Raw genomic sequence first — 57,671 nt, 5'->3', positions numbered from 1 at the left:
TTCATAGATCGTTTGCGAAACCACATGCCGTGGTGCAAGGTCTTTATAGGGATGGACTCCCTCCATAATCGGTGTTCCATCCTCTGTAACAAGGATGGCTCCATCGCCCCTCACCGCTTCGGAAACCAAGCCTTTTGTTTCACCATTGAGATATAAAAGGGTGGGATGGAATTGAATAAATTCCATATCGACAATTTCAGCACCTGCCAAGTACGCAAGCGCAATACCATCGCCGCTTACCGTCATCGCATTGGATGTAAAACTAAACAACTGTCCACATCCGCCTGTAGCGATTATGATGTGCTTTCCGTAATACATATGAATGCTGCCATCCGGCCGCTTTGTTTTTACCCCAATGCAGCGATTTTTTTGCTCATTCAATATCAATTCATAAGCAAATTCATCTTCTGCTACCAACACATTGTTGGAAAGCTGGCTAATCAGATGCTCGATTACGTTTTTCCCAGTGGCGTCCCCGCCGCCATGGACAATACGATGCTCGCTGTGAGCTCCTTCCATGCCGAGGAGCAATTCCCCCTGAAGATTTCGATCGAAAACATCTCCCTTTCTAGCAATGGCCTTAATAAGGAATGGCGCTTCATAAATGATTTCTTTTACTGTATCAGGATTATTGTGGAATCTTCCTGCTTCTAAAGTATCCGCCAAATGTTTGGATGGATGATCATGTGCTCCAATTGCCGCAGCGATCCCGCCTTGAGCAAGATAGGAATTAGCCATTCTTATTTTTGACTTTGTGAGAATTCTCACATTCTTATCATTTCCTAATTGGATAGCCAGCTGCAATGCCGCTACCCCGCTTCCAATAATTACAACATCAACATTATTCATAGGTTGACCCTCCCTGATTAACAGGTGTCTTGACATATATATTTACACAGATTTAAACTAAAAACAAGTATTATATTAAAAAGTTATTGGAGAAAATATAATGATATATTTTGATTTTGCCGCTACAACTCCATTAGATAAAGATGCAGCAGAAGTTTATCTGAAGGTCGCAACCGAATACTTTGGCAACGCCAGCAGCCTTCATGATATTGGGGGCCAATCCTCAGCCCTGCTTGACAATTGCCGCGAAGAATTAGCACAAATTTTGGGTGTTGATAAAAAGGGATTGTTCTTTACAAGCGGAGCCACTGAGGGGAATTTTTTAGCCTTGGAAGCCTTATTATCAGCTCCATTAAAAAAGGGCAACCATATTATTGCAGGTATGGCAGAGCATTCATCCATCCATGGAGAACTTAGAAGGTTAGAGAAAGCCGGTTATGAAATTACACTTCTGCCGTTCGATGACTCAGGGCTTATCGATATTGAGAAGCTTGCAAACGAAATTAAACCGGAGACCATATTAGTTGCCGTTCAGCATGTAAATTCGGAAATCGGAACAATCCAGCCAGTCAAGACTATTGCGGGAATTTGCAAGGCCCATCAGATTCATTTTCACAGCGACTGTGTCCAGTCGTTTGGAAAAATGGATTTAAAAAGCATAACACCGCTTGTGAGCAGTATTTCTTTTTCCGGGCATAAAATTTATGGACCAAAGGGGATTGGCGGTGTTTATATCAATCCGCGCATTCATTGGGATCCCTTTTTTCCAGGTGGATCGCATGAAAGCGGCTTTCGGCCAGGCACGGTGAATGTTCCGGCAATTGTGGCCATGACCGTTGCCGCGCAGAAAATTATCGGACAGACTTCTTCGAATCAGGATACATTTGCATTACTGCGAAATACCTTTATTGAAGCACTTACGCCAATAAAAGATAGAGTCGTAGTTTATGGGACTGATGATGCTGAATGGCAGCTTCCAAATATAATCGGGCTGAGAATCTCAGGGATAGAGGGACAATGGATGATGCTTGAATGCAATCGCTTAGGATTCGCCATTTCAACAGGAAGCGCCTGTCAAATCGGGATGCAATCCCCTGCAAAGGTAACGCAAGCACTGCGCCTAAGTACAGAAGAGGAGAAGCAGTTTATTCGTATTTCATTTGGCAAATCGACAACAGTGGAAGAAGTCTTACGGCTTGCAGAAAGCATTGTTAAAATTGTCCAGGAATTTTAAATAAGTTATGCTAGAATATAAAAACAGAGTATGTTTGGGAGGAATAATATGGCTGAGCAAAAAAAAATATTAGGAGAAGAAAGGAGGTCCTTGATTCTTCAACTGCTAAAAGATAGTTCCGAACCATTGACGGGAAGCGAGCTAGCTGCCAGAACGAATGTTAGCAGGCAAGTCATTGTGGGAGACATCACCTTGCTAAAGGCAAAAAACGAACCGATTATGGCCACAAGCCAAGGGTATGTGTATTTAAAGCAGAATGCTGGTACCCGGATATATGAAAGAACGATTGCCTGCAAGCATGCACCTAATGACACGGAAAAGGAATTAAATTTATTGGTGGATCATGGAGTTTTGGTGAAGGATGTAAAAATTGAACACGCCGTCTATGGTGATTTAACTGCCTCCATCATGGTCTCAAACCGTCAAGAAGTGAAACAGTTTTTGAGTAACCTGCAAACCACGAATGCGGCACTGCTGTCGGAGCTGACGGATGGAATCCATCTGCATACCATTTCTGCTTCTAGCGAAAAAATTCTTGATAAAGCAATGGCCGCCCTAAAGGCAGAGGGATTTTTAATGGAATCATAAAAGGACCCGGGATCTTTTTAATCCCAGGTCCTTTCCTATTTTAATTCAACTAATGTTGACGGATAGCTTCCCATTAGTGTTACTCCGCATCCCAGTGCTTCTAGCTCCGCCATTGCCCCTGGTATTAGCACCTCATCAAGCTTCATTTCTAAATCGATAATGAAGAAGTAATTGCCAATCCCAGTTTTCATCGGTCTTGATTCAATTTTGGAGAGGTTTATTTTTCTCCAGGCAAAGGCTGATAAAACTTGGTGAAGGGCCCCGGCACGGTCGGATGGTAAAGTTACCATTAACGTTGTTTTGTAATGAGAGGAGCCACAAATTGCCTGGAAATCAAATTCGTCTTCGGATAAAACCACAAAGCGGGTGTGGTTATAGTCAAAATCGTGAATATTTCTTTGAACAATGGATAATCCATATTCTTTGGCAGCCAATTCATTCGCAATGGCGGCCGTATTATGTTCAGGCTCATCCATCACCAATTTCGCCGCAGCCGCTGTAGAAGATATATATTCAAATGGAACGCCTTTAAATTGATTATGTAAGAATTTATGGCACTGAGCGATGGCATGAGAATGGCTATAAATTTTGCTGACATTCTCCCATTTATCGGCATTCGCAGGATGGACCATCAAATGCTGTTTAATTGGTAGAGTAATTTCTCCAACGATCGGGATTTGAGCAACCTGAGTTAAATAATCGAGGGTAATATTAACGGAGCCCTCAAGCGCATTTTCAATCGGAGCAACCGCAAGCGCAACTTTTTTCTCAACTACCGCGTCCATACATTCTGGTATTGTCCGAAAAGGCTCTAGTTCTAACCCTGGGAAAACCTTTGTGACCGCAAGTTCCGTGAAGGTTGCCTTAGGCCCTAAATAACCAATTTTCATTGCATTCCACTCCCCTATTTTTAAAAAGAAAGCTGAGAACTGGCTTCTCAGCAGACTTTTGTCCGCTATGCACCTGTTCCCAGCACTTCTACTTTCTCTACAAATTCGAGTTTTCTAAGTTCGGATAATAATTCATCAATTTCATTTGTCATATTTGCCGTGTTTAATGAAAGAGTCACGTTCGCCCTGCCATGAAGGGGAATCGTTTGGTGTATGGTTAAAACATTACAGCCAGAAGAGGCAACAACACTTAATAATTTTGACAAAGTGCCGGAGCGATCCTCTAAATGAAAGAATAACGAAACTAAGCGCTCCTGTTTAATGGTTGAAAACGGAAACACAGTATCCCTATATTTATAAAAAGCGCTTCTGCTTAAGTCGACCCGCTGGACAGCATCCGCAATCGATTCCGCCTTGCCTCTATCAAGCATTTCTTTCACTTCAATCGTTTTTTTCATCGCTTCTGGCAAAACGTCTTCACGGATTAAATAAAATTTTTTATCAATGTTATCCATTTTCATTTCATTACCTCTTTTACCTGAAACCCTAATCAATAAACTCAAATTCGAAATCTAATAACTTAACGATATCCCCATCTTTTGCCCCGCGCTCTCTTAATGCCTCATCGACCCCTAGACCGCGAAGCTGGCGTGAGAAGCGGCGAACAGATTCTTCTGTTGAAAAATTAGTCATCTTAAAGAGCTTTTCAATTTTTTCACCAGAAACAACAAACGATCCATCTGATTCTCTTGAAATGTGGAAGGCATCCGGATCCTTCTCGTGTTTGTAAAGAACACGATGGACACCAGTATCCTCTTCTTCATGCTCAAGCGGGAATTCCGGTGTTTCCTCAATTTTATCCGCAACGGCAAACAATAGCTCGCGCAGACCCCTTCGTGTAATGGCCGAAATAGGGAAAATCGGATAATCCTCTTCAAGCTTCTCTTTAAAGGTTTCTAAATTCTCCTCCGCACCAGGCATATCCATTTTATTGGCCACAATAATTTGTGGACGCTCTGTTAAACGCAGATTATATTCTTGTAATTCTTTATTAATCGTCAGGTAATCCTCAAATGGGTCTCTGCCTTCCGTCGCCGCCATATCTATGACATGAACAATAACCCTCGTCCGCTCGATATGACGCAAAAACTGATGTCCAAGACCTACGCCGGAATGGGCCCCTTCAATAAGACCAGGAAGATCAGCCATGACAAAGCTTCTGCCGTCCTCTGTTTCCACCATGCCCAGATTCGGAACAATCGTCGTAAAATGATACTCGGCGATTTTTGGCTTCGCTGAAGAAACAACAGACAATAGCGTGGATTTTCCAACGCTTGGGAAACCAACTAACCCTACATCAGCTAGCAGCTTAAGCTCCAGTATAACGTCTCGCTCTTGGCCCGGCTCACCATTTTCGGCAAGCTCTGGTGCTGGATTTGCTGGAGTGGCAAAACGGGAATTCCCCCGGCCGCCGCGGCCTCCTTTTGCAATGATGGCCTGCTGCCCATGCTCAACTAAATCGGCAATAACTTCTTTTGTTTCAGCATCCGTGACAACGGTCCCAGGCGGTACCTTGACAATCATATCCTTGGAATTACGGCCATGCTGATTCTTGGACATTCCATGCTCGCCACGATTGGCTTTAAAATGGCGCTGATAACGGAAATCCATTAGAGTACGCAAGCCTTCTTCGACTTGAAAAACAACATTGGCGCCCTTCCCGCCATCTCCGCCGGCCGGACCGCCCTTTGGTACATATTTTTCACGGCGAAACGCAACCATTCCGTTTCCGCCGTCTCCACCTTTTACATATATCTTGACTTGATCGACAAACATTTTTTTCCTCCTGTCGCACAAATAAATCAACTGATGATTGCGACGAGAGCGCTCGCGTTTTATACCCGTTTAATGTTTAGGCATAAAAACTTCCAGTGCGAGTTCGCTTTCCGAAAATTCCTTGACCTCTACATCCAATGATTTGGACTCTCCAAGGAATTTTTCAATCAGTTCACTTTTTATTATTATCCCGCTAAAATCGAAAAAGAAACGAATTCCCTCCGATTGCGGCTCAATTGTAATCGATAAATGATTTTCTTGAAATGCCTCAATTGCCTTATTTAAGCATGAAAAAAAGGAACTTGTCCAATTTGTCAGGACGGAATCGTTCATTTTTAATGGTTCGGCATCCTCTAGTACCTCATATTCAAGTCTAAAAAAAGGATTCTCCCAATTAGAGGTGAATAAGAGCGAAGCAAATAAAGGCATATTTAAATTTGAAAGCTTAGTCTCATGTTGGGCTTCAATGACAATTTCATCAATGACCTCTTTCGCTCGGTCAATTCGATTTAAATCAATGTTCCCTTTAATCAACTGAAGCTTGTTCAACCAATCATGACGTGAGTGCCGCAGCACCTCGACGATTCCCCATTCTTTCTCCATACCCACACTCCCACATTAAGTGTCGGAACACACTGTTTGTTGTTAGTATATCAAAAAAGTAACCATGAGTAAGCTTTTTTATACGAAAGGTTTCCTAAAGAGGTAAAAAAAAGAAGCTCAATACGAGGAAATACCCTTAATATGATATTTATCAGTGCAAAAAGAAAACTCTAACCGGTAAGGTTAGAGTTTCCAATAAAAGCATTACGCTTCTTGAGCTACTGGATAAACGCTCACTTTTTTACGGTCACGACCTAAACGTTCGAATTTTACAACGCCGTCGATTTTAGCAAAAAGAGTGTCGTCACCACCGCGGCCTACGTTTTCACCTGGGTAAATCTTTGTACCGCGTTGACGGTAAAGGATTGAACCACCAGTTACGAATTGACCATCTGCACGCTTAGCACCAAGGCGCTTTGCGATAGAGTCACGTCCGTTCTTTGTAGAACCTACTCCCTTTTTAGATGCAAACAACTGAAGATCTAATTTTAATAACATTTATTCCACCTCCTGCTTTTTGAAGGTAATTTTTATGTGCTCTCCGTACGTTTCTTCAATCGATCGTAATGAAACAATCATGCCCTCAAGAAGGAGCTGAACTTTCTCTTGTGTATCGGAAGAAAGATCCTCCGGCAGTACACAGCGGAGAAGTCCATCTGCTCGATGTTCTAGGTCGGGAGTAACACCGGTAAGTTCGTGCACCGCATTGATAGCACCCACAGACACGGCTGATACGCCTGCACAGACAATATCCTTGCCCCGATCAGCGAACAAAGCATGACCACTTATTTCAAAGGATTGAACCGCACCGGACTCAGTACGAGTAATCGTAATTCCAATCATCTATTTTCCAACACCTTACGCGTTGATTTTTTCGATGATTACTTTAGTGTAAGGTTGACGATGACCTTGCTTCTTACGGTTGTTTTTCTTCGCTTTGTACTTGAAAACAATGATTTTCTTCGCACGGCCTTGTTTTTCAACTTTAGCTGTAACAGTAGCGCCTGCAACAACAGGGCTTCCAACTTTTACAGTTTCACCGCCAACGAATAGAACCTTGTCAAAAGTAACTGTTTCACCAGCTTCAACATTTAATTTTTCAATGTAGATAGCTTGGCCTTCTTCGACTTTAAGTTGCTTACCGCCAGTTTCGATAATTGCGTACATGAACTGCACCTCCTTATAAACTCAGACTCGCCATACACAGGCGTCCCCGCGAATCCCGCAGAAAGCTTAATACCTGTTCTGTGCGGTTGTAGCACGGGTGCTACAAACATAACATTAAAATCATACATAATTTAAGTGAAAGTGTCAATAGAAATTGAAAGCTTTTTGGGATATCTCGTCCACAGTGCCGAATTGTTTCAAAACATAATGATGATCCGGAGAGGGCTGAATCGCAAAAAACACTTTAAAATGAAGCATTTCTTCTAATATTTCTAGGTGAGGCTGCAAGAGCTCTTTGACTTCTTTTGTCGTTTCTATTAAGACCGCCTCAAATTCAGAATGGCGATGCTCGAGAAGCTCTCGTTCAAGACGAAAAGCGATTGTCTCCGCACTTAAGATACGGCCGGTCCCATCGCAAACTCGACATTTCACCTTTAATGCTTCTGATAGAGCAACCTTGGTTTTCTTTCTTGTCAGCTGCAGAATTCCAAGCGGTGTAAATCCAATCAGTTTCGTTCTTTTTTCATCTTTAGCCAGTTCTTTTTCGAAAAGATCCAGAATCGCTTGCTTGTCCTTTTCACGTTTCATATCGATAAAATCAATTAGAACGATCCCGCCAATGTCCCGCAGGCGCAGCTGTCTGACGATTTCCTTGGCAGCTAGCTGATTGGTTTTAAGAACGGTATCCTGATAATCGGCCTTGCCGGAAAATTTCCCTGTATTCACATCGACTATGGTCAGGGCCTCGGTTTCATCGAAAATGAGGTAGGCGCCTTGGGCGAGCCACACCACTCGCTTGAGGGCTTTCTCGATTTCATGTTCAATTTTGTTGGCGGAAAAAATATTTTCTAGGCTGTTGTAGTACGTGAATGTAACATGAGCATTTTTTAGTTCCAGCATTTTTTTGACGATGAGGTCATCTATAATCACTTCACCTGCCGTCATTTTTGAGACTTGCTCCATAATCATTTCCATGAAGGTATCTTTTTGAAAAATAATTCCTGGCTTTTTAAGAGAGGCTGTCTTTTGGAGCAGTTCTTGATATTGTTCTCGAAGGTAATTCAGCTCGTCGACAATCTCTTCTTCTTTGCTGTTCAAGCTGGAGGTACGAAAAATGATTCCCTCCTCTTCTGTCTTCAAACGGCCGCCCTGTCGTCTTAGTGCAGCATTTTGCCGTTCATCGGCAATTTTTTTAGAGACTGCAATGTACCGGCCCTTTGGCATGTAAATTAGATTGCTGCCCTGTATTTCTATAATCCCCGTTACTTTCGGGCCTTTAGTTCCGGTTGCATCCTTGTCCACCTGAACAAGGAGTTTTTCACCCTGATGGACAAACGAAGAGATGTTCTTCTGCTTTTCAGTTGAAAGTATGTATGAGGGCAGGTTGTCACGATGCAAATAGGCGTTTTTTTCTTCGCCAATATCGATGAAGGCTGCATTCATCCCCGGCAAAACCTTTGTCACTGTCCCAAAATAAATATTACCGACCAGAGATTGGTGCTCTGGTCGGTCGATTATAATTTTTTCAACTTGTTTGTCACGCAAAAAGGCATACCGCTTTTCACGCCCAACGTAATTAACAATTAACGTTTCCAACCTTGTTTCCTCGCTTTATATAAAATACCATTGGAGACCATTGCGATGGATTTTTCATAAAAATGTCTCCAATAACCCTTATTAAGGACAAAATGAGTGGCTTTTTCTCCCAAAATGTCTCCAATAGCCCTTATTGGGGACAAAATGAGTGGCTATTTCTCCCAAAATGTCTCCAATAACCCTTATTGAGGTCATAATGAGTGGCCTTTTCGCCCAAAATGTCTCCAATAGCCCTCATTGAGGACAAAACTAGTGGTATTTTCACCTAAAATGTCTTCAATAGCCCTTATTGAGGTCATAATCATCGACTTTTCACTAAATTTGTCTCTAATAGTTTCCTTTATAATTGTAGAAGCGCTCGACCCTCGAGCGCTTCTACTTTATTAAATCAATTATACCCTTTTAATACGAAAATAAAAGGTCACTGATTTTATCGGTCAAACGTTTTTCTGTAAAGTATGCATGCAATAGTTCATTTTCATCTAATCTGCCCTTTTCCCGGCCATCGACCTCCACAATGATCGGGTGCTTGCAGCCTCGCTGGAATTTTTCTAAGACATGGATGAGTAAATCCTGTTCATCCGCTTGTATAGGCTTCAAATTATGCAGGCTGGATTTTTTTCCGTAATAACGCTCTAATAAGAATCGCATAAAAATATAGCGCCGCTGCTTCCATTCGTGGTACAGCGAGAAATATAAGAAGGCAATGATGATCCAAACATTGAGATGTGTGGGAGCCGCTGCTAAGATCGCGATGGAAAATAGAAGTAAGCTGCCAAACGAGAGCAAAAGCGTAATCCGATGGGCGCTCGGAAATGAATTTTTTAATGATAGCAGCAGGAAAACCAGTTTGCCGCCATCAAGCGGCCAGACTGGGAATAGATTAAACAGAAAAATCATCAGATTATAACTCAAAAATAAACTAAATAACTCTTCTGATATGAGATGAAAGGATAATAGACCGTATCCCAGACCTACCATCCAAATATGCTGGATCGGACCAGCGATGACCACAATGGCCTCCTCTTTTAACGGCCTATTGCCATGCTCATCCATCTCAGCGACCCCGCCAAAGGGCAGCAGGGTTATTTTTTTGATCCTCCATGAAAAAAAAGAAGCTGCAGCAGCATGCCCCATTTCATGGATGAAAATAATCCCAAGGAGTAAACAAACTTCAAGGAAATGCGCTGTAGCAATCGAAAGTGCAATCACAATCCACAACAATGGATGGATATGAACATGACGAAGTAAAATTATCGCTCTATTCAAATCGTATCACCTGAATTGGGTCGATGAAATCATCGCCTTTTTTTATCGCAAAATAATATTTGCCTTTTGTTTTATCTTCGCCAGAAGAGGAAGAGACGGAGCCAACCACCGTTCTTTTTTCAACAAAATCATATAAATTGACCTTAATCGCGTCTAAATTCCCATACCAGGTTTCGGAGCCGTCAGAGTGCTGGATGATGACGGTTTTCCCTAACCCATCTTTCACACCTGTGAAGCGCACGAAGCCATCATTAATCGATTGAACCGCTGCTCCTTTTTGCGTTTCAATCATGATGCCCTGGCCATTTTTCTTAAAATTCTCAAGGAGTCGCCCGGAAACCTCTACAGCCGATTTGTTTTGAACGACCTCTTTTTTACCAGCTTTATCATCATCGGTAAAAGGAAGCAGGGCAAGCGGTTTGCCAAACTTATCCTCGTACCACTTTGATACGGTCGCAAATTTAAAGTCCTTGTCCATTGTTTTGACAATCGCATCCCTTGCCGGTTCCAATGAGGCTGTTTGATTGCGAAACAGGATAGCTACCACTAAAAACAGGAGGATAGACGCTAAAATTTTAAAGAAAAAGACTTCCTTCTTAAATAAGGGATGCCCGTCGTCTCCATTCGGCCCTGAAGAGCTAAAATGATTAAATCCGTATTTATCATCATCATCTCCTGGCCAAGCAATATGCCGGTCTGGACTTTTCCCCTGAGTCCCTTGAGTCCCTTGTTCTTTTTTTCTTCTGGCGATTCGCCGCCGTATTTCATCCGCTGAAGATCGAGCCATACCCATCAACCCTTTTCCCGCTTTTTGTACAAGTCTATGAGCAGGTATGAAAGAGTATGACTACAAAAAAGCCTGTCCACAATTCATGTAGACAGGCTTCATTATTTATCGAACTCCAAAGAACTTTTTAAGTTTTGTAAAGACACCCTTGTTTGCTTCTTCAAGCGGCTGAAGCGGGATGGATTCCCCTAGAATTCTTCTGGCAATATTCCGGTAGGCAATGGATGCCTTGCTGTTAGGATTTAAGGCAATCGGTTCACCGTGATTTGAAGCTTTAATGACTTCTTCATCATCCGCGACAATTCCGATTAGCTCAATGGATAAATGCTGGGTGACTTCGTCTAAATCGAGCATGTCACCGCTCTTCATCATATGATTGCGTATCCGATTCACGACTAATCTAGGAGACTCCATACCCTTTTCTTTTTCAAGGAGACCAATAATCCGGTCGGCATCACGTACGGCAGAAACTTCAGGCGTCGTGACGACGATGGCTTTATCCGCGCCGGCAATGGCGTTTTTATAGCCTTGTTCAATTCCGGCTGGACAATCAATAATGATATAATCGTAATCCTGCTTTAATTCGGTGATAAGTTCTTTCATTTGCTCTGGCTGAACAGCCGATTTATCAACCGTTTGTGCTGCAGGCAATAAATACAATAACCCATCAAAACGTTTGTCCTTCACTAAAGCTTGATGAATTTTGCATCTTTTTTCTACAACATCAACCAAATCATATATAATTCGGTTTTCAAGTCCCATTACGACATCTAAGTTTCGAAGACCGATGTCAGTATCTACTAAGCATACTTTTTTCCCTTGAAGGGCGAGTGCAGTACCAATGTTCGCAGAGGTTGTTGTTTTGCCTACTCCGCCTTTACCGGATGTAATTACTATTGCTTCTCCCACTTTAATGTCCCCCTTCTAATCTAGTTAAATCAGGCCTTAATTGAATTAAAGCTTGCAATCTATCAATAATGATTTGGCGGTTATCATCTATGTAAGCACATTCCATCTCTCGTTTCTCTACACTTTGAACCGATTCCGGTGTTCGCTCAATACAATCGCTAATCCTCAGCTGGGATGGTTTCATGCTCGAAGCGGCAATAACGGCTTGGTCATTGCCTAAATAGCCTGCATGGGCCACTCCTTTTAATGTACCCATTATAAAAATATTTCCGCCTGCCATTACCGTTCCGCCAGGATTTACGTCTCCAATCAACAGTAAATCACCTGGAACCTCTAACACCTGGCCGGAACGAATAATACGGGACACGGTCACGACCTCTGTTTCCGCCTTTAAGCGGTTGGCCTCTTCTTTCGTAATTACATTCGCTTCAATATTATCAACAACTAAATTCTTTTTTTGCCGAATTAACTCTTTTAATTCTTCCTGCTCCGCCTCTGTTAAATAGCGATTACCGATTTCCACTTTAACAGATATTAAATTACGCTCATCCTGTGTCTGGGAATTTGCAGAAAGCTTTTGGTCTAATTCTTTTTTTAGCTCCTCATAGGAACAGCTGTCATCAAGATGAAGGACAAGTCCATCTTTTGTCCCTTTTATTGTAACATTTTGCCGATTTTTCATGGAGATTTTTCACCTCATAATTAAAAAAACAATTTCGAAATAGATATAATGATCTACTCCGAATCAAAGTGCAGATTCTTCTTTATAAAATTCGACACAATGTGTCTATTCTCCTCTTTTTTAAAAAAATCATTCATCTCTCAATGCATCGGCATACTTTTCAAAGCGTCTCTTTAATGGATATCCAAAAATCAACACAAAAATCGCATTTAAGATTAGCGTTGGATAGAAACGTAAATTTAAAAATCCCATAAAATCGAGATCGGTCACATGAATGAGGAAGTTCATTTCATATACCCCAATCTCTAATAACGCAATGGCCAAAAGGGAAACGAGGAAGGCAATAATGATATTTGCCTGCATGATATGCATGATTTTTGTCACAAGGTAACAGATAAAGGGAAAAAGAAAAAAGTATATCCCGATAATTTCAACATAAACAATATCAAATATCATTCCAAAAACGGCCGCATAGATAATTCCTTGTTTTTTGCCTGTAAATATCGTTAAAAAAACAATGGCCGCAAATAAAAAATGGGGGACGATGACCTTCCCGCCGAAAGAGTTTCCAGGAAAAAACTGAACAAAAAGACTTTCGGCTAGAAAAAGAAACAAAAACAAAAGAGGAAGAAGGAATTTTTTCATAGATCCTTCTCCTTCCCGTTTTCCATATCCGTTAATTCAGGCTGCGTCATTAACCGTTTAATGACAATAACGTTTTCAATATCATAAAAATCCGCTCCGGGTTTTACTAAAGCCGTTTGATTTAGCCCATACTGATCAGGTTTAACTTCTTCAACCTTCCCAACGACCAATCCTTCGGGGAAAACACCGCCCTTACCTGAAGTAATCACATTTTGGCCTTTTTCCACTTTAACTCCAGCTGGGATGCTTTTCACTAACAGTAATTTCTTTTTATCATCGAAGCCTTGAACAAAACCATAAATACTTGTCTCACCTTGAATGGTGACGGAAATCCGATTCTTTGGATCCATCGCACTCAAGAGCTGTACGGTGGAACTGAATTGGTTGACCGTCTTCACCTTGCCAATGAGACCTTTGGCGGTAACAACCGCCATATTTTTTTTGATGCCGTTGAGATTTCCTTTATCGATTATAATCATTTCATGCCAACGATCAGGGTTTCTGCCAATAACTGTAGCTGGTAATGGTTTAAAATCTCTCAGGGTCCTTTTTTCACCGAGAATGTCACGTAATTCCTTATTGTCTTTTTTCAGCTCTTGGTTTTCTGCTTCAAGGCTGACAAGATCTTCAATCCGCGATTTAAGTTCTTTATTCTCTTCATATGTATTTTGCAAATCCTGGAGATTTTCAAAAAAGCCTGCAACGAAATTGGCAGGCTTTGAAACCAGGGATTGAACCCAGCCGGTTGTGTCCTTCACAAATTGCTCCGGCCAGGATAGTTTGCTTCTCTCCCTTAAAGAAAACCCAATCAATGCCACGAGAACAATGATGCTGACAAGCAAAATGATCAGTCGTTTATTCAAAAAGAACTGTGGCATGATTATACACCTCTATTTTTCTATCGCGATTATTTCGCTTTATTTTTAAATAAATGAATATGGTCTAATGCTTTTCCTGTTCCGATTGCCACGCAATCAAGAGGATTTTCAGCAATTAACACAGGCATTTTTGTTTCTTCACTAATGACACGGTCCAAATTACGAAGCAAGGCACCGCCGCCCGTTAGGACGATTCCCCGGTCCATAATATCTGCAGCAAGCTCCGGCGGAGTTTTTTCGAGTGTATTTTTCACTGCTTCGACAATCGCAAAAACCGTATCATTTAAGGCTGTTCCAATCTCTTTTGCAGTAATTTCGATGGTTTTTGGCAGGCCTGTTAATAAATCGCGGCCGCGAATTTCCATATTATCAATGCCTTCAGGGATGCCGGCAGAACCGATTTCCATTTTGATTGTTTCCGCCGTACGATCCCCAATCATTAAATTATAATTTTTGCGGATGTAGGAAATAATCGCTTCGTCCATTTCATCACCGGCAATGCGGATCGATTGGCTTGTGACAATACCGCCTAAAGAAATAATCGCAACTTCAGTGGTTCCCCCGCCAATATCGACCACCATGCTGCCAGTTGGCTCCCAAACAGGAAGATTGGCCCCGATTGCTGCCGCAAACGGTTCTTCAATGGTGTATGCGTCTTTGGCACCGGCTTGTCTTGTGGCGTCGATTACCGCTCTTTCTTCTACTGCTGTGATTCCAGACGGTACACATACCATGACATATGGCTTACCAGAGAAAACACTTTTACTTTTTTGAGCCTGACGGATGTGGTACTTCATCATCGTTGCCGTTGTTTCAAAATCGGCAATGACACCGTCCTTCATTGGTCGTGTTGCGACGACATTACCAGGTGTCCGTCCAATCATATTCTTCGCGTCATTCCCAACGGCAACGATGCTTTTTGTATCGGTCTGCAAGGCCACAACCGATGGCTCACGTAGGACAATTCCTTTTCCTTTTACATAGACGAGGGTATTGGCAGTCCCCAAATCAATTCCTAAATCTCTTGTTCCAATTCCAAACATAATTATGTAGCTCCCTTTCTGATACGAAATGCAAAAATTCCCTAGGCAGGTAATCACCTTTTATATCATGTCTTTTTTCTTATTTTTTATATTGCTAGGTCAAAAGCAGTCCTAAAAAATCATAACTAATATTATAGCGTGACGTCAAATAAAAACATAGTGTTATAAATATCCTTTTTCCTTCAAGCTGACAAACTTATTTTCACCAATGATGAGGTGATCGAGGAGGTCGATGCCTAGAATTTTTCCACATTCCACCAGTCTCTTCGTGACCTCTATGTCCTCTCGGCTGGGAGTAGGGTCACCGGAGGGATGATTATGCAAAGCAATAACGGAGGCAGCTGACCGCTTTAAGGCTTCGCGAAAGACCTCCCTGGGATGGACTATGCTTGCATTCAAGCTCCCGATAAAAATCGTTTGTTTATGAATAACCTGGTTTTTGGTGTTTAAATAAAGGCAGACAAAATGCTCCTGCGACAAAAAGCGCATATCGTTCATGACATACTTTGCACCATCTTCGGGGGAGCGGATGACGTAACGATCGTTAAAGGACAGATTGGCAATTCTTCTGCCAATTTCAACAGCAGCCAGAATTTGAATCGCCTTGGCTGAACCAATTCCTTTAATTTCGGTAATTTCTTCCAAGGTGGCAGATTTTAACAGCCGCAGCCCCTCAAAATGGGTTAGCAGGCGATTCGATAATTGCAGCACGGATTCATCCTTTGTTCCAGTTCGAAGTAAGATGGCAATTAATTCATGATTCGATAAGCTTTCCGGCCCATGATTGATAAAACGCTCTCTTGGCCTTTCGTCTTGAGGGAAATCACGAATCATTAATGTATTTGTGGACACTTTATTTCCTCCCTAATAATCGGGAGTTAATGAACTTTAAAAAAATTAATACGGCAACTGGTAGCCTAACCTTTGCAATTCCCGTACCGTTCTTGCAACGGGCAGACCGACAACCGCAAAATAGTCTCCGTGTATTTTTTTGACAAGCATACTTCCAAGCTGCTGAATGCCATATGCACCTGCTTTATCAAGCGGTTCACCACTTTTTACATATGACCGTATCTCTTCATCCGTTAACTCCCAAAACCAAACTTCTGTTTTTTCGTAAAAACGGGTTGAACTTGTTGGAGACAGTATCGATACACCAGTAAATACTTCATGCTGTCTGCCTGAAAGGCTTTGTAACATACTAATGGCTTCTGCTTCATCAGCGGGCTTACCTAAGATTCGATTATCCGCGACCACGATCGTGTCAGAGCCAATCACAAAAGAATCAGGGTTTTGTTTAAAAATAACCGTGGCCTTTCGTTCGGCTAACTCCATCACGACTGCCTCTGGAGAGAGTGATGGATCAAAGCTTTCATCTACTTCACTGCTTGAGATCGCGAATGTTAACTGGAGAGTTTCTAGAAGTTCTTTTCGCCGTGGAGAAGAAGAGGCTAAAATGAGGTTTTGCATTTGATCACCTTACCTTTTGCATTTGTATAGGGAGATACAAGTTAATCGTATCAGAAATTGTAAAAGCAAACAATTTTAATATCCTTAAAGTTTGATGAATTTTGTAAAATTATGCAGAAATAATCATTTAATGGAAGAATTGTGGACATTGAAAAGCCTGCCCTAGTTGAGCAGGCGAAATAATATTATTCATTTCCCGGAAAATACCGAAGTTTGTCAGATACTGACTTACATAGCATTGTATTGAGACAAGAAATTTAATAGATGCTGCTGTGCCTCGGTTAAACTTTTTGCAGCTTTAGACTTTTGATACGCTTTTATCTTTTCATCCGCACTTGTTAATTCTGTCTTTAGTTTTTTAATCTTATCATTTTTAATGCCGCTGGCTTTTAATTGTTCTTCAATGCCAGCTAGAGATTTCGCTGACTCTGCTGGAATCGTTTTGGTGACGAGAGCACTCGATGTTGCTCCTGCCAAAGTTTGATAGATAGATGGAAGTTCTTCAATAAAGGACTTTTCTTTATCCGTTACTTTGGAAACTTTCTTTTCATCCAGCAATAATGGTTTTGCAAATACTTCTTCTACTCCATTTTCTTTATACTGGTTTCCTAAAGCTTTCGCCGTTTCGATTGAATCCGCTAAGCCTAAAAGTAGATAGAACTTACCATTTAATTCAACCGTTTGTGACGGGACCCCTTTCTGTTCCAAATCTTTTGCGATTTCTTGGGTACCCTCTTTGGAAGAAAATACGCCTCCTTGAACCACATAGGTTGTTAATTGCTCTATGACTGAAGAGGTGGATTTGCCTTCTGAGGTCGTTTTTTCAGTTCCAGTTCCAGTTTCACTAACGACTGGTTGAGTCGTCGGAACTTTTTCACCTTGTTCCGTTATGACAAGCTTTAACATGAAAAAGCCAATTGTGGTGCCTATTAAAACGGCGAAAAATGCAGAGATTAATATGGAACTTAAAGGCCGGCCATTTTTCTTCTTAAAGTTAGTTGTTAAGGATGGTAGGTTTTTGTGGCTGATTGTTTTAGGGTTTGTATTATTGGTAAATTTAAATTCTTCAATTTCATTTTCAGCCGCTTCAGGAATGATCCAGTCAAAACTCTCATCAACGGACTCCTGTGCGGCAGCAGTTTCCTTCATTCCTTCCGATTCCGGCAGTTCTCTATCTATTTTTATTACTTTGGAATAGGGTTCAATGTTGGCATCAATATCTTGTTTTGGGGTTTCTTCCTGAAATGACTGATTTTCTCCATTTAACTTTATCGTGATCGTATTGCCTTTTTTAGGCTTGTCCACTCTACGTTCTCCCTTCTCATCCGACAGATAATTAGTTTCATCCTATCATAGGGGCAAAAAAAAATAACAAGACTTTTGTCGTCTTGTTATCGTAGAGTTTCGCCAAATTATTGGTTCATTCGCTAACTTGTTCATTAAGGCTGAGTTGCTGCCGTAGCCGGAAACTGGGTTAATGGGTTATCTTTACCTGCTGGTGCCGGTGCATCAATTTTTGGCAGCTGGGCTGCAAGGTCGGTTAATGTTGGCATGTAGAAGGCAGAGACGGTAAGCGAATAGGTTAACGGTTTTTTCTCTTGACTAAGACTGGTAACCTCTTCTTCGCCAGTATAATTGATTGCCTCGACTACCACAATTCGCGGCAGCGACTCCAATGTTTCGATGAATTTTTCTAAATCTGTATAGTTTTGTGATTCAACCTGAAGTTGAACGGTAATCTTTTTGAGACCGTTTGGAGCAGTGGCTGCAGCCTGTTGTTGGGTTGAAGCTTGATTGCCGGTCCCTTGAGCAGTTGTCGTTTGATTTTGAGTACTCTGATTTGTAGTACTTTGATTTTGTGCAGGTGTTTGAGTAGTGCCAGTATTTGCAGCAGCCTCAGCGGCTGGCGGCGTCACATCTGCATCTTTCGTGAAACTCATGGATTTAATCTGACTATTAGAAACGGTTTCTGCCTTTTCTAAATCCAATAAAACTTGTTCCTGAAGCGGCATAACAGGAAGCTGCTTTTGCAGTTCACTTGTATTTTCAGGTTCTGTCTTTTCGGTGTCAGACTTTTTATTCGTCATCATGTCTAACAGCTTTTCTTCAGTTTTTAGTTCTTGCTGCTTAGATGCTAAATCTGATTTCAAAGGTGTGAGCGAAAGGAACTGGGCATAGACGAATACCAGTATGATTACTAGGGAACCGCCAGCCACGATTATTTTGTCAAGTTTTGATAGGCGGGACTTCATGAGCCTGTCCCCCCTTCAGCCTTCTTCTTGCTCAAATCCGTTTTTATAACATCTTTATTAAACTTAATTTCAAATTGACCAAGATACCTAGGAAGAATATTTTTATCAGGTTGGGCTGTTGTGCCAGTGGCTGCAGAACCTGAATTGGTTGCGGTATTCGTTGTTGTACTAGCAGTTGTACTTGTTGTGCTAGTTTGACCTGAAGCAGTTGTACTCTGATTAGTAGTAGCTGCAGTGTTTGTATTCGCTGTATTTTGAGTAGCAGTTGTAGCTGTGTTTTGGCTGCTAGTATTTGTTGCAGTGTTTTGACCAGTAGTTGGTGCCGTTGCTGCAGTCGTTTCCTTTTTCTCGACAGCACTTAGAGAGCTAAGGCTGGCATCGGCAATCCACGCAGATTCTTTTAAATTCTCCAAAAAATAGGCAGCCTCTCTTGCACTGTCAAACTGCACACTAAGTGTGACCGTCCCTGCCTCTGTATAAGCAAAGGACTGAATAAATCCGCGCTCGGGTAATAGAGATGTCAGATGTCTCATTACCGGGATGGTTTGAATTGGGTAGTTTTTCACCCATTCAACGGCAGATTTTAGTAATCCTGCAGAAGAAGCTACTTGTGCTTGATTGGCATTTTGCTGTTGCTTATCAGCAAGTTTCTTTGTCGCTACTATTTGACTATCAACAGCTTCCACATCACTTTTGACGGATTGAATCTGCCAAAAGTAAACACCGCCAATGAGAACTAATGCCGCGACGATGGATGATAAATAGATAATATTGAATTTTTTGGGCTCTTTTTGAGGAAGCAGGTTAATTTCTACTAGCATCATTGCACCTCTTTTAAAGCAAGACCTAAAGGCAGTAATAGATTATTCGGTACACTAACCGGTTTACTCGTTGCTTCCTTTTCGAAATTGATTAATTCCACAGGAATTTCAAATCTTTCTTTCATTTCATCAAAAATAGCCATCAGCATTGGATGGTCGCCATATAATAAAAACTTGGTAACATCCTGCTTTTCACTATTAAGTGAATAACGATAAAAATCCAATAACTTGTTAATTTCTTTAAAAATATCCTCAAACTGGACAACCAATTCTTCCGGTTCCCCCGTATATTTGCAAACCATTAATCCTAATGTATCCCGGGTAATTTCCCATTTATCGAAAGCAAACGGCAAGGCGAAATGACGCATGACTAACGGCACCGTTTCATCAAAAATGCATAAATTGACGCTGGTCAGATCGAATTGAACAGTGAAAAGAACTTCATCCGAGGTTGCCTGCCCTAAATGGTAGTACAAACGATATAAGGAAAGCGGAGAAATATCAGCCGCAACTGGGTTTAATTTGACGCTGTTGAGTAGATCAACATACTCCATTACATTCTGCTCCGGAGCAGCAAATAATAATAAATCCTTTGTTTTGCCGTTATCCGGAAGCGAGTAATAATCAAATACCGGTTCCTCGAAAGGTAAATGTATACTAGAACCTAGCTCTAAATAAAGATACCCCTTAATCTCATCTTCCTGCACATCTGCCGGAATCGAGACTTTCCGTATAATGACGAGCGGATCTGGAACAATAAAACGAATCGAACGTCTGCGAATTTTCCATTCGTCAATACACTCCTCAAGTATGCTTGAGAGTGAATCAATGTCGACGATTTTTCCATCGGTAATGATTCCAGGAGGCAAAAAGCGCTCATTCCACCTTTGCGGTACAGGGGGATTCGCTTGTTTCAATTCCAAAAAGCGAATCGAGTGATCATTTATTACAAGGTTGATTATTCGATTTTTAGTAGAAAAGAGGGAAAATGCCATATCATGAACCCCTTAAAAAAATTCCTATAATAGAATTTTAAAGTATAAATCTATTAGATCCAAACCCCAAAAATAAGCTGTCAAGGTACCGGCTGCAATGAATGGGCCGAATGGAATTGGTTCGCGTTTTTTTACGATTTTAAATAGCTGGGCTACGCCGCCGATTAAAGCACCGTACAATGTTGAAAGAAAAAAAGATAATAAGACCAGTTTAAATCCTAATACGAGTCCGAGCAGAGCATAGAGTTTCACATCGCCGAAGCCCATACCGCCTTTGCTGACGATCATTATGGTCAACAGTAATAAAAATCCAGTGACTGCACCAAGGGCACTATCCCACCATGGGTCTAAAGGCATAAAAAATCGTTCCAATAAAAAAATCCCTGCAAACCAAATTAAAATTTTATCAGGGATGATCATATAATGAATATCGGAAACGATGATAATCATAAACATTGAAATTAACGATAAGGCAACGAATAATTCTCCAGACCATCCAACCAAGTATGGTGCCGCTGCAAACAATATTCCTGTCAGCAGTTCAAAAAATGGATAGATAGGAGAAATCCGCGACTGACAGCCGCGGCATTTCCCCTTTTGAAGCGTATAAGATAAAACCGGAATTAGTTCTAATGGTGTAAGCTGATGTCCGCAAGTAGGACATGCTGATCTTGGTTTTACGATTGATTTTTTTAATGGTACCCTTAGGCCTACTACGTTAAAGAAGGAGCCTAAGAGGAGACCATATATTAATAATAGAAAGTAAATCATTAGTTGCTGCCAAGAGTTTTTCCATTAGCCGCATTAATTAGTTGTTGTTCTGACAAAGTAGCTTGGTTATAATTAGTATTTGCTGTATGACCTTTTAATGAATAAGTAAATGTACCAGCAGTTGTAGCTCTATTTACTACAACAGTAAAAGTATCATCCTTAACGTGATCCAAGTATTGAGAATCTAATTCACCAGAGCTCTTATCAAGTTCTAAATTGGTTACAACACCAGTTTGCGGATGTTCGGCCATATATAACTTCGCAGCATTTATAATTGTTACTCCCTCTTGAGCTGTTGCCTTTTTGTCTGACTTGTCAATAACATTTCCAATCGCAGGAATCGCAATCGCAGCAATTATCCCCAAAATAACAATAACTGCAAGTAGTTCAATTAGTGTAAATCCTTTTTGTTCCTCCATTTTTAATTTTAACGCTTGTACCATTTTACCGCTCCCTCTGGTTCTATGAACCTAGTAATATTTCTCTATGAGTATACAATAAATGACAGTGTTCGAAAAGAGTTTTTTATCATTTTTTGTCTCAAGATTTGGAATTTTGTATTAATTATGTGAAAATTTGCAATTATTAGCTCATTTGGTCGAACATTGAAAACATTGGCATCATGATTGATAGGACAATTACCCCTACAATACCTGCTAAAAAGACAATCATGATTGGCTCAATCAGGGACTTTAGTCTATCTGTACCTGCTTCTACTTCTTTTTCATAGAATTCAGCAATCTTTGAAAGCATTGCGTCTAATGCCCCAGTTCCTTCACCAATAGAAATCATTTGTGTAACAAGAGGAGGAAAGGCCCAGTGATCATTCATTGGCTCTGTCATGGATCGGCCTTTCTCAAGAGAGGCTCTTGATTCACGAATGACTTTTGAAATCACTTCATTTTCTACGACTTTTTCAACAATTGCCATAGATTGCAGGATAGGAACGGAGCTTGAAAATAAAGTGCTAAGTGTTCTCATCATTCTGGCTAGTTGTGCTTTTTGCATCATTTTACCGAATATAGGCATCCTTAAGAGTGCATAATCTAGAAAGTATTTTGTCTGCTTATTTTTTTTCATGAAGGTAAAACCAAGATAAATAGCAATGAATATTAGTAAAACAACCCACCAAAATGATTTCATAAATTCACTGGATGATAAGACAAATTTCGTTATTCCTGGCAGCTCTGCATTCATGTCTTTAAACATAGTTACAAATTTAGGCACAACTCCAACTAGTAAGAAAATAACGGCCATAATGGCAATTATACCGATTACAAGGGGGTAAGTTAGAGCTGAAACAACTTTCTGCCTTGTATGATGCTGTTTTTCAAAATCAGTCGCAAGACGTTCTAGTGTCTCATCCATATTACCACTAACTTCTCCGGCCTTAACCATATTGATAAACATCGAATTAAATACTTTTGTATGTTTCGATACAGCCTCAGAAAACGGATTTCCCTCACGAAGCTCCTGTTCTACATCTAGCAATATCCTTTTTAATGCTTTACTTTCTGTTTGAGCTGCAAGGACTGCTGTTGCCTCAACTATAGTTACACCAGCCTTGAGTAATGTAGCAAATTGTCTTATATAAATAACAAAATCCTGAAGTTTTACTGGATTTCCAATCGTTAGTTCCATGGTCATAAGAGTTTCAGGGACTTCCTTCATTTCGACTACCCTGACACCCTCTTCTTTTAACTTGACCATCGCCTCCCGTCTTGAAGCAGCTGTAACAGTGCCCTGTTTTTTTCCTCGGCGATCCCGACCTGTATATTTGAACCTAGGCATCCTGCATCATCTTTTCGTGTAGGTATTTTGTTGCAGCTTCTTGCTGAATTAAATTACGGTCAAGCAAGTCGCGAATACTCATTTCCAGCGTGTGCATTCCCTGGGCCCGGGACGTTTGCATTGTGCTTGAAATTTGGTGAATTTTTTCACTTCGGATAAGGTTGGCAATAGCCGGATTGTTAACTAAAATCTCAGTTGCCGCCTTTCGGCCCTTTTTATCGGCAGTAGGAAATAGACGCTGTGAAATAACTCCCACTAATACTGATGCCAACTGAACCCGAATTTGCGGCTGCTGTGCCGGCGTAAATACGTCAATGATCCGGTTAATGGTTGACGGGGCGCTAGATGTATGAAGGGTACCTAGCACTAAATGCCCAGTTTCCGCTGCCGTAATAGCAATACCAATCGTTTCTAGGTCACGCATTTCCCCAACAAGAATAACATCTGGATCTTGACGAAGTGCCCCCTTTAAACCATTGGCATAGGATTTCGTATCAAAACCAACCTCACGTTGATCTATAATCGAATTACCATGTTTATGAAGGTACTCGATCGGGTCTTCAAGTGTAATGATATGCTTACGCATCGTCCGGTTCATATAATCAATCATTGAAGCAAGGGTGGTTGATTTACCGCTACCTGTTGGACCAGTAACAAGAATTAATCCTTGTGGTTTTTCCATAAGCTTTGGAATGATTTCAGGCAAATCCAAATCCTCGATAGTAGGCGTTTTGGATGCAACAACACGAAGCGCAAGAGCTACACTTTTCCTTTGATGGTAGGCATTAACACGAAAACGCGATACACCTGGAATACCATAAGAGAAATCCAGTTCTCCCTTTTCCTTAAACAAGTCATACATATTTTCAGGCACAATTGCTTGAGCGATTGCTTCTGTATCTGCAGGCAATAACATATCCTTCCCATAACGCTTAATATCACCATTGATACGAAATACAGGTGGCACCCCCACTGTTAAATGGATATCGGATGCTTTAAATTCAAGTGCGGCACGTAAAATATTATCGATTCTTTCTTTCATCTGTTCTTACTCCTACTCCAGAATAGCTACACGTAATACTTCTTCTGTTGTTGTTAAGCCTTGTTTCACTTTTAATAAACCATCATCAATCAAAAAGATTGTTTTGTTTTTAATCGCATGTTCTTTCAGCTTTTGAAAGGAATTATCATTCATAATGACTCGACGCATGTCGTCATTAAGCACTAATACTTCATGAAGAGCTACCCTTCCTTTATAACCTGTCATATTGCATGAAGGGCATCCCTTTCCTCTCAAAACTTTTTCAATCTTCAGCCCGCGTCTTGCAAAAATATCTTTTTCTCTCATGGAAGGTTCCTGAACTTCCGCACAATCCTTACATACCTTTCGAACCAATCGTTGGGCAACAATCCCGCTTAATGAAGAAGCAAGCAGAAACGGTTCGACACCCATATCAACCAGACGTGTTACGGTCCCTAACGAATCATTGGTGTGCAAAGTACTTAAAACTAAATGCCCAGTTAAAGAGGCACGGATCGCAATTTCCGCTGTTTCTTTATCCCGAATCTCACCGACCATGATGATATTTGGGTCCTGACGTAAGATAGAACGGAGACCTGCTGCAAACGTCATCCCAACATTGGTGTTTACTTGAATCTGATTAATACCTTCTAATTGGTATTCGACCGGGTCTTCAATCGTGATGATATTAACTTCTTCACTGTTCAGCTTATTAAGAGCCGCATACAATGTAGAGGATTTCCCTGAACCCGTTGGTCCGGTTATAAGTACAATTCCAGTCGGCTGCTCAATCATGTCATTGAACCTTTTAAAATTCAATGTATTAAAGCCAATCTTATTTATATCATTTAAAGCAGCACCCATATCCAATAGACGCATTACAATTTTTTCACCGTATACGGTCGGCAATGTCGAAACACGAAGATCGATAGGATGAAAATCAAGATGCAGTTTAATTCGGCCATCTTGAGGAATTCGGTGCTCAGTGATATCGAGATTCGACATAATTTTAATTCTTGCTGTTAACACACTTAGCATATGGCGCGGTAATACACGGTCTGTTCTTAGTACGCCATCTACTCTATATCGGACAACAATTTTCGTTTCCTGCGGGTCAATATGAATATCACTAGCCTTTTGAATGACGGCATTCGTTAGGATTTGATTGACGAGACGAACAATCGGCGAGTCTTGGTTCGTAACATCTTCATCCCTGCCGCGCTCACTTGTTGAAAAGTCATCGAAGAGCTCCTCTAAGCCCTCATCATCGTCATAATATTTATTAATCGTTCGTAATATATCGTCTTTTGTTGCAATCGCTGTTTCAATTTGAAAACCGGTGGATAATCGCAAATCATCAATGATGATAAAATCCATCGGATTAACCATGGCCACAAACAGCTTGTTTCCCTCTTTTTTTAGCGGAACAATTAAATTCCGTTTTGCCGTATCCTTCGAAATGATCGAAAAGAGATTCGTATCAAAGGGATATTGAAAAAGGTTTACATGTGGAATACCAAGCTGTCGTTCGAGCACTTCAGCCAATTGCTGATCGGTAATATATCCCTTTTGCAGCAAAACTTCCCCAAGTTTTTGGTTAGATCCTTTTTCATCCAAAGCCGATTCTAACTGTTCAACGGTGATGATTCCTTCTTCTAACAATAAATCACCAAGACGTGTTCTAGTTTGCTTCTTTTTATTTGCCTCAACACTATTTTGGCTGTTCATTCGGCTTCCCCCAAAGGTTATCAACATCAGAATCTGGTTGTGTTGTGTCAGATGTTGAAGTAGTTTGACTTCCATCAGGATTCGTTTGAGATGCAGCATTCACTGTGCTGGTAGTTTGGCTTGTAGTAGTCGTTGAAGCCCCCTGTAGTGTTCCACTCAGAGCATGAACTTCAACACGATAAATTGGCGGGTAATATTCCTCAGATATAAGTTCACTTTTTAGGTATTGTTCACCTTGGTATATATCCCGGAATACTTTTACGGAAATTCCATCAGCCCCTGCAGCTTTAACCATGGTTTTACCTGCTTTTACAAGTGGACTGTATTGAACGATTGTTTTTGGCTTTAATTGCTGCTGGCCCTTTTTAGTTATCTTATAATTGTAAAGTAGTTTTTCACCCTTTAGGCTAACTTTTAATATATTGTCTTCTAATGATAGCTGTATGGTATAGGCAGATTTATTTGGATTGGTAATGACTAAATCCGACTTCTGTGCAGGGCTGACTCTTGCTTCAAATCCGAGTTCTGCATATGCAGGAATTGAACTGCTTATATTTCGATCCACTACTGTAAAGTTAGTCGGGAGAACTGTTTGATAAATTCCTGTAGCAAGCATACTAAGTGCTTCAGAATTCTCAATCTTCTGATTCCCGGCAAAATCCAAAAGGGAAAAAGTAGCTCCTTCGGCAATTTTAATTTCAGGATTTTTCTTCACGATTGTCTGAAGTTCTGAAGGGATATCTGTTAATTTAAGTGCTGTTTCACTTACGATAAAATCTTTTTTACCTCCAAGGGAATAATCATTATAAAGATTGAAGGTAAAAGTTCCTGTTTGGAACTTGGATGCAGTTGTTTCTATATCAGTTTTCAATTTACCTATGTCAAATTCTTTACTATTGAGCTGCGGGAAAAGAATATGGATCTGCTCCTCGACATCAGATTGGTTTAAACTAATATAAACGGGGTTTTGCTGACCGTCCTTAATTGAATTAATCGTTGTTTCTGTATCTAAGCTTAATAGGTTTAAGTCAAATGGAACACTTAGCTCACTGTATTGAAAATCAAATTTTGCATTTTTCTGCCATTCGACATATTTTTCTTCCAGCAAACTAGCCGCTTCACTATCCGTTTTTCCAGATATATCTATACTTCCGATTGTCGTCCCATCTGAATATTTTCCATCTGCGTTTCCTAATTTTTCGAAAGCCTGTGCTCCAAAGTGTGAAAAACTAAAAATAAAAGCAGTACCGAAAAAAAGCACTATAAAAAGCTTGATAAACTGTTGGTTTTTCCTCATCCATATTCCCGCTTTCTTTCAAATTACTTTTGCAATTGGACAGTTTTTTTCAGTTGGCTTTCCTCTTGTTCTTCTTCAATGGAAGCAGCCGTTTCTTTCATTGCAAAAAATAACTCTTCCAAATCATTTTCATCATTAAAAAGGATATTTACTTTTTCTGACTGATCCTCTTTTATTTCCACAAGTGAATCATCTTCTTGGAATGTAGTCGGTTCAATGGCTTCTTCAAAGAGTAAACTTTCAATATCCGCTAAATATCCCTCTTCCGGTTCAATATCTTCATTAGTTTCAACTAATTGAATTTCAGGCCCCTCATCCAGAAACGAAATTTCTTCAACGCCTATTTCTGCTATTTCATCATTTTCTTCTAACATTTGAGGTTGTAATTCAAGAGAGTCTACATTAATTTTTACGAGATTTTCTGTTGCAGGGTCAGTAATTTCTATTTCTCCTAAATCAATCATGTCTAAATCTGTAGAATTCTCTGGTTGTTTAACAATGTCAAATGATATAGGACTTTCGTCTTCGTAAACATCTTCAATTGAGTCTATTTCTTGACTATATAAAACCGCAGCAAGACGGCTGTTCATGATATAAGCTGCAACTAAGACTAATAAAAAAATCATTAATGCCGACTGCCATAACGGGAAAGAAGTAACGGCTCCAAGACCTCCAAGGGCCAATACAAAACTAGCTAAAACAATACAAATCTTCCCTCTTAAGGTAATACCAATAGGTAAAAAGGCTATAATCAACATCAAACCAAGCATAGCCCCTAAGGCCCAGACAATCGATTCCATCCCGTAACTTCCCCTCTTTTCAACAAACATTTATACTATTAAACTACAATATTTTTCAAATAAACTCAGATTTATTTATTTTATACAAAAATTAGACAAAAATCGCCTACTAAATATTGTATAATATTTTCAACTAGTTTAAAAGAAGATGGTAAACTTTTATAGGTATTAATTACTGACATTTGTAAATTTTTATCTAAAAAATTTGTTAAAATGATTCTATTAAACTATGAATAGAACAATTTCTCCCTGGAAGGGATTTGATTAAAATGAATTTTAAGAAAAATGAAAAAGGATTAACGTTAATTGAAGTACTTATTTCGATTGTTATATTATCAATGGTCCTACTGACAACTATGAGTTTTTTTCCACAAATGGGATTTGTGAATAAGCAAAATCAAGATAAGACTCAAGCGATTAATACTGCTAAAGAAGTCCTTATTAACTGGCAGGAATCAAATGAGGTAAAAACATTTCTAGCAATAGATAATCAAACAACTGGTTTTACACCTGCGTACGTGAACGAATTGGTTAATTACTCTTTTTTTTCTTATGATAAATTTCCAGGGTATTACTATTTTGAAACAACCAGGGATAATTATAACGTTCATATCAAAATAAAAAAATCCCCGAATACAAGTTCAAGCGTTTCATATGTTCATTCCATGGTGGTTCAGCTATTAAATAAAAGAGGCAATATTATTGCCGAAACTTTTGGATATGTAAAAAGGTAGGAGGGAATGATTTTGCCTCAAGATGAGCGTGGATTAACATTGGTCGAGGTTTTAGCAACATTAACAATTTTTTCAATGGTTAGTGTCATCATATGGAGTGTTTTCTTCCAAGGATTTAATTTTTCTCAAAAAGCAATCTCAAAAAATCAGATGCAACAAGAAACAAACCTTTTAGTTACAAACTTATTAAAGATTCACCAAACAGCTAAACAGTATGACATCCTTAACACGAACTCGAATTGTGAGATTACTGTTAATATTACCAATAAAGATAATTCAACTAGAACGGAAATATACAAACATCCTTATATTTGCTTCAAATTTGAAATTAAAAATGGAATTACTAATCCAGTTATTCCTAACCGAACTGGCAATGATGTTCGATTAACGCTGACTACGAGTGACAAAAAAGATCCCAATAATAAAATTGCGATAGATACCTACCTCTATCGAGTAAAGGGTGTTAAATATCAATGAAATATTTAAAGAATGAAAAAGGGTATGCACTTGTAACTGTATTAGTCATTATAACTATTTTTATGATTATTACGCTTTCCTTTATGGGACAAGCCTTTTCAAGTACAAAACAAAATCAAGTAGTAGAAAAAAGTACAAGAGCTGTTTCAGCTGCTGAAATGGGAATCTCCTATTATCAAGTTGCCATCCAAAAAATGTACGAATCAAAACGGGATACCGTCAATTCCCATGTCAGTACTATTATGAGTCAACCTAACGCCACAACAACAAAGGACTTTAAAAGAGAAGCAACCTTAAAAATGGCTAGTGAGCTGCAGGCACTGATTCCAAGTGGGACTTCCCTAACCCCAATTAGAGTTGATGAGCATCCAAATGCATCCTTTTATTTGAAAAATTTTGTTGCGGCCGCTGACCCTGCATCCAATTCCTATAAAGTTAATATCAGCTTTAATATTGTTGGAAACGAAGATGGAAAAGAGACAACTCTTTTTGCAGAGATGTACCTTAACTTAGATACCATCATCAATTTGCCCACAACAGATGATCCAAATAGCTACCAACTGCCAAATTACACTAATATTCCGAAACCGAATACCGTTTGCGGTACGCTAGCAACTTGTAACCCAGTTTATGTTGAAGGTGATAAAGGTTTTGATGGGAATAATTTACTTTCAAATAACCAAACAATTTACACAACAGGTTCCTTAACTCTTACAGGTCAGGGAAATGAAAACAATACTAGTGTTATTAAAATTCATGCTGATGGAAATATCACCGTAGGAAAAAACATGAATAGCCAAACTAATATGTTAATCGAAACAAATGGGAATGCCACTTTCCAACAAAACTTGAAAATAGATACTGAGTCAAAATTATTAGTGAGACAGAATTTATTTGTGGCTCAACAATTTGATATCTCAAATAAATCTTTTGTTTATGTCGGAGGAAATGCAACTGTACAAAAACTCATTATTTCTGCCTCTAAAATGTGTGTTTACGGCGATTTGAAAATAAATGATAGTAAAACTGTTGATAACCCAAGTAATTTATTGGTACTAGGGAAAGTTTATCAATGGACAAAAATATCAGGTAATGACTATGAATACAGACAAGTTACTGGGGAAGGAAACATGAATTTTGACTTATTTAAAAAACAATGTGGAACCTATGTCCCTCCAGCATTCCAAATAAATTGGGGCAACAATGTCAGCCCAATTATTAGTAATGTTGACTATTAAGAAATAATATAAAAAGGTGTGACCGTTGCAATTACGGTCACACCTCTTTTTTAACACGACGAATACTCCGCCACCCGATTCCTTCCAGCCCGTTTCGCCCCAACATATAATGCTCGGTCAGAATGTCGAATCAATGCTAATGGATCTTCAGCATCCTCAGGAGCGGTTGCAACACCAATAGAAGCAGTTATCATTACTTGCTGATGATTGTAATCTAAAGACTGCCGAAGGATAAAAGGCCTGTTTGCTATCGACTGCCTAATATGCTCGGCCATTTGATAGGCTTCTCCTTTTGTGATATTTGGCAATAATATTACAAATTCTTCTCCACCATACCGGGCAACTGTCCCGCTAACTCCTACTATTTCACTTATTCTACTAGCGAGCTCACGTAGGATTTCATTTCCACCTTGATGCCCATATGTATCGTTTATTTGTTTAAAATGGTCGATATCTAGGATAATTAATGATAAATTCTTTCGCACAAATCGGGTCATTTTTTCAAATTCTTCATTCAACAGGTTTTCAAAATAACGATAATTGTATAATTTCGTTAAGGAACAGCGCTCACTTTGCATTTTCGTCAGTTCATAATGCTTGGCATTTTCCATCGCAACGGCAAAGTAGGAACAAAGGATATCAATGATCATGAGTTGGAATTTTTCATAGGCACGTCTCCGCTTTGAAGCCAAGAGTAATACCCCAATTACCTTTCTATTTCTGAGAATTGGCACACACAAAATACTTTCAGCATCACCGGGTATATACCCTGTTGTTATTCCCCGCCATTCTAATCTTGCCGAGTAAAGATAGGGCTTTTGGTTCGCCCAGCTTCTGCCGCTGATGCCTTCATTTTTTTTCAAGGCTGGAAAATCATTGGATAATACTTTTCCAGCTTCCATCCGACGAATTAATAATAGTTCATCTTCTTTTACTTCCAAAATATAAGCATAGTCTACTGGGAGCATTTCTCCGAGCTTTTGAATAAATAGATCGATAACATCATTTACCTGTAATCGTTCAGCCATTTGATGACCTATTTCGGCAGCTTTTTGTAAGTATTCATTAATTTTTTCACTTGAATAATAAAGGTTGAAAATGATTGAAATGCTGACAAATGGGACGCCAATAAATAAAAGCGCCAATAATTCCACCTGTTTATATAGGATGTACAAAACGAATCCAATTGGGAAGGTAATTAATGTCGTTAGAGTTTCGACAATGAAGTCTTTTCCAAAATAAGGCTCTCTGCTTTTATAAATAAAGTAGAGATTAAAAGAGATAAGCACTTGGTTTAACAGATAGTTTAAGATTGCATATAAAACACCAAGCCAAATGGAACGAGGATCTTCAGATAAATTAGGACCTGTCTCTCCACCAAGAAGATGATAGATAAAACCGCTATAAAAAGAAACAAGGAAAAACATAATCAAATTAAGCGGCAGCCGGAATAATTGGCCTTTTTGGAGGACCTTAAGTTTTAGCAGTAAAACGATAACAGCTATTTGAGCAAAAACCATTTCCACAAATAGCCCGTACTTTAAAAAGGTTGCTAATGCCACCCATTGAATTAAAAAAATAAAAATTTCGTTAATGACAATCGGCATGCAGGCAACAACACAAGTTAGCAGCAAAAAGGCTAGTAAATCGACCCAAGAACCAGAAGTATGAGGAGGGTAAGATTGATAAGTATACACCATGCCAGCAGGCACTAATAAGAGCCAAACGATAAAAATGACTCTTTTCATTTGCGGATTTACTTGCACCTTCCTCCCCCTCCCCATAGGAATATTATTAATTCAAGATAAATTTATTTTAACAAATTATAGGAGGATTGTCACAATGGAATCGTCAAATTTTTCAAATTTTTACATATAAATGGTTTTGCTTCCGAAATAAAATAAAGAGACCCTGTCACGACCATCATGCTATTTTCTTGAAGGTTTTGCATCTCTTCTACTATATAAGATTTCCAGTTGTCAACGGCCACTTTGTTTTGTGATTGGGAGATGTTCAGCAAATCCTTTGCATCGGCGGCACGCGGGAAATCAAAGCTGACAAAGGAAATTTGATTAGCGATGGAATCGAGCTTGGCGATCATTTTATCGAGCTTCTTATCCTTTAACGCGGCAAAAATGATATGGATATTTCGATTTGCATATCTAGAAGATAATTCATGAACTAATGCCGTGATTCCCTCATCATTATGGGCGCCATCGATAATAACCAGTGGATTTTCCGAAAGGATTTCGAATCTTCCAGGCCAGTAGGCTGATTTTAATCCGTTCCTGATAGCTTCTTCAGAAATATTGAACGAGCTGACTTGATTCAAAAATTGCCCCGTACAAACAGCGAGTGAAGCATTTTCCGTTTGATGCTGGCCAATCATGCTGATTTCAAGATGGTCCAAGTTTATTGTTTGAGTTTTTAAATTAAAAACTTCGCCTTTTGTGAGCGATGTATGAGAGCTTATCGAGAATTCCTGTTTTAACCGATAAATGGGTGCTTCCTTCTTTTCAGCCTGCTCCTCAATCACTTTTAATGCACCTGGATGTTTTACTGCTGTAAAAATAGGTGTCTTCTCTTTTATAATTCCAGCCTTTTCAAAAGCAATTTCCTCGTAAGAATTTCCGAGAATATTGGTGTGGTCGAGCCCAATGTTTGTAATGATCGAAGCTAACGGTTGAATAATATTTGTGGAATCAAACCGGCCCCCTAGACCTACTTCAAACAGAACAATATCAACCTTATTCATATTGGCAAAATAATAGAAGGACATGGCTGTGATTACTTCAAATTCTGTTGGGCCACCCAATTCCGTTTCCTCTAATTCATCTGCTAATGGAAGGATGATATTGGTTAAATCCAGGATTTCTTGATCGCTTACCGGCTTTCCATTCATACTGATTCTTTCATTAAATTGTTCTATATAGGGAGAGGTAAATGTACCAACAGTATAACCAGCTGCTTCTAGAATCGACCGTAAAAAGGTTACGGTCGAACCCTTTCCATTTGTCCCGCCAATATGGACAGCCTTGATTTTATTTTCAGGATGGTCGAGCCTTTCCATCATCCATTCCATCCGTTTTAACCCCGGTTTAATGCCAAGTCTCAACCTGCCATGAATCCAGTCCAATGCTTCTTGATATGTAGTAAACATTCTTGACACTCCATCTATTTAGTCTTGTAATAAAGGCGAGACGAATCCAAAATGGATTCGTCTCTTTATTGATTAACCTTTTAATTCTTTAATACGCGCCTCAACAATGCTTCTCTTTTCAAGATAATCATTTTCCTTAGCACGTTCTTCTTCAATTACACTTTCAGGAGCTTTTTTGATAAAGCCTTCATTACTTAATTTCTTCTGAACTCGTTCTACTTCTTTGTTCAGTCTTTCGTATTCTTTTTGCAGACGGGCAATTTCTTCGTCAATGTTGATCAATCCTTCAAGCGGCAGGATAATTTCTAATCCTGTAATTACGGCTGTCATCGCTTTTTCCGGAGATTGAACCTCAGTACCCATTGTTAATTCTTCCGGATTACAGAAGCGTTCAATGTAGCTGCGGTTCTTTTCGATGGATTTTAAAATCTTTTCATCTTTTGCTTTAACAAGCATTTTAATTTTCTTGCTTAATGGTGTATTCACTTCGGCACGGATATTCCGTACAGAGCGGATCATTTCCATTAACAGCTTCATTTCCCCAGCTGCTTCATCATCGGAAAGCTCTTGTCTAACCTCCGGCCATTTCGCTGTTGTAATCGATTCTCCAGCATGAGGAAGGTTTTGCCAAATTTCCTCGGTGATAAACGGCATGAATGGATGTAATAAACGCATCGTATTGTCTAATACATAGGCAAGAATTGAACGAGTCGTTTTCTTCGCCGCTTCATCCTCACCATATAGTGGAAGCTTCGCCATTTCGATATACCAATCACAGAAATCATCCCAGATAAAGTTGTAAAGAGAACGGCCCACTTCGCCGAATTCATAGCGCTCTGATAGTCTTGTCACATGTTCAATTGTTTCATTTAAACGGGTTAAAATCCACTTGTCGGCAACTGATTTTTCACCGCTGAAATCAATTTCTTCATGAGTCATGCCGTCCATATTCATTAACGCAAAGCGGGAGGCATTCCAAATTTTATTGGCAAAATTCCAGGTTGCTTCAACTTTTTCAGTGCTATAGCGTAAATCCTGACCTGGAGATGTTCCAGTTGATAAGAAGTAACGTAAGGAATCTGCCCCATATTTATCGATAACATCCATTGGGTCAACACCGTTACCTAATGATTTACTCATTTTCCGACCCTGTTCGTCACGAACGAGACCGTGGATGAGAACATCTTTAAATGGACGCTCGCCAGTAAATTCGATGCTTTGGAAAATCATCCTTGATACCCAGAAGAAAATGATATCATAACCGGTTACTAAAACGTCTGTTGGGAAAAAACGCTTAAAATCAGCCGCTTCCGTATCAGGCCAGCCCATTGTTGAAAATGGCCATAACGCTGAACTGAACCAAGTGTCTAATACGTCTTTATCCTGCTCCCAGTTCTCACTGTCAGCTGGCGCTTCATGACCTACATAAACTTCGCCAGTCTCTTTGTGATACCATGCCGGGATACGGTGTCCCCACCAAAGCTGTCTTGAAATACACCAGTCACGGATATTTTCCATCCAGTGCAGGTATGTTTTTTCAAAACGATCCGGAACGAAATTTACTTTGTTTTCTTTGCTTTGAAGAGCAATCGCTTCATCCGCAAGCGGCTGCATTTTAACAAACCACTGAGTTGAAAGGTACGGCTCAACTACCGCGCCGCTTCGTTCCGAGTGGCCAACCGAATGCAGGTGATCTTCGATTTTGAACAGAACGCCTTGTTCTTGAAGGTCTTTAACAATTTGCTTCCGGCATTCAAAACGATCTAAGCCTTGGTATTTACCAGCCTTCTCGTTCATCGAACCGTCTTCGTTCATAACCAGGACACGTTCAAGATTGTGACGGTTGCCAAGTTCAAAGTCATTAGGATCATGGGCTGGTGTAATTTTTACTGCCCCAGAACCGAATTCCATATCAACATAATCATCGCCGACGATTGGAATTTCACGGCCAACGATTGGCAGGATAACGGTTTTTCCGATTAAATGCTTATAGCGCTCATCTTCAGGATGTACCGCAACCGCTGTATCTCCAAGCATTGTTTCAGGACGAGTTGTCGCAACTTCAATATAACCTGAACCATCTGCCAACGGATATTTCATGTGGTAGAAAGCGCCTTGAACATCTTTGTAAATAACTTCGATATCAGATAAAGCCGTTTTCGTGGATGGATCCCAGTTAATGATATATTCGCCGCGGTAAATGAGTCCTTTGTTATAAAGGGTTACAAATACTTCACGAACTGCCCCAGATAAGCCTTCATCAAGAGTGAAACGTTCGCGTGAATAGTCTAGGCCTAGACCAAGTTTTGCCCACTGCTGGCGGATATGGGAAGCATACTCTTCTTTCCATTTCCACGTTTCTTCTACAAATTTTTCTCTTCCTAAATCATAACGGCTTTTGCCTTCGCTACGCAGCTTTTCTTCAACCTTTGCCTGGGTCGCAATCCCTGCGTGGTCCATACCAGGCAGCCATAGAACGTCATAGCCCTGCATTCTTTTCATTCGTGTAATGATATCCTGTAAAGTAGTATCCCACGCATGACCTAAGTGCAGTCTGCCTGTTACGTTCGGCGGTGGGATTACGATTGTATATGGCTGTTTGCCTTCATCATTTAATGCTTCAAAAAACTTCCCTTGTAACCACCAGTCATAACGACCTTTTTCAATCGATTGCGGGTCGTATTTGGTTGGCATTGTTAATTCTTTTGTTTCCATTTGAAACGTCCTCCTTTTAATCAACCTATCCAAAGAAGAGAATTAATATATGCAAAACACCAATCATTTAAAAAAAGGCGGTGTGAGCAAAGCTATACTATCCCTTTCTGGAGTGGTAAATCATTACTTTTCACTATGATTAGATCTAGCGATAAATTGTTGCGGCGCTCCGCCCCTTTACCTTAAATACAAAAAACCCCATTCGTCATAAAAGGACGAATGGAGTTGCTTCGCGGTACCACCTTTTTTCCAATCACATTAAATGATTGGCACTTAACTGGATAACGGATTTCATCCGTCCTCAACTACTGGAGTCAAATGACCTTTTCGCAGAAGAAGCTCTTGGGCGACGTTCGGATGTTCCACTTAGGAAATCTTGCAGCTAATGATTTCCCTCTCTTGAAGCAGGCTGGCATCGTACTCTTCCCTGTCTTTGCTTAGCTAATTAAATTATATAGTAATACTACCGAAAAAAAGGGTTTCACGTCAATCATGATTGCCGATTTTTTTATTATTTATACTTTATGTGCATCAGACGAAATTGATTGTATTTATTATGCACTTTTTTCATTTAGTTCTTCAAATTGGTGTACTGCTTTCGCATTTTTAAGAATAAATTCCGATTTGCCCATGGTGATGCCTAGGATGGCCCAAAAAATCGGTGCGACCGGAACGGTACTAATATTAAAAAATGCTTGTACTAAATACCCTATAATTGTTGCAATTAGCCCGTAAAGAATTAGTTTTTCATTCCCCTCTGCTTGTCTAACTGCTTTGAATGCCCTCCTAAAAATGACAAAAATGAAAAGTAAGTAAGTCAAGAGTGCAGGTGTGCCTAATGTAATGGCGATCTGCAAATATTCGTTATGGGCTTTATCAACTGTAATGTTGGGAGTGCCAAAAAATTCTTGCAGTTCCTCGGGAGATGCTTTGAAAACAAATTCAAAAGTGTCCGGACCGGAACCAACCCAAAAATACTTTGGAACAAGCGGCACCGATTTTTCCCAGATAAAAAAGCGGGATGAACCTTCATGGCCGGTACTTTGATTGGAAGCAACACTATAGGTATCTGTAACGACTGAGTTTATCCGGTTAAAATATTGACCATTCTCTGTAATATTAATTCCCAAAAGCAATAGTCCTAATGTGATTAAAAGGTAAGCCCATTTTTTCCAAAGGTATTTTCTTTTTAGGACAACAAATAGGGAAAGAAAAACCGTTCCGCAGAAAACGCCGACATAGCCGCTTCTTGTACTCGAAAAAATAAGAGCAATAAAGCCTAAACTTGAGGCAATAAAATATAACGATAATAACTTTTTATTTGTTTCCGTTAAGTACATCATCATTGAGACTAGTAAAATCAACACAAGATACGATCCAAAAAAGTTAGGATTATCAAAAAAGGTATAAGTCCCAGTATAACCGCGCATTGCGCTGTTTCTCGGCAAGAAATCTAAAGAATAATGCTGAAGTATTCCATACACAGAAACAACCATTGAGACGCTGGCAATGCCAGGAAAGACTTTATTTACTCTCTTTAAGTCTATTAACTTATATGAAAAGAGGAAAATACTGCAATAAGAAAAGAAGGTAATAAGTCCTTCCTTTCGATCGATTGAGCCATAAACCGAACTATATGTATAAGTTGAAAAAGCAGTTGAAAGTTCCACTAATGATAAGAAAGCTAATAATATATAGATGGCCTTTGATTCATCTCTTGCGGGTAATAAAGTACGATGTTTTCGTTTAAAAATAATAAACAGCCAGGCAGCGATCACAAAAAGATATAAGTAGTTTGTCTTAGTCGTGGTGTAGTATGGATCGATTCCCCACGGATAAATCATTAACGGAAACAAAACGATAAACCAATACATTTATAATAATTACTCCCTTATGTCAAAAGTCTCTGAAAAGATATTCCTATATAACTGGTAAATTATTTACTCTTAATTATTCCATTTCCTAATAAACTATTCAATCTGAATTTTTCATGAAAATGATTTATTTTAGGGGAATACGTAGTGGGTTTGGAATATACATAAAATAAATGTCATAAAAGTAAGGGGAGATTTACCAGGTGAAAGGAAATTTCAACAAAATTAAATACCAACCCTGGTTTAGAACGTGCCGGAGAATATGCGGGCAATTTATTGTCCCTTTTGTGATATTTCAATTTATCCGAACGCTGATACTGCCTACAGTCTTTGACGTTTTATTATTAGCGGTTTTTATCGCGATTGCGATTTCCATCTATTTTGACGTAGTTTAAGGAGCCCATTATGCAGTTTTCACTGCTGCTGGGCTCCTTCTTTTGCTTTTTGCTGGGCTTCGATTTCCGACATTCTCATCACAACATACTCCGAGTTTTTCAAATGCCAGTATCGCTGCTGCAGCTTTCGGACGAATTTCAACTCGTTTTTCGGCCGCTGCTTTCGATAATATTTTTCAGCCATTTGGATAATTGGAGTTGGATAAGCCAAATAGCTGTAGAATAACAATTTTTCATCTGCTTTAAACGGAAAATATTTATAATAATGATAAATCCAATCGATCACATCATCACTACGCTTTGGGCTGGAATTTAAGGCGCGGGATAAATAAGGCAAAAGATCATGAATCGGCGAACCATAGCGTGCATTTTCAAAGTTCATAAAATAGCCGTAGCCCCGTTCATCGTATAGAAAATGTTCAGATGAAAATTTCCCGTGGGTAATCACCATTCGGGCCTTATCGTTTTCTTTTGTCCCCTCATACCATTCTTCGAATTTCGTTTTTGAAAATCTAAGTGCCTGGTTTATTTCATTGTAGTACAGGCAATAAAGCAATTCGAATGGCGACATATAGGTCTTCTTTTCGCATTCATCCACGAATCCCTCGAGGAATTCTTGATGTTTTTCGTATTGTTGAATCGTCTTTTCATAATGTTCAGTTCGTTCTTCCTTGCTTATCGTGATTTCTTTCGCGGAAAGGGTATGGAGTCTGGCCAGTTCACGGAAAAGCTGGTGATTCTTTTGCTGACGATCTTCTCGGTGATCATCTGGCATCCATGGCATTAAATAATAAAGGTTATTTTCGTGGAGGACAGCATATCTGCCATCCATCGTCGGATAGATCGGGACGATACGATTATAGCCTTTTTGATAAAGAAGATGAACGTGACGAATGAAATCGGTTCCGGTTGTAGGGGCTATTTTTTTTAGTGCGAAGGTGCCTTTGTTGGAATAGATTTTTTGAACAGGTCCAAAATCCTCAACAAAATAAGGCTCTACAAGGTAGTTTTGTAAAATAGGCGAAATTTCTTCTAATCTGCTTGAGTCACTCATGAGAACTCATCTCTCTTTCTTTGAAAAACAGAAGCACGGATAAATGAAGGTGAGCAGGTCAGAAAACCCGCTCATCTTCTTTTTAAATAAATTATTTTTTAGCTAGTGTTGCCGGGATGTATAATACCTGGCCTTCATAAACATCTTGATTCAGTTCCAGCTGGTTGACACGGAGGAGATTGCTGATGGACACATCGTAGCGTTCTGCCAGACTGTCTACGGTATCTCCTTTTTGAACGATGCACATCTTTAATCTCGCTTGTTCTGCTCCCTCGTCCTTCCGGGCAAAAAATTCTGTCAATGTCATGCTTTTCTTTTTAATCGGCAGCTTTTTCTTTAACTTATGGACTATATTATCTGATGAAGAGGAGCTTTCTTCTTCCGCTGAAACTTCTTCCTCTTCTTTGACTTCCACTTTTTGAACTGGCTCTTTTTCAACGACAACTTTCTCTTCTTCTACAACCGCCTTTTTCTCCCCACCTCTTGCTTCTTGGAAGCTCCAGGCAGGCTGATAGTTTTCTTCTTCCTCTTCTTGATTGAAGTTTTGCTGCGGCTGATAATTGAAGGTTGGGAATTTCGGTAAAACGTCAACACTTTCTTCTTCAAGCGGTTTCCTTGCTTCCGTTTCAAACAAGAAATTGTCTTGATAATTGCTTTGGTACGCAGCCTGAATGGATTCTACTTCATCCTCTTCGGTTTCGGAGCGGTGAAGTACTTCAAATTCAGGCTCTGGTACTTCGATTTCCTCCTCCTCCTGCTGCTCAGTTCCGTAAAGGCCGCTGATTGTCAGCTCAGCTGAAAGCTTTAAGCAGCTACGCTCTGGGAGGGAGTAGTCAAATGATTCAACGAGGACATCAATATCATAAATACTTTGAATCCGATTGTTCGGAATGGTGATATCGACTGGGAATCGATGTGAAAATTCACAGGTTTCTTCCCCTTCGCGTTCTGCCACTCGCTCGACAAATTTTTGAGAGGCAAACCCTTCTTCTTCGCTTACTTCGCCTTCTTCGTAACTTTTATATTCGCCGGTGAGTTCCAACGAACCTCTTATGGTTACGTACTGATCGTTTTCCTGGATGGTGATGTCCGGGTCTAGAGAAATGGAGATAAGCTCTTCGACTTCCTGTCCTTTTCTAAACCACAGAGACTCCTCCAAGGAAAATCGCAGACACGATTGATTCTCCTGGGACAAAGCGACTCCTCCTTTCGTTTCCTTCACGCAAAATCACTATGTCACTTCCACTCTATGAACCAAGTGGATTATTTATGATAAAAAAGAGATTGTGTCTTTGAAAAAGAATCGTGGGATGGGGTTAAATTGATTCGATTTGCTGATTGGAGTGTTGTATCCGCTGATTGGAATGGGTTATCCGCCAATTGGAGCTTGCTATCCGCTGATTGAAACTGCAATCCGCTGATTGAAGCTCGCTATCCGCTAATTGAAGCCTGCTATCCGCTGATTAGAGCTCGTTATCCGCTGATTATTGTAGCTAACTAAATAAAAAACACCCACCAAACAAGGTGGGTGCCATAAACCATACTATTTAAGCTTAGAGAATGCAATCTCAGCAGCTTGAATAGTCTTTTCAATATCTTCGTTGGAATGCTCAGTAGATAAGAACAATCCTTCAAATTGTGAAGGCGGAAGGAAAATGCCCTGATCGGCCATTTCACGATAATACGCTGCAAAGAATTCTAAGTTAGAAGTTTTTGCTTTTTCATAATTGATAACCTCTTCATTTGTAAAGAAGAAACCAATCATCGAACCAGCGCGGTTGAATGAAATTGGAATATCATATTTTTCAGCCGCTGCCTTAAAGCCTTTTTCCAGAAGGTCTCCCTTGCGGATAAACTCGTCATAGTGCTCTGGAGTTAACTGGCTTAATGTTTGAAAGCCGGCTGTCATGGCAAGCGGGTTACCGGACAAGGTTCCAGCTTGGTAAATCGGACCAGATGGGGCGATGCGTTCCATAATCTCCGCTCTGCCGCCGTATGCCCCAACAGGAAGGCCGCCACCGATTACTTTACCTAAACAAGTAATATCAGGAGTAATGTTGAAATAACCTTGCGCACAGTTATAGCCAACACGGAATCCAGTCATGACCTCATCAAAAATAAGCAATGAGCCGTTCGCCGAAGTAATCTCACGAAGCCCTTCTAAGAAGCCTGGAAGCGGAGGAACAAGTCCCATATTACCGGCAACCGGCTCAACGATGATACAAGCGATATCCTCACCGAATTGTTCAAACGCATAACGTACGCCTTCAAGATCGTTATAAGCGACAGTAATGGTATTGGAGGCTACGCCCTCAGGCACCCCTGGGCTGTCTGGCAATCCGAGCGTCGCTACACCAGAACCAGCTTTAATCAATAATGAATCACCATGGCCATGATAGCAGCCTTCGAACTTTAAAATCTTGTTGCGTCCAGTGTAGCCGCGGGCTAAACGAAGCGCACTCATCGTTGCTTCCGTGCCAGATGAAACCATGCGAACCACTTCGATTGAAGGTACACGTTCAATCACTAGCTTTGCCAATTCGTTTTCCATTAAGGTTGGAGCACCATAGCTTGTACCTAATTCAGCTACTTTTTTAAGACCTTCCACCACTCGGTCGTTGGTGTGGCCGAGGATAAGCGGACCCCAGGAAAGGACGTAATCAATATATTCATTTCCATCAATATCATAAATTTTAGAGCCTTTACCCCGCTCCATGAAAATCGGATCCATATTCACTGATTTAAAGGCGCGGACCGGGCTGTTGACACCGCCTGGCATAAGCTTTTGGGCTTCTTTAAATGCTTCAATCGATTTTGTATACGAACGCATCTTTTTCCCTCTTTTCAAAAATGGATTATTCTTCTTCCTTTAACCAGCGAATCGCATCTTTTGCGGCATAGGTAATGATAAGATCTGCACCGGCACGCTTCATGCCAATGAGCATTTCAAGAACGGTCTTTTTCTCGTCAATCCAGCCGTTTAAAGCAGCCGCTTTGATCATGGAATATTCACCGCTGACATTGTATACGACAACAGGTAAATTAAAGGTATTTTTCACATCGCGAACGATATCTAGGTAAGGCATACCAGGTTTAATGATTAAGAAATCTGCGCCTTCGGCTACATCGGATTCTGCTTCTCTAAAAGCTTCCATCCGGTTTGCCGGGTCCATTTGATAGGTTTTGCGGTCGCCAAACTGCGGAGCACCTTCTGCCGCTTCACGGAATGGGCCATAAAAGGCAGAAGCATATTTTACGGCATATGACATGATTGGAATTTCTTGAAAACCAGCTTCATCTAAACCGGCGCGGATTGCTGCAACAAAGCCGTCCATCATGTTAGACGGAGCAATGATATCTGCTCCAGCTTCAGCTTGGGCTACAGCTGTTTTTACAAGCAATTCAAGAGATTCATCGTTAAGGACTTTCTCCCCTTCTACGACGCCGCAGTGGCCGTGGCTGGTGTATTCACACAAGCATGTGTCAGCGACAACGATAACTTCCGGGAACTTTTCTTTTATATAGCGGGTTGCAACCTGGATAATGCCATGATCATGGTAGGCTTGCTCTCCGCAAGCATCCTTTGTTTTTGGGATACCGAATAGCAATACGGACTTAATTCCGTGAGCAACGATATCTTCCATTTCCGCTTGAAGATTGTCCATTGATACTTGGAATACTCCAGGCATAGAAGAAACTTCATTGCGGATGTTTTCTCCTTCATAAATAAACAGCGGATAAATGAAATCCTCCGCTTTCAGGTGGTTTTCTCTAACAAGTGCGCGCATGCTTGCGCTTGAACGCAGGCGGCGGTGGCGTTTAAATTGAAGATCCATAGTAATTTCCTCCCAAAATATAGCTTTATTTGCGAATTTTTCTGGTTTATTTGCGAATCCGCAGCTTTTATTTGCGAATTTACCACTTTTATTTGCGAATCCGATTTTAACAATGCTTGTCTAAAAAATCTATCGTGCTATTGATCATGTCTTTCACGGTATACTCCTTTGGTGAAGCATGCACCGCAAGGCCGTATTCATGTAATTTTTTTTCGGTGACAGGGCCGATGCAGCTGATTATGCAGCTTGACATCTGCTCATGCAAATCGTAATCTTTTACTACTTCCATGAAATGTTCTACTGTTGATGGACTTGTAAAGGTTAAAATATCAATCTCTCCATCAGCCAGCATACCACGTACTTTTAAACGGCTTTCTTCAGGCAGATACGTTTCATAAATGATGACCTCGTCAACCTGGGCACCCGCCTTCGTTAAAGCAGCCGCGATATATTCACGGGCAAGATTGCCTTTTGGAATTAGTACCTTTGAACCGCTCTTAAAAATCGGTAAAAACTCCTCCACAAATTCTTCGGCAACATACACCGAAGGAACAAACTCAGCTTGAACCCCTTTTTCCTTCAAAACTTCTTCCGTCTTTTTACCAATGACGGCAACCTTCGGCAAAGCCGTCACACGATCGTCTAATAAAGAAAAAAAGGTTTCCACCGTAACATTACTCGTAAAAATAATCCAATCATATGTATCAAGAGCCTTCAAACAGTCTTGAAGGCGATCATTTGATGCTATCGGCCGAAAGGCAATTAGAGGGATTTCAATGGGAATCCCTCCATAGCTTTCTACAAGCTGCGAAAAAGATTTTGCTTGATCTTTGCCTCTTGGAACAAGAACTCTTTTATCAAGGAGAGGCAGGGAGTTTAGCATTGACCTTCGAGCTCACGTTTCACTCGATCAATCAGGTCCTTGGCTCCTTTTTGAGTTAATAAATCCGCAGCTTGAACACCAAGCTCTTCCGGATTTTGTCCGCGAAGTTCTTCTTTAAAGATCTCTTGACCTTCAGGAGAACCGACTAAAACAGTAAGGACAATTTCATCGTTTTCATCGATACGGGCAAACCCGGCAATCGGCACCTGACAGCCGCCCTCCATTTTTTGCAGGAAGGCACGCTCAGCGCGAACGGCTCTTTCCGTTTTCTTGCATGTGAATTTTTCAAACAGCTCAAGAAGCTCTTTGTCATCTTCGCGGCATTCGATTGATAATGCTCCTTGGCCTACGGCAGGAATACAAATGTCGGCATCAATAAATTCAGTCACGACACCGCTTGCCCAGCCGAGGCGGGAAAGGCCTGCTGCCGCTAAAATGATGGCATCGTATTCTTCACTCTTTAATTTTTCTAATCTTGTATCGACATTTCCGCGGATCCACTTAATCTCTAAATCCGGACGCTGCGCTAACAGCTGGGCACTGCGGCGCAGGCTGCTCGTACCAATAATGGCACCTGGCTTCAAATCGTTTAACTTAACATGGTCTCTAGAAATAAGGGCATCACGGTGGTCCTCACGGAACGGCACGCAGCCAATGGTCAGTCCCTCTGGAAGCAAAGCCGGCATGTCTTTCATACTATGAACAGCCATATCAATCTCTTTATCCAGCATGGCTTGCTCAATTTCCTTTACGAATAACCCTTTTCCGCCTACCTTGGAAAGGGTGACATCTAATATTTTATCACCTTTCGTGACAATTTCTTTTACTTCAAATTCGAAGCGGGGATCTAATTTCTTAAGCTGTTCAATCACCCAATTTGTTTGTGTTAATGCTAACTTGCTGCGTCTAGAGCCTACAATAATTTTTCGCATGACTGCCTCCTATGAGTACCATAAATGAAAAGATGATAATCGACCAAATAAGAAAAAGTTAATTAATACGATTAAAAAAGATGCTGTATTCCAAAGGGCTAATTTTTTCCCTGATAGATTTTTCGCGATCCGCAGATATAAATAAACGCTATAGGCCGTTAATAATAGAAAAGAACCAATAATTTTCATATCATACCAAGGCATCCCGGGAACCTTTAGAAAAGCCCATTGTAAGCCCAATATGAGAGCCAACAGGAGCATGGGAACACCAATAACGGCTAATATGTAGGATAATCTTTCAAGCTTCTCTAAATCTGCGAGCCGAATAAGCCGTGTTCCCCATTTTTTTCGTTTTAATAGATCGTATTGAAGCAGGTATAGCAATGAAAAAACAAACGATAAGGAAAAAGCCCCATATGACAGTATCGCCATTGTAATATGAATTAATAAAAGTTCAGAAACGAGCTGTTTCGCCATAATGTTCGAATGATATTGCATGGGAGCAAAGGTATGAATCGCCATGACGGTAAAGCCCAGTATATTTGTAAAAAAGACAATAAAATCGACTCGTAGTAAATGATTTATAACAATTGACAATGTTACTAATACCCAAGAATAAAAGTAGAGTCCCTCAAAGATCGTGAGTACTGGGAATCTACCTGTCTTATTCATATAGAAAAATAGAAACACCGTTTGTAAAACCCATACAAATGCAAGTAACCAGAAAGCAGTTCGGTTTGCCTTCCGGTTATGGTGAATGAAGTCGAAAAAATATAACAACACACAGAAGGCATACAGAACAACTGTAAACTCATGAAGCCTCGTCATAAAGACATCAGACATAATAGGGGGCCCCCTTATGACTGAAAGGAAGCCTGTGCTTCTGTAACCGATATTTTATTGGTTTCGGCTGCTTTCGCATGTTGTTCGTGAACAAGCTCTTCAATATTAAATATTTTCATAAATAAGTCCATTGCCTGTTCGGCATTAGGTTTGGCAGCCAATTCTTTTGCTTGTAAAATTGGATCCTTTAACATTTGATTAATAATACTCTTGGTGTGTTTATTTAACACCTTGATATCACGATCTGATAAATTAGGAAGTTTTCTTTCCAAACTTTCCATTGTTTCAGCCTGGATCGCAAGGGCTTTTTCGCGAAGAGCTGAAATGACAGGAACCACCCCAAGCATCCCAAGCCATTGTTTGAAGTCGACGATTTCCTTTTCAATCATGAGCATGATTTTTTCAGCCGCTTTTTTGCGCTCTTGCAGGTTAGCCTCAACAATTCCTTCTAAATCATCGATGTCATATAAAAAGACGTTTTCCAGTTCGGCAATGGCTGGATCTAAGTCACGCGGTACAGCAATGTCCACCATAAATAATGGTTTGCCCTTCCGCATTTTTTCTACTTTTGCCATTATGGCTTTTGTAATGACAAAATCCTTCGCACCCGTTGAACTGATTAAAATATCTGCTTCGACCAGCGATTTTTCTAAATCAGAAATTGTTCTTGCCTCGCCGCTGAAACGGCCGGCTAACAACTTCGCTTTATCAAACGTCCGGTTAATGACCGTCACTTTTTTGACGCCGTTGCCGTGCAGGTTTTGTGCAGCTAATTCACCCATTTTTCCAGCGCCGAAAATCAACACATGCTTATTGGCAAGAGAACCGAAAATTTTCTTCGCCAGTTCAACTGCTGCATAGCTGACAGAAACCGCATTGGCACCAATCTCTGTTTCTGAATGAGCCCGTTTGGCAAGAGTAATCGCTTGTTTAAACAAGTGGTTAAACACAGAGCCTGTCGTTTCCTCTGCTTGGGCCAGCATAAAGCTTGTACGAACCTGTCCTAGGATTTGCGTCTCGCCTAAGACCATGGAATTAAGTCCACAGGTGACATTAAATAAGTGATCGACCGCACCATCGTCTTCATTAATGAAGAGGAACGGTGAAAATTCTGCTTGTTCCATTCCAAACCATTCAGCTAGAAATTCTTTAATATAATAGCGGCCTGTATGTAATTGATCGACGACCGCGTAAATTTCCGTACGATTACAGGTAGACAAGATGATATTTTCAAGGATGCTTTTCTTAGTATTTAATTTTTTTAAGGCATCCACAAGATCAGTTTCACTAAAGGTTAACCGCTCACGGATTTCGACAGGGGCAGTTTTATAGTTTAGACCGACAACTAATATATGCATTTGTTAAGAACACCCCCATTAATAACATGAATAACTAGATTGATTATATCACGAGCATTTTTTACTTTTGCTCGGAAAATGTGAACATTAAATGAAACTATGTGGTAACATAGAAAATTATATGGGCAAAATTACTTCCCTATGTACAGTATCAAAAAAATCGATGATATTCAAGTGAACCTTACTGGAAGTGGTGTATTTCTATGAAAAACCAGCGTATTTTCCCTGGAATTATTTTAATTGGTTTTGGAGCCTACTTTTTATTACAGCAAGCAGGGATAACTATTTTTCAACAATTTTTCACTTGGCCGACTTTAATCATTATTGTAGGAATTGCTTTCCTCGGTCAAGGGTATAGGGCTAATGAGCACGAAGCCATCCTTCCCGGTGTTATCATGACTGGATTTGGCCTTCACTTTCATCTCGCCGGCCACGTTTCGTTTTGGCCAACAAATACAATTGGTATGTTAATTTTAATTATTTCAATCGGATTCTTTCTCCGTTTTCAAAAAACCAACACAGGATTATTTCAAGCATTCCTCTTTCTCATTTTAGCAGTTTTGCTGCTTTTTTATGATAAAATTGCGGGATATCTTGGCTTGTTACAAAACGGGATGAGCTTGGTTTGGAAATTTTGGCCCGTTCTTTTAATCGTTGTTGGTATTTATTTTTTACTAAAAAAGAAAAAATAACCGCCTGGCTTAAGCCTGGCGGTTTTTGTTTACATATAGCTTTGTAATATTGCCCACGCTTTATCCTTTCCTTCCCCGGTTTCCGAGGAGAATAGGACGATATGGTCATTAGGGTCAATATCTAACGTCTCACGTGTCACTTTTAGGTGCTTCTGCCACTTTCCTCTTGGGATTTTGTCCGCTTTTGTGGCAATAACAACGCAAGGAATTTCATAATGCTTTAAAAAGTCATACATCATGACGTCGTCAGGTGTTGGCGGATGGCGCAAGTCAACGATTAACACACACGCCCTTAATTGCTCGCGGGTCGTAAAATAGGTTTCAATCATCTTCCCCCAGGCTGCCCGCTCCGTCTTGGACACCTTTGCATACCCATATCCCGGGACATCAACAAAATGAAGAATTTCATTGATGAGGAAAAAGTTTAATGTCTGAGTCTTTCCAGGCTTGGAAGAAATCCTCGCTAGGCCCTTTCGATTCAGCATTTTATTGATAAAAGAAGATTTGCCGACATTTGAACGGCCGGCCAGTGCAAATTCCGGCAGTTCCGTTTCCGGATACTGCTCGGGTTTAACTGCACTAATGACTATATCTGAACTTACTACTTTCATTCTGCTCCGCCTTCCAATAGAGCATGCTTCAATACTTCATCTACATGTGTTACTGGAACAAACTCTAATTCATTTCGGACACTTTCGGGAATGTCATCGATATCTTTTTCATTATCCTTCGGGAGGATGACCTTTGTCAGACCAGCTCGATGAGCACTCAGTGTTTTTTCTTTTAAGCCGCCAATCGGGAGCACTCTGCCGCGTAAAGTAATTTCACCGGTCATGCCGACTTCGCGGCGGATCGGTCTCCCTGTTAACGCGGATACCAGTGCGGTTGCCATCGTAATTCCTGCAGATGGTCCATCCTTTGGTACAGCTCCTTCTGGGACGTGAATATGAATATCATATTTTTCATGGAAATTCTCATCAATACCCAGTTCCTTCGCTTTAGAGCGAATATAACTAAAGGCCGCCTGTGCTGATTCCTTCATGACATCGCCAAGTTTACCCGTGAGAACCAGCTTTCCTTTACCTGGGGCTAAGGAAACTTCTATCTGCAAAGTATCGCCGCCCACGGTAGTGTACGCTAATCCTGTTGCCACACCAACCTGGTCTTCTGTTTCCGCCTGACCATAGCGGAATCTTGGTTTTCCTAAAAATTCTTCTACATTTTTATCCGTAATTACGACGCGCTTCTTTTCACCTGACACAATGATTTTGGCCGTTTTCCGGCAAATCGTCGCCATCTGTCGTTCAAGGCTTCTGACACCTGCTTCGCGTGTATAATAGCGGACCACTTTTAAAATGGCATCATCACGAACCTGTAAGGTACTTTTTGAAAGTCCATTTTCTTTGATTTGCTTAGGCAGCAAATGATCTCTTGTAATATGAACCTTTTCTATTTCAGTGTAGCCGGCAATTGTGATGATTTCCATTCGGTCTAACAATGGTCCCGGAATGGTTGACAGGTTGTTCGCCGTTGCGATAAACATGACCTTCGATAAATCATACGTTTCTTCTATATAATGGTCGCTGAAATTATGGTTTTGCTCTGGGTCAAGAACCTCCAACAGCGCTGCAGATGGGTCGCCACGGAAATCACTCGACATTTTATCGATTTCATCTAATAAAAAGACCGGGTTTATCGTGCCTGCTTTCTTCATCCCTTGAATAATCCGGCCTGGCATCGCCCCGACATACGTTCTGCGATGACCGCGAATTTCGGATTCATCACGGACGCCGCCAAGCGATACACGGACGAAATTGCGATTGAGCGATGTGGCGATGGAACGAGCCAAGCTTGTTTTCCCAACACCTGGAGGTCCGGCAAGACATAGAATCGGTCCTTTTAAGGAGTTAGTCAATTTTTGAACCGCTAAATATTCCAGCACACGTTCCTTCACTTTTTCAAGGCCGTAATGGTCCTGATTAAGGATTTTTTCGGCCCGGAGGATATCAATGTCATCCTCTGTCTTTTTCGACCATGGAATGGAAATCAGCCATTCCATATAATTGCGAATAACCGCACTTTCTGCTGAGCTTGTAGGCACCTTTTCATAGCGGTCTAATTCCTTAAGCGCTGCTTGATGGACATGTTCAGGCATTCCCGCTTGCTCGATTTTTTTGGTAAGCTCGGCAATTTCACCTGTTTTGCCTTCTTTATCGCCCAATTCTTTTTGGATCGCCTTCATCTGTTCACGCAAATAATATTCCTTTTGCGTTCTTTCCATGGAACGCTTGACACGCTGGCCAATCTTCTTTTCGAGATTTAGCACTTCTTTTTCATTATGAATCGTGTCAATGACCATGTTCATTCTCTGTTTTACGTCAATCGTTTCAAGGATTTCCTGTTTTTCCTTCAGCTTGATCGGCAAATGGGAAGCGATGATATCAGCCATTCTCCCGGGTTCCTCAATATCTGCGACAGATGCATAGGTTTCAGCAGAGATTTTTTTGGATAATTTTATGTATTGCTCGAAATAATCAAGCATCGTCCGCATTAAGGCTTGGTCTTCCACATCTTTCGTTTCTGGGTCATCGAAGGTGGTGATGGTGACAGAAAAGTAATCTTCTTCATCATAAAAAGCAACAATTTCCGCCCTGCTTAGTCCTTCCACTAATACACGAATTGTTCCATTTGGCAATTTAAGCATTTGTTTAACTTTTGTTAAGGTTCCAACCTTGTATAAATCCTCTTCAGAAGGCTCATCGATTGAGACATCCCTTTGAGTGGTTAAAAAAATTAAATGGTCATCTACCATTGCTTTTTCAAGGGCCTGCACTGATCTTTCACGGCCGACATCTAAATGAAGCACCATGGTCGGATAAACTAGCAATCCCCGAAGCGGCAGGAGGGGGACGAGCAATTCATTATTTTTCGCCATAATACAGCACCTCCACATGCATAATCCTTTTTTACTACTGCAAATACAGAATAGTCTTTGTTGTACAATTCTATCTTATTTGGTTTTACGTGTCTATTTTTAGAGTTAGGCTGGGTATCTCTTTATCAATATAATTATTTTCCCCAACATTCTCACAAAAAAACTCCGGTTTGCTTTTTAGGTCAAACCGAAGCGTTTGGTTAAATCGACTCTTTTTTAGATAGTTCAATGGAAGCGGGGATAGCGATATTTTTTCGATAATCATTTTTCAAGGCGATTTCAAATACCTCATGTAAATGATTAACTGGAACGATTTGAATGCCATCGATTTCATTTAGAATCGTTTGCATATTTTCTTCCGGGATAATAACCGTTTTCGCACCGGCTTTCTTGGCTGCCTTTACCTTTGGATATACGCCGCCAATCGGTTTTACATTTCCGTGAATACTGATTTCGCCTGTCATTGCTACGGTGTTGTCGATAGGAATCTTATAAATCGCCGAATAAATCCCTGTCGCCATGGCGATTCCTGCTGATGGTCCGTCAATCGGAACACCGCCTGGGAAATTCACATGGATATCGTAGTCATTTGCCGGGACACCCATGGAGCGGAGAACGGTAATGACATTTTCAATCGAGCCCCGCGCCATACTTTTACGGCGTATCGATTTACCTTGTCCGCCAATGCTTTCTTCTTCGACGATTCCTGTAATATTAATGGTTCCTTTTTCTTTTGCCGGAATGACGGTCACTTCAATTTCAAGAAGCGCACCGGAATTCGGTCCATACACAGCTAGTCCATTGACAAGACCAACATGGGAAATATCATTGATTTTTCGTTCCATTCTTGGAGTCATTTGACTGGAATGGATCACCCACTCGATATCTTCATCTTTAATAAAATTACGGTCTTCCGTAATCGCAAGTCCCGCTGCGATTTGAATCATATTGACCGTTTCACGGCCATTACGCGCATAGGTAGAAAGTGTATTCACACCTGTATCGTTTATTTCCATATTTACCTTATCTGCTGCTTTTTTTGCTACTGTCACAATTTCTTCCTGGTTTAAGTCACGGAAGAATACCTCCATACAGCGCGAACGAATCGCCGGGGGAATTTCACTTGGTGTTCTCGTCGTGGCCCCGATGAGGCGGAAATCGGCAGGAAGGCCATTTTTAAAAATATCATGGATATGGGTTGGAATTTGGTTATTTTCCTCGTGATAATAGGCACTCTCAAGGAAAACCTTACGATCCTCTAATACTTTTAACAGCTTGTTCATCTGAATTGGATGAAGTTCACCAATTTCATCAATAAAGAGGACACCGCCATGGGCGTTCGTTACAGCTCCTTGTTTAGGCTGCGGTATCCCAGCCTGGCCCATAGCTCCAGCCCCCTGATAAATCGGATCGTGAACGGATCCAATTAACGGGTCAGCAATCCCCCGCTCATCAAATCGTGCTGTAGTAGCATCCAGTTCAATAAAAACGGATTCTTTTTTAAATGGTGATTTCGTGTTTTTCTTTGCCTCTTCCAATACGAGGCGTGCGGCAGCTGTTTTTCCGACTCCAGGTGGCCCATAAATAATGACATGCTGCGGATTCGGTCCACATAACGCTGCTTTTAAAGATTTTATTCCATCCTCTTGGCCGACAATATCTTCGAAGCTTGTGGGACGTACCTTTTCCGATAATGGTTCTGTTAATGATATCGATCTCATTTTTCTAAGCTGTTCCATTTCTTTTCGGGATTCCCGATCGATGGAAACCTTTTGAGTCCGCTGATTTCTTAACAGATTCCAAAAGTATAACCCGATGATGATTCCAAAAAACAGCTGTATAAATAATGCAATCCCCGTCCAACTCATTTTTTTCCCTCCAGCACTATGTACTTCTATAGATATTAATAAGTATTTCCTGCCAAGAGGTGGAATAAACCACAAAATGCAAGAAACTGATATGCTGGGAAATTGTGTTGGGATGGGATTGTCTATTTTTTAGAGTGATTTGTCTATTTTTTGGGGTGCTTTGTCTATTTTTTTGGGGGTTTTGTCTATCATTTCAATGGGTTTGTCTATTTTTCCGATGACTTTGTCTAATTAGACAATTCTTGGAAAATAAAAAGGACCCGACAGCTGCCAGGTCCTCTAACAATTATGCTGATTTTTCTTCAACAACTACTGTTCCGTCTTCTAAAACGAGCTTCGGAACGCTGTTGTTGATGACTGTTTCTTTCGTAATGATACACTTTGTAATATCATCGCGGGAAGGAAGGTCAAACATGACATCAAGCATGATTCCTTCAATGATTGAACGTAATCCACGGGCACCCGTTTTGCGTTCAATCGCTTTCTTCGCGATTTCCGTTAATGCGCCTTCTTCAAATTCTAGTTCAACATCATCAATTTCAAGCATTTTTTGATATTGTTTTACAAGCGCATTTTTTGGCTTTGTTAAAATTTCAATTAATGCCGCCTCGTCCAACTGTTCAAGGCTAGCGATAACTGGAAGACGGCCAATAAATTCAGGGATTAAGCCGAATCGCAGCAAGTCTTCAGGCAATACCTTTGAAAGCAGCTCTTTGGAAGTAATCTCTGCTTGCTTTGGATCAGCACCAAAACCAATTACTTTTTGTCCTAAACGGCGCTTAATAATCGGTTCAATTCCATCAAACGCTCCACCGCAGATAAATAGAATATTGGTGGTGTCAATTTGGATGAATTCTTGATGCGGGTGCTTTCTTCCACCTTGAGGAGGAACACTTGCCACCGTACCTTCAAGAATTTTCAATAATGCCTGCTGTACGCCTTCACCGGAAACATCGCGTGTAATCGATGGGTTTTCGGATTTGCGGGCAATTTTATCAATTTCATCGATATAGATAATGCCTTTTTCGGCTTTTTCTACATCATAATCGGCAGCTTGAATTAATTTTAATAAAATATTTTCAACGTCTTCACCGACATAGCCTGCCTCAGTAAGAGAAGTCGCATCCGCGATCGCAAATGGCACATTCAAGATACGAGCCAATGTTTGCGCCAATAGAGTTTTCCCGCTTCCTGTAGGCCCGATCATAGCAATATTACTCTTGGAAAGCTCCACATCATCAATTTTGCTGTTGGAATTGATGCGCTTATAGTGGTTGTAAACGGCAACAGACAAGGATTTCTTTGCTTGATCCTGGCCAATGACATATTCATCTAGAATTTCACAGATTTCCTTCGGTTTTGGAACATCTTTAAATTCTACTTCTTCTTCAGTTCCAAGCTCTTCCTCAACGATTTCTGTGCAAAGCTCAATGCACTCGTCACATATATAAACTCCCGGCCCTGCCACTAGTTTACGGACTTGATCCTGCGTTTTTCCACAGAATGAACATTTTAATTGTCCTTTTTCATCATTAAATTTAAACAACTCTTTCACCCCTTGAAACGTGTTATATCCTTCTTTGAAGCTGGTGGATCATCCAAACAAAAGCCGAGTTCAAACTATTTCTAAAATGGTATGTATTCTGCATTGTATCATATTTGGCCAATGGACTGGAACTAAAATGCTTTATGTTTTGCTTTGTTTGGAGAAGCACCATTTGAAACTTATGTACTCATTAATCTTTGCCATATTTTTTAAAATTAAATCTAAAAGCTCTTTGGAAATTATTAATTCGATATGTAGTATTGATTTTCCTGCCCATTGTTAAAAAGGTTTCCCTGACATAATTATAATATGTAATTGAAAAAATGTATAAAACAAGGCACGATCAAAATCGTGCCTTGCGATTACTTATAAAAATTACTTTTTGTTTTCAACAAGAAAGTCGATCGCTTTTTTAAATTTAAGTTCACCTTTGATGCCTTCTACGCCGCCAAGTGCTTGTTTGATTGCATCAATTGACATGTTGTACATACCAGCCATTTTATCAAGCTCAGCATTTACATCTTCGTCACTTGCTTCAAGGTTTTCTGCTTTTGCAATTGCTTCAAGTGTTAAGTTTACTTTAACGCGAGTTGCTGCTTCTTCCTTCATTTGTTCACGAAGTGCATTTTCGTCTTGACCAGAGAATTGGAAGTAAAGCTCAAGGTTCATACCTTGCATTTGCAGGCGTTGTTCGAACTCTTGAAGCATGCGGTTTACTTCATTAGAAACCATTACTTCAGGAACTTCTACTTGTGCGTTTTCAGCAGCTTTTTCCACTAAAGTGTCACGAAGGTTGTGTTCTGCTTCATGCTTTTTGCTGTCTTCTAAACGAGTTTTGATTTTTTCTTTTAATGCATCTAATGTTTCCACTTCATCGTCAACATCTTTTGCAAACTCGTCATCTAATACAGGAAGCTCTTTGCCTTTGATTTCGTGTACAGTTACTTTGAAAGTAGCTGGTTTGCCAGCAAGCTCAGCTGCATGGTATTCTTCAGGGAATGATACTTCTACATCTTTAGATTCGCCAGCTTTAACACCAACTAATTGCTCTTCGAAGCCAGGAATGAAAGATCCTGATCCAAGTTCTAAAGAGTGGTTTTCAGCTTTGCCGCCTTCGAAAGCTTCGCCATCAACGAATCCTTCAAAGTCGATAACTACTGTATCACCGTTTTCAGCAGCAGTGTCTTCTTTCACAACAAGCTCAGCGTGACGGTTTTGAAGTGTTTCTAATTCTTTTTGAACGTCTTCGTCAGTTACGTTTGTATCTAACTCTTCTACTTCTAGGCCTTTGTATTCGCCTAATGTTACTTCAGGCTTAACTTGAACTGTTGCTTTGAAAATAAGCTCTTTGCCTTTTTCCATTTGTTCGATGTCGATATCAGGACGGTCGATTGGCTCGATTCCTGTTTCGTCGATTGCATTGCCGTATGCTTCTGGAAGAAGAATATCTAATGCGTCTTGGTAAAGTGATTCTACACCGAAACGCTTTTCAAACATACCACGAGGCATTTTTCCTTTACGGAAGCCTGGAACGTTAACTTGCTTAACAACTTTTTGGAATGCTTCGTCTAAACCTTTGCTTACTTGTTCAGCACTTACTTCAACTGTAAGGACGCCGCGGTTGCCTTCTAATTTTTCCCATTTTACTGTCATACCTATTTTCCCTCCAACATCTATTCTCATTTCATTCATAACGAATTAAGAATCGAAATATGTCTTGTCCAATAAGTCATATTTCCACTTTTTTAATGTAAAATATAATTTTTTACACAATGCAACCCCTACATTATAACACAGGATTGCTGTGTTTCAACACTGTAGGTTATATATTAGGATAAGAAATTTTCTCAATTAGCTCAATTAGTTCTCTCGCTTGCTCAATTTCCTGTGGTATAACCCCATATTCCTGTGTTACTTTGGTTATTTTTGGGTCAATGCCCATGTATTCTTGTGCCAACGTGTAGAAGGCAGCAGCCCAGGAAGCAGGATTCGCTGGTGGTAATTCAAAGGGATAGCTAATAAAAAATATCCGCTCGATCATGCCGCTGATATTTTCAAAGAGTATAGGGTCACTGCTTTCAAGTTGTTTTTCTAATAGAGCTTTAATTTGGAGCATTCTAGGCTGTTGTCTAACATCCGGCAATTGCGTGGGGATGACTGTGTTTTCTTGTGAGAATTTTGTTATTTTTAATTCCCGATCTATTTCTTGCTCTTTGAGCAGCGTTAACAGAATCGTTTTAATAAATGGATGCCCTTCTTCTGTAATGAGGTATTCTTCAATCTCAGGAACATAGGGGCGGATATTTTTTTCTGCCAGGTTCGAAATTAACAGCATTTGTTCATTTAGATTGTTTGATGATAAAAGGTTCAACTGTCGAGTATGGTTTTCCTCGATCTCGGGTTCATTTATATCCAGCTTGCGACTCTCCGCCATTCTCTGGCTGAATTGGAGGATGGTTAAAAAATGGTCATGTTTGTCTAGTGGAATCTCTTTTTCTTCTAACAAGGCTTCAATGGTCGAGACGATTTCTTGATATTCATGGAGCTGGATAAGGATTGTTAAGTAAAGGTCTACCATTTGAAAATAGTCGCCAATGCCTTTTAGGAGCATTTCATTGGCGAGCTTTCTTGCTTTTTTAAAGGAGCCTGCCTCGAAATAAGCAAGAACAAGTCCGATTAGGATGTCGTCATTTTCTGGATCTAGTTCTTTTGCTTCTTCTAAAAGGGTAATAGCTTCTTGAAATTTTTTATTATGCAGGCTCTCTAAGCCTTTATCTGTTAATCTTTTTTCGATTCCGGGAAAGAAAATGACATTATCGATTCGTTTCGCCTTTTCCCGTTTTTTCATAATAATCCGTCCTTTTGCGTGTCTTGGAAAATATTGTAGCATAAATGAGGCACAAAAAAAACTCACCGTTATGGTGAGTATAATGATTGGTATGTAGTATGGCGTCCCAGGAGAGATTCGAACTCCCGACCGACGGCTTAGAAGGCCGTTGCTCTATCCTGCTGAGCTACTGGGACGTATTTAATTATCAAGGACAAGATTTATTATATTATCCTAATATCTAAAAGTCAACGGGTTTTATTACTTTTTTTATTTTTATTTTAGTTTAAGTTTTCGATATGAAAATTTTTATTGTTCTTAATGACCAGGAACACGTTTTTTCTCGCTTCATGGGCATTATGTACCCCTCTTAACGACCGTC

General features: G+C 40.2%; 54 protein-coding genes, 1 tRNA gene and 2 other annotated features (1 of these 57 running past the window's edge). Of the genes, 7 read left to right on the top strand and 48 right to left on the bottom strand.

Annotated elements, in window-relative coordinates:
* Positions 1–849 carry the 5' portion of an L-aspartate oxidase gene (nadB, locus tag V7161_RS08815; protein ID WP_335444173.1) on the bottom strand. It extends 726 nt beyond the left edge of the window, so only the first 849 of its 1,575 coding nucleotides appear in the window; it begins with the start codon at positions 847–849; its stop codon lies beyond the left edge, outside the window.
* A gap of 100 nt (positions 850–949) precedes the next feature.
* Between nadB and V7161_RS08810 the strand changes: the two genes are divergently transcribed.
* The gene (locus tag V7161_RS08810; protein ID WP_335444170.1) at positions 950–2,083 is read left to right on the top strand and encodes an IscS subfamily cysteine desulfurase; all 1,134 of its coding nucleotides are present in this window, start codon (positions 950–952) and stop codon (positions 2,081–2,083) included.
* 48 nt (positions 2,084–2,131) lie between these two features.
* Complete coding sequence (locus V7161_RS08805) at positions 2,132–2,671, top strand: transcription repressor NadR (RefSeq protein WP_335444168.1); 540 nt, start codon at positions 2,132–2,134, stop codon at positions 2,669–2,671.
* Between the two features lie 35 nt (positions 2,672–2,706).
* Here V7161_RS08805 and pheA read toward each other — a convergent pair whose 3' ends face one another.
* The 28 genes from pheA to V7161_RS08665 form a co-directional block, all read right to left on the bottom strand.
* On the bottom strand, positions 2,707–3,561 hold the full coding sequence (gene pheA / locus V7161_RS08800; protein WP_335444166.1) for a prephenate dehydratase: 855 nt from the start codon (positions 3,559–3,561) through the stop codon (positions 2,707–2,709).
* 65 nt (positions 3,562–3,626) lie between these two features.
* The gene (locus V7161_RS08795) at positions 3,627–4,082 is read right to left on the bottom strand and encodes an ACT domain-containing protein (RefSeq protein WP_335444164.1); all 456 of its coding nucleotides are present in this window, start codon (positions 4,080–4,082) and stop codon (positions 3,627–3,629) included.
* A 25-nt stretch (positions 4,083–4,107) separates the two neighbouring features.
* Positions 4,108–5,397, bottom strand: coding sequence for a GTPase ObgE (gene obgE, locus V7161_RS08790; RefSeq protein ID WP_335444162.1), 1,290 nt, complete (start codon positions 5,395–5,397; stop codon positions 4,108–4,110).
* Positions 5,398–5,466: 69 nt separating this feature from the next.
* The gene (locus V7161_RS08785) at positions 5,467–6,000 is read right to left on the bottom strand and encodes a sporulation initiation phosphotransferase B (protein ID WP_335444160.1); all 534 of its coding nucleotides are present in this window, start codon (positions 5,998–6,000) and stop codon (positions 5,467–5,469) included.
* Positions 6,001–6,204: 204 nt separating this feature from the next.
* Positions 6,205–6,498 carry a 50S ribosomal protein L27 gene (gene rpmA, locus V7161_RS08780; RefSeq protein ID WP_026572313.1) on the bottom strand — a complete coding sequence of 98 codons (294 nt, stop codon included), beginning with the start codon at positions 6,496–6,498 and terminating at the stop codon, positions 6,205–6,207.
* The gene (locus tag V7161_RS08775) at positions 6,499–6,843 is read right to left on the bottom strand and encodes a ribosomal-processing cysteine protease Prp (RefSeq protein WP_335444157.1); all 345 of its coding nucleotides are present in this window, start codon (positions 6,841–6,843) and stop codon (positions 6,499–6,501) included.
* 15 nt (positions 6,844–6,858) lie between these two features.
* Entirely contained in the window at positions 6,859–7,167 is a 309-nt protein-coding gene (gene rplU / locus V7161_RS08770; RefSeq protein WP_223591168.1) for a 50S ribosomal protein L21, read from the bottom strand.
* Between the two features lie 13 nt (positions 7,168–7,180).
* Positions 7,181–7,265: a sequence feature (ribosomal protein L21 leader region), on the bottom strand.
* A gap of 46 nt (positions 7,266–7,311) precedes the next feature.
* Positions 7,312–8,763, bottom strand: coding sequence for an Rne/Rng family ribonuclease (locus tag V7161_RS08765; RefSeq protein WP_335444155.1), 1,452 nt, complete (start codon positions 8,761–8,763; stop codon positions 7,312–7,314).
* A gap of 402 nt (positions 8,764–9,165) precedes the next feature.
* Positions 9,166–10,032, bottom strand: a complete 867-nt coding sequence (locus V7161_RS08760; RefSeq protein WP_335444153.1) for a M50 family metallopeptidase — start codon at positions 10,030–10,032, stop codon at positions 9,166–9,168.
* The gene (locus tag V7161_RS08755) at positions 10,025–10,819 is read right to left on the bottom strand and encodes a M23 family metallopeptidase (RefSeq protein ID WP_335444150.1); all 795 of its coding nucleotides are present in this window, start codon (positions 10,817–10,819) and stop codon (positions 10,025–10,027) included. The genes V7161_RS08760 and V7161_RS08755 overlap by 8 nt, the downstream gene beginning before the upstream one ends.
* A gap of 105 nt (positions 10,820–10,924) precedes the next feature.
* On the bottom strand, positions 10,925–11,728 hold the full coding sequence (minD, locus tag V7161_RS08750) for a septum site-determining protein MinD (RefSeq protein WP_223591164.1): 804 nt from the start codon (positions 11,726–11,728) through the stop codon (positions 10,925–10,927).
* A 1-nt stretch (position 11,729) separates the two neighbouring features.
* Entirely contained in the window at positions 11,730–12,410 is a 681-nt protein-coding gene (gene minC / locus V7161_RS08745) for a septum site-determining protein MinC (protein WP_335444147.1), read from the bottom strand.
* A 129-nt stretch (positions 12,411–12,539) separates the two neighbouring features.
* Positions 12,540–13,055, bottom strand: coding sequence for a rod shape-determining protein MreD (gene mreD / locus V7161_RS08740; RefSeq protein ID WP_335444144.1), 516 nt, complete (start codon positions 13,053–13,055; stop codon positions 12,540–12,542).
* Positions 13,052–13,933: a rod shape-determining protein MreC gene (gene mreC / locus V7161_RS08735; protein WP_335444141.1), complete on the bottom strand. Its 882-nt coding sequence runs from the start codon at positions 13,931–13,933 to the stop codon at positions 13,052–13,054. The genes mreD and mreC overlap by 4 nt, the downstream gene beginning before the upstream one ends.
* Positions 13,934–13,962: 29 nt before the next feature.
* Positions 13,963–14,976, bottom strand: a complete 1,014-nt coding sequence (locus V7161_RS08730) for a rod shape-determining protein (protein ID WP_335444140.1) — start codon at positions 14,974–14,976, stop codon at positions 13,963–13,965.
* A gap of 162 nt (positions 14,977–15,138) precedes the next feature.
* Positions 15,139–15,828, bottom strand: coding sequence for a RadC family protein (gene radC, locus V7161_RS08725; RefSeq protein ID WP_335444138.1), 690 nt, complete (start codon positions 15,826–15,828; stop codon positions 15,139–15,141).
* A 45-nt stretch (positions 15,829–15,873) separates the two neighbouring features.
* Complete coding sequence (locus V7161_RS08720) at positions 15,874–16,446, bottom strand: Maf family protein (RefSeq protein ID WP_335444135.1); 573 nt, start codon at positions 16,444–16,446, stop codon at positions 15,874–15,876.
* A 228-nt stretch (positions 16,447–16,674) separates the two neighbouring features.
* Positions 16,675–17,751: an SPOR domain-containing protein gene (locus V7161_RS08715; protein ID WP_335444132.1), complete on the bottom strand. Its 1,077-nt coding sequence runs from the start codon at positions 17,749–17,751 to the stop codon at positions 16,675–16,677.
* A 134-nt stretch (positions 17,752–17,885) separates the two neighbouring features.
* Positions 17,886–18,698 carry a type 4a pilus biogenesis protein PilO gene (pilO, locus tag V7161_RS08710; protein ID WP_335444130.1) on the bottom strand — a complete coding sequence of 271 codons (813 nt, stop codon included), beginning with the start codon at positions 18,696–18,698 and terminating at the stop codon, positions 17,886–17,888.
* Entirely contained in the window at positions 18,695–19,519 is an 825-nt protein-coding gene (locus V7161_RS08705) for a PilN domain-containing protein (RefSeq protein WP_335444127.1), read from the bottom strand. Before V7161_RS08705 ends, pilO begins: the two co-directional genes overlap by 4 nt.
* Positions 19,519–20,514, bottom strand: a complete 996-nt coding sequence (gene pilM, locus V7161_RS08700) for a type IV pilus biogenesis protein PilM (protein ID WP_335444125.1) — start codon at positions 20,512–20,514, stop codon at positions 19,519–19,521. Before pilM ends, V7161_RS08705 begins: the two co-directional genes overlap by 1 nt.
* Before the next feature lie 24 nt (positions 20,515–20,538).
* Positions 20,539–21,285, bottom strand: coding sequence for a prepilin peptidase (locus tag V7161_RS08695; protein WP_335444123.1), 747 nt, complete (start codon positions 21,283–21,285; stop codon positions 20,539–20,541).
* Positions 21,285–21,728 (bottom strand): prepilin-type N-terminal cleavage/methylation domain-containing protein, encoded by a 444-nt coding sequence (locus tag V7161_RS08690; RefSeq protein WP_335444120.1) that lies wholly within the window; start codon positions 21,726–21,728, stop codon positions 21,285–21,287. Before V7161_RS08690 ends, V7161_RS08695 begins: the two co-directional genes overlap by 1 nt.
* Before the next feature lie 142 nt (positions 21,729–21,870).
* On the bottom strand, positions 21,871–23,076 hold the full coding sequence (locus V7161_RS08685) for a type II secretion system F family protein (protein WP_335444117.1): 1,206 nt from the start codon (positions 23,074–23,076) through the stop codon (positions 21,871–21,873).
* Positions 23,069–24,118: a type IV pilus twitching motility protein PilT gene (locus V7161_RS08680; RefSeq protein WP_335444115.1), complete on the bottom strand. Its 1,050-nt coding sequence runs from the start codon at positions 24,116–24,118 to the stop codon at positions 23,069–23,071. Before V7161_RS08680 ends, V7161_RS08685 begins: the two co-directional genes overlap by 8 nt.
* A 12-nt stretch (positions 24,119–24,130) precedes the next feature.
* Positions 24,131–25,825 carry a GspE/PulE family protein gene (locus V7161_RS08675; RefSeq protein WP_335444113.1) on the bottom strand — a complete coding sequence of 565 codons (1,695 nt, stop codon included), beginning with the start codon at positions 25,823–25,825 and terminating at the stop codon, positions 24,131–24,133.
* Positions 25,809–27,122, bottom strand: a complete 1,314-nt coding sequence (locus V7161_RS08670; protein WP_335444111.1) for a hypothetical protein — start codon at positions 27,120–27,122, stop codon at positions 25,809–25,811. Before V7161_RS08670 ends, V7161_RS08675 begins: the two co-directional genes overlap by 17 nt.
* Positions 27,123–27,145: 23 nt before the next feature.
* Positions 27,146–27,922, bottom strand: coding sequence for a hypothetical protein (locus V7161_RS08665; protein ID WP_335444108.1), 777 nt, complete (start codon positions 27,920–27,922; stop codon positions 27,146–27,148).
* Positions 27,923–28,191: 269 nt separating this feature from the next.
* Between V7161_RS08665 and V7161_RS08660 the strand changes: the two genes are divergently transcribed.
* From V7161_RS08660 to V7161_RS08650, 3 genes are read left to right on the top strand one after another with little or no spacing between them, the layout of a single operon-like run.
* On the top strand, positions 28,192–28,656 hold the full coding sequence (locus V7161_RS08660; protein WP_335444106.1) for a type IV pilus modification PilV family protein: 465 nt from the start codon (positions 28,192–28,194) through the stop codon (positions 28,654–28,656).
* A 12-nt stretch (positions 28,657–28,668) separates the two neighbouring features.
* Entirely contained in the window at positions 28,669–29,133 is a 465-nt protein-coding gene (locus V7161_RS08655; RefSeq protein ID WP_335444103.1) for a PulJ/GspJ family protein, read from the top strand.
* The gene (locus V7161_RS08650) at positions 29,130–30,371 is read left to right on the top strand and encodes a hypothetical protein (protein ID WP_335444101.1); all 1,242 of its coding nucleotides are present in this window, start codon (positions 29,130–29,132) and stop codon (positions 30,369–30,371) included. Before V7161_RS08655 ends, V7161_RS08650 begins: the two co-directional genes overlap by 4 nt.
* Before the next feature lie 50 nt (positions 30,372–30,421).
* On the opposite strand, the gene V7161_RS08645 is transcribed toward V7161_RS08650, so the two are convergent.
* The 4 genes from V7161_RS08645 to V7161_RS08630 form a co-directional block, all read right to left on the bottom strand.
* Positions 30,422–32,137 carry a sensor domain-containing diguanylate cyclase gene (locus tag V7161_RS08645; protein ID WP_335444098.1) on the bottom strand — a complete coding sequence of 572 codons (1,716 nt, stop codon included), beginning with the start codon at positions 32,135–32,137 and terminating at the stop codon, positions 30,422–30,424.
* A 71-nt stretch (positions 32,138–32,208) separates the two neighbouring features.
* Entirely contained in the window at positions 32,209–33,531 is a 1,323-nt protein-coding gene (locus V7161_RS08640; protein ID WP_335444095.1) for a bifunctional folylpolyglutamate synthase/dihydrofolate synthase, read from the bottom strand.
* A gap of 72 nt (positions 33,532–33,603) precedes the next feature.
* Positions 33,604–36,246, bottom strand: a complete 2,643-nt coding sequence (locus V7161_RS08635) for a valine--tRNA ligase (RefSeq protein ID WP_335444093.1) — start codon at positions 36,244–36,246, stop codon at positions 33,604–33,606.
* A gap of 208 nt (positions 36,247–36,454) precedes the next feature.
* Positions 36,455–36,689, bottom strand: a binding site (T-box leader).
* A 111-nt stretch (positions 36,690–36,800) separates the two neighbouring features.
* On the bottom strand, positions 36,801–38,120 hold the full coding sequence (locus V7161_RS08630) for an O-antigen ligase family protein (protein WP_335444090.1): 1,320 nt from the start codon (positions 38,118–38,120) through the stop codon (positions 36,801–36,803).
* Between the two features lie 203 nt (positions 38,121–38,323).
* Between V7161_RS08630 and V7161_RS08625 the strand changes: the two genes are divergently transcribed.
* On the top strand, positions 38,324–38,515 hold the full coding sequence (locus V7161_RS08625) for a hypothetical protein (protein ID WP_223591134.1): 192 nt from the start codon (positions 38,324–38,326) through the stop codon (positions 38,513–38,515).
* A 19-nt stretch (positions 38,516–38,534) separates the two neighbouring features.
* Here V7161_RS08625 and ysxE read toward each other — a convergent pair whose 3' ends face one another.
* From ysxE to hemA, 8 genes are all read right to left on the bottom strand, one after another.
* Positions 38,535–39,569 (bottom strand): spore coat protein YsxE, encoded by a 1,035-nt coding sequence (ysxE, locus tag V7161_RS08620; RefSeq protein ID WP_335444087.1) that lies wholly within the window; start codon positions 39,567–39,569, stop codon positions 38,535–38,537.
* 91 nt (positions 39,570–39,660) lie between these two features.
* Positions 39,661–40,764 carry a stage VI sporulation protein D gene (gene spoVID / locus V7161_RS08615; protein ID WP_335444085.1) on the bottom strand — a complete coding sequence of 368 codons (1,104 nt, stop codon included), beginning with the start codon at positions 40,762–40,764 and terminating at the stop codon, positions 39,661–39,663.
* 348 nt (positions 40,765–41,112) lie between these two features.
* Entirely contained in the window at positions 41,113–42,399 is a 1,287-nt protein-coding gene (hemL, locus tag V7161_RS08610; protein WP_335444084.1) for a glutamate-1-semialdehyde 2,1-aminomutase, read from the bottom strand.
* Between the two features lie 25 nt (positions 42,400–42,424).
* A complete protein-coding gene (hemB, locus tag V7161_RS08605; RefSeq protein WP_335444083.1) occupies positions 42,425–43,405 on the bottom strand; it encodes a porphobilinogen synthase in 981 nt (326 codons plus the stop codon).
* A gap of 106 nt (positions 43,406–43,511) precedes the next feature.
* Positions 43,512–44,288: a uroporphyrinogen-III synthase gene (locus V7161_RS08600; protein WP_335444081.1), complete on the bottom strand. Its 777-nt coding sequence runs from the start codon at positions 44,286–44,288 to the stop codon at positions 43,512–43,514.
* On the bottom strand, positions 44,282–45,220 hold the full coding sequence (gene hemC / locus V7161_RS08595) for a hydroxymethylbilane synthase (RefSeq protein WP_335444078.1): 939 nt from the start codon (positions 45,218–45,220) through the stop codon (positions 44,282–44,284). Before hemC ends, V7161_RS08600 begins: the two co-directional genes overlap by 7 nt.
* Before the next feature lie 9 nt (positions 45,221–45,229).
* A complete protein-coding gene (locus V7161_RS08590; RefSeq protein ID WP_335444075.1) occupies positions 45,230–46,063 on the bottom strand; it encodes a cytochrome c biogenesis protein in 834 nt (277 codons plus the stop codon).
* Positions 46,064–46,077: 14 nt separating this feature from the next.
* Positions 46,078–47,421, bottom strand: a complete 1,344-nt coding sequence (gene hemA / locus V7161_RS08585; RefSeq protein WP_335444073.1) for a glutamyl-tRNA reductase — start codon at positions 47,419–47,421, stop codon at positions 46,078–46,080.
* A 203-nt stretch (positions 47,422–47,624) separates the two neighbouring features.
* On the opposite strand from hemA, the gene V7161_RS08580 reads away from it, so the two are divergent.
* A complete protein-coding gene (locus V7161_RS08580) occupies positions 47,625–48,113 on the top strand; it encodes a LiaF transmembrane domain-containing protein (protein ID WP_335444071.1) in 489 nt (162 codons plus the stop codon).
* Between the two features lie 29 nt (positions 48,114–48,142).
* Here the strand turns inward: V7161_RS08580 and yihA are convergent, their stop codons facing one another.
* From yihA to V7161_RS08545, 7 genes are all read right to left on the bottom strand, one after another.
* On the bottom strand, positions 48,143–48,724 hold the full coding sequence (gene yihA / locus V7161_RS08575; RefSeq protein ID WP_335444068.1) for a ribosome biogenesis GTP-binding protein YihA/YsxC: 582 nt from the start codon (positions 48,722–48,724) through the stop codon (positions 48,143–48,145).
* On the bottom strand, positions 48,721–51,048 hold the full coding sequence (gene lon / locus V7161_RS08570; protein ID WP_335444065.1) for an endopeptidase La: 2,328 nt from the start codon (positions 51,046–51,048) through the stop codon (positions 48,721–48,723). The genes yihA and lon overlap by 4 nt, the downstream gene beginning before the upstream one ends.
* 200 nt (positions 51,049–51,248) lie before the next feature.
* Positions 51,249–52,916 (bottom strand): ATP-dependent protease LonB, encoded by a 1,668-nt coding sequence (gene lonB / locus V7161_RS08565; protein ID WP_289987957.1) that lies wholly within the window; start codon positions 52,914–52,916, stop codon positions 51,249–51,251.
* A gap of 286 nt (positions 52,917–53,202) precedes the next feature.
* Positions 53,203–54,462, bottom strand: a complete 1,260-nt coding sequence (gene clpX, locus V7161_RS08560; RefSeq protein ID WP_223591105.1) for an ATP-dependent protease ATP-binding subunit ClpX — start codon at positions 54,460–54,462, stop codon at positions 53,203–53,205.
* Positions 54,463–54,837: 375 nt separating this feature from the next.
* Positions 54,838–56,115 carry a trigger factor gene (gene tig, locus V7161_RS08555; protein WP_335444062.1) on the bottom strand — a complete coding sequence of 426 codons (1,278 nt, stop codon included), beginning with the start codon at positions 56,113–56,115 and terminating at the stop codon, positions 54,838–54,840.
* A gap of 169 nt (positions 56,116–56,284) precedes the next feature.
* A complete protein-coding gene (locus V7161_RS08550; RefSeq protein ID WP_335444060.1) occupies positions 56,285–57,310 on the bottom strand; it encodes a tetratricopeptide repeat protein in 1,026 nt (341 codons plus the stop codon).
* A 99-nt stretch (positions 57,311–57,409) separates the two neighbouring features.
* Positions 57,410–57,486: transfer RNA gene (locus V7161_RS08545), tRNA-Arg, on the bottom strand.
* Positions 57,487–57,671: the final 185 nt, after the last annotated feature.

Origin of the sequence: Neobacillus drentensis (assembly GCF_036965425.1) — a bacterium.
GTDB classification, from domain to species: Bacteria; Bacillota; Bacilli; order Bacillales; family Cytobacillaceae; genus Neobacillus; species Neobacillus drentensis_F.
This window is presented reverse-complemented; position numbering and strand designations above follow the sequence as displayed.

What these genes read in the sequence shown, in the direction of transcription:
- V7161_RS08810 (WP_335444170.1), top strand. Translation starts at nt 950, where the DNA reads ATGATATATTTTGATTTTGCCGCTACAACTCCATTAGATAAAGATGCA.
- V7161_RS08805 (WP_335444168.1), top strand. Translation starts at nt 2,132, where the DNA reads ATGGCTGAGCAAAAAAAAATATTAGGAGAAGAAAGGAGGTCCTTGATT.
- pheA (WP_335444166.1), bottom strand. Translation starts at nt 3,561, where the DNA reads ATGAAAATTGGTTATTTAGGGCCTAAGGCAACCTTCACGGAACTTGCG.
- V7161_RS08795 (WP_335444164.1), bottom strand. Translation starts at nt 4,082, where the DNA reads ATGAAAATGGATAACATTGATAAAAAATTTTATTTAATCCGTGAAGAC.
- obgE (WP_335444162.1), bottom strand. Translation starts at nt 5,397, where the DNA reads ATGTTTGTCGATCAAGTCAAGATATATGTAAAAGGTGGAGACGGCGGA.
- V7161_RS08785 (WP_335444160.1), bottom strand. Translation starts at nt 6,000, where the DNA reads ATGGAGAAAGAATGGGGAATCGTCGAGGTGCTGCGGCACTCACGTCAT.
- rpmA (WP_026572313.1), bottom strand. Translation starts at nt 6,498, where the DNA reads ATGTTATTAAAATTAGATCTTCAGTTGTTTGCATCTAAAAAGGGAGTA.
- V7161_RS08775 (WP_335444157.1), bottom strand. Translation starts at nt 6,843, where the DNA reads ATGATTGGAATTACGATTACTCGTACTGAGTCCGGTGCGGTTCAATCC.
- rplU (WP_223591168.1), bottom strand. Translation starts at nt 7,167, where the DNA reads ATGTACGCAATTATCGAAACTGGCGGTAAGCAACTTAAAGTCGAAGAA.
- V7161_RS08755 (WP_335444150.1), bottom strand. Translation starts at nt 10,819, where the DNA reads ATGGCTCGATCTTCAGCGGATGAAATACGGCGGCGAATCGCCAGAAGA.
- minC (WP_335444147.1), bottom strand. Translation starts at nt 12,410, where the DNA reads ATGAAAAATCGGCAAAATGTTACAATAAAAGGGACAAAAGATGGACTT.
- mreD (WP_335444144.1), bottom strand. Translation starts at nt 13,055, where the DNA reads ATGAAAAAATTCCTTCTTCCTCTTTTGTTTTTGTTTCTTTTTCTAGCC.
- mreC (WP_335444141.1), bottom strand. Translation starts at nt 13,933, where the DNA reads ATGCCACAGTTCTTTTTGAATAAACGACTGATCATTTTGCTTGTCAGC.
- V7161_RS08730 (WP_335444140.1), bottom strand. Translation starts at nt 14,976, where the DNA reads ATGTTTGGAATTGGAACAAGAGATTTAGGAATTGATTTGGGGACTGCC.
- V7161_RS08720 (WP_335444135.1), bottom strand. Translation starts at nt 16,446, where the DNA reads ATGCAAAACCTCATTTTAGCCTCTTCTTCTCCACGGCGAAAAGAACTT.
- pilO (WP_335444130.1), bottom strand. Translation starts at nt 18,698, where the DNA reads ATGAAGTCCCGCCTATCAAAACTTGACAAAATAATCGTGGCTGGCGGT.
- V7161_RS08705 (WP_335444127.1), bottom strand. Translation starts at nt 19,519, where the DNA reads ATGCTAGTAGAAATTAACCTGCTTCCTCAAAAAGAGCCCAAAAAATTC.
- pilM (WP_335444125.1), bottom strand. Translation starts at nt 20,514, where the DNA reads ATGGCATTTTCCCTCTTTTCTACTAAAAATCGAATAATCAACCTTGTA.
- V7161_RS08695 (WP_335444123.1), bottom strand. Translation starts at nt 21,285, where the DNA reads ATGATTTACTTTCTATTATTAATATATGGTCTCCTCTTAGGCTCCTTC.
- V7161_RS08690 (WP_335444120.1), bottom strand. Translation starts at nt 21,728, where the DNA reads ATGGTACAAGCGTTAAAATTAAAAATGGAGGAACAAAAAGGATTTACA.
- V7161_RS08685 (WP_335444117.1), bottom strand. Translation starts at nt 23,076, where the DNA reads ATGCCTAGGTTCAAATATACAGGTCGGGATCGCCGAGGAAAAAAACAG.
- V7161_RS08680 (WP_335444115.1), bottom strand. Translation starts at nt 24,118, where the DNA reads ATGAAAGAAAGAATCGATAATATTTTACGTGCCGCACTTGAATTTAAA.
- V7161_RS08675 (WP_335444113.1), bottom strand. Translation starts at nt 25,825, where the DNA reads ATGAACAGCCAAAATAGTGTTGAGGCAAATAAAAAGAAGCAAACTAGA.
- V7161_RS08670 (WP_335444111.1), bottom strand. Translation starts at nt 27,122, where the DNA reads ATGAGGAAAAACCAACAGTTTATCAAGCTTTTTATAGTGCTTTTTTTC.
- V7161_RS08665 (WP_335444108.1), bottom strand. Translation starts at nt 27,922, where the DNA reads ATGGAATCGATTGTCTGGGCCTTAGGGGCTATGCTTGGTTTGATGTTG.
- V7161_RS08660 (WP_335444106.1), top strand. Translation starts at nt 28,192, where the DNA reads ATGAATTTTAAGAAAAATGAAAAAGGATTAACGTTAATTGAAGTACTT.
- V7161_RS08650 (WP_335444101.1), top strand. Translation starts at nt 29,130, where the DNA reads ATGAAATATTTAAAGAATGAAAAAGGGTATGCACTTGTAACTGTATTA.
- V7161_RS08640 (WP_335444095.1), bottom strand. Translation starts at nt 33,531, where the DNA reads ATGTTTACTACATATCAAGAAGCATTGGACTGGATTCATGGCAGGTTG.
- V7161_RS08635 (WP_335444093.1), bottom strand. Translation starts at nt 36,246, where the DNA reads ATGGAAACAAAAGAATTAACAATGCCAACCAAATACGACCCGCAATCG.
- V7161_RS08630 (WP_335444090.1), bottom strand. Translation starts at nt 38,120, where the DNA reads ATGTATTGGTTTATCGTTTTGTTTCCGTTAATGATTTATCCGTGGGGA.
- ysxE (WP_335444087.1), bottom strand. Translation starts at nt 39,569, where the DNA reads ATGAGTGACTCAAGCAGATTAGAAGAAATTTCGCCTATTTTACAAAAC.
- hemL (WP_335444084.1), bottom strand. Translation starts at nt 42,399, where the DNA reads ATGCGTTCGTATACAAAATCGATTGAAGCATTTAAAGAAGCCCAAAAG.
- hemB (WP_335444083.1), bottom strand. Translation starts at nt 43,405, where the DNA reads ATGGATCTTCAATTTAAACGCCACCGCCGCCTGCGTTCAAGCGCAAGC.
- V7161_RS08600 (WP_335444081.1), bottom strand. Translation starts at nt 44,288, where the DNA reads ATGCTAAACTCCCTGCCTCTCCTTGATAAAAGAGTTCTTGTTCCAAGA.
- hemC (WP_335444078.1), bottom strand. Translation starts at nt 45,220, where the DNA reads ATGCGAAAAATTATTGTAGGCTCTAGACGCAGCAAGTTAGCATTAACA.
- V7161_RS08590 (WP_335444075.1), bottom strand. Translation starts at nt 46,063, where the DNA reads ATGTCTGATGTCTTTATGACGAGGCTTCATGAGTTTACAGTTGTTCTG.
- hemA (WP_335444073.1), bottom strand. Translation starts at nt 47,421, where the DNA reads ATGCATATATTAGTTGTCGGTCTAAACTATAAAACTGCCCCTGTCGAA.
- V7161_RS08580 (WP_335444071.1), top strand. Translation starts at nt 47,625, where the DNA reads ATGAAAAACCAGCGTATTTTCCCTGGAATTATTTTAATTGGTTTTGGA.
- yihA (WP_335444068.1), bottom strand. Translation starts at nt 48,724, where the DNA reads ATGAAAGTAGTAAGTTCAGATATAGTCATTAGTGCAGTTAAACCCGAG.
- lon (WP_335444065.1), bottom strand. Translation starts at nt 51,048, where the DNA reads ATGGCGAAAAATAATGAATTGCTCGTCCCCCTCCTGCCGCTTCGGGGA.
- lonB (WP_289987957.1), bottom strand. Translation starts at nt 52,916, where the DNA reads ATGAGTTGGACGGGGATTGCATTATTTATACAGCTGTTTTTTGGAATC.
- tig (WP_335444062.1), bottom strand. Translation starts at nt 56,115, where the DNA reads ATGACAGTAAAATGGGAAAAATTAGAAGGCAACCGCGGCGTCCTTACA.
- V7161_RS08550 (WP_335444060.1), bottom strand. Translation starts at nt 57,310, where the DNA reads ATGAAAAAACGGGAAAAGGCGAAACGAATCGATAATGTCATTTTCTTT.